The sequence below is a fragment of the Novosphingobium profundi genome (assembly GCF_020524485.1).
Taxonomy (GTDB): domain Bacteria; phylum Pseudomonadota; class Alphaproteobacteria; order Sphingomonadales; family Sphingomonadaceae; genus Novosphingobium; species Novosphingobium profundi_A.
In genome coordinates this window covers 916,431-970,866 of the sequence record NZ_JAIVLF010000001.1, presented here as the reverse complement: position 1 = coordinate 970,866, position 54,436 = coordinate 916,431, and the positions used below count along the sequence as shown (strand labels likewise).

General features: G+C 67.2%; 62 protein-coding genes and 1 tRNA gene (1 of these 63 running past the window's edge). 39 read left to right on the top strand and 24 right to left on the bottom strand.

Annotated elements, in window-relative coordinates; genetic code table 11:
* A protein-coding gene (locus tag LC060_RS04230; RefSeq protein ID WP_226632992.1) for an FMN-dependent NADH-azoreductase crosses the window boundary here: on the bottom strand, positions 1–491 show its 5' portion. It extends 112 nt beyond the left edge of the window; only the first 491 of its 603 coding nucleotides appear in the window; it begins with the start codon at positions 489–491; its stop codon lies off the left edge, out of view.
* Between the two features lie 186 nt (positions 492–677).
* Between LC060_RS04230 and LC060_RS04225 the strand changes: the two genes are divergently transcribed.
* The 3 genes from LC060_RS04225 to LC060_RS21105 are packed head-to-tail and all read left to right on the top strand — an operon-like array spanning position 678 to position 2,447.
* Positions 678–1,559 (top strand): LysR family transcriptional regulator, encoded by an 882-nt coding sequence (locus LC060_RS04225; protein WP_226632990.1) that lies wholly within the window; start codon positions 678–680, stop codon positions 1,557–1,559.
* A gap of 55 nt (positions 1,560–1,614) precedes the next feature.
* A complete protein-coding gene (gene trxC / locus LC060_RS04220; protein WP_226632988.1) occupies positions 1,615–2,070 on the top strand; it encodes a thioredoxin TrxC in 456 nt (151 codons plus the stop codon).
* Positions 2,071–2,084: 14 nt separating this feature from the next.
* Positions 2,085–2,447 (top strand): Rap1a/Tai family immunity protein, encoded by a 363-nt coding sequence (locus LC060_RS21105; RefSeq protein WP_413465085.1) that lies wholly within the window; start codon positions 2,085–2,087, stop codon positions 2,445–2,447.
* A 141-nt stretch (positions 2,448–2,588) separates the two neighbouring features.
* On the opposite strand, the gene LC060_RS04210 is transcribed toward LC060_RS21105, so the two are convergent.
* The 8 genes from LC060_RS04210 to LC060_RS04175 form a co-directional block, all read right to left on the bottom strand.
* Positions 2,589–3,353: a sigma-70 family RNA polymerase sigma factor gene (locus LC060_RS04210; RefSeq protein WP_226632986.1), complete on the bottom strand. Its 765-nt coding sequence runs from the start codon at positions 3,351–3,353 to the stop codon at positions 2,589–2,591.
* Positions 3,350–5,479, bottom strand: a complete 2,130-nt coding sequence (locus tag LC060_RS04205) for a flagellar biosynthesis protein FlhA (protein WP_226632984.1) — start codon at positions 5,477–5,479, stop codon at positions 3,350–3,352. The genes LC060_RS04210 and LC060_RS04205 overlap by 4 nt, the downstream gene beginning before the upstream one ends.
* Positions 5,476–6,360, bottom strand: coding sequence for a lytic transglycosylase domain-containing protein (locus tag LC060_RS04200; RefSeq protein ID WP_226632982.1), 885 nt, complete (start codon positions 6,358–6,360; stop codon positions 5,476–5,478). The genes LC060_RS04205 and LC060_RS04200 overlap by 4 nt, the downstream gene beginning before the upstream one ends.
* Before the next feature lie 118 nt (positions 6,361–6,478).
* On the bottom strand, positions 6,479–6,811 hold the full coding sequence (locus LC060_RS04195) for a flagellar protein FlgN (protein ID WP_226632980.1): 333 nt from the start codon (positions 6,809–6,811) through the stop codon (positions 6,479–6,481).
* Position 6,812: 1 nt separating this feature from the next.
* Positions 6,813–7,127: a flagellar biosynthesis anti-sigma factor FlgM gene (locus LC060_RS04190; RefSeq protein WP_226632979.1), complete on the bottom strand. Its 315-nt coding sequence runs from the start codon at positions 7,125–7,127 to the stop codon at positions 6,813–6,815.
* Between the two features lie 137 nt (positions 7,128–7,264).
* On the bottom strand, positions 7,265–7,768 hold the full coding sequence (locus LC060_RS04185; RefSeq protein WP_226632977.1) for a flagella basal body P-ring formation protein FlgA: 504 nt from the start codon (positions 7,766–7,768) through the stop codon (positions 7,265–7,267).
* An 85-nt stretch (positions 7,769–7,853) separates the two neighbouring features.
* Positions 7,854–8,288 (bottom strand): hypothetical protein, encoded by a 435-nt coding sequence (locus LC060_RS04180; protein ID WP_226632975.1) that lies wholly within the window; start codon positions 8,286–8,288, stop codon positions 7,854–7,856.
* The gene (locus tag LC060_RS04175) at positions 8,285–8,962 is read right to left on the bottom strand and encodes a MotA/TolQ/ExbB proton channel family protein (RefSeq protein ID WP_226632973.1); all 678 of its coding nucleotides are present in this window, start codon (positions 8,960–8,962) and stop codon (positions 8,285–8,287) included. The genes LC060_RS04180 and LC060_RS04175 overlap by 4 nt, the downstream gene beginning before the upstream one ends.
* A gap of 265 nt (positions 8,963–9,227) precedes the next feature.
* Here LC060_RS04175 and flgB point away from each other — a divergent pair, with 265 nt between their 5' ends.
* From flgB to LC060_RS04105, 14 genes are all read left to right on the top strand, one after another.
* Entirely contained in the window at positions 9,228–9,575 is a 348-nt protein-coding gene (gene flgB / locus LC060_RS04170; RefSeq protein WP_226632971.1) for a flagellar basal body rod protein FlgB, read from the top strand.
* 2 nt (positions 9,576–9,577) lie between these two features.
* Positions 9,578–9,985, top strand: a complete 408-nt coding sequence (gene flgC, locus LC060_RS04165; protein ID WP_039388341.1) for a flagellar basal body rod protein FlgC — start codon at positions 9,578–9,580, stop codon at positions 9,983–9,985.
* The gene (locus LC060_RS04160; protein WP_226632970.1) at positions 9,982–10,350 is read left to right on the top strand and encodes a flagellar hook assembly protein FlgD; all 369 of its coding nucleotides are present in this window, start codon (positions 9,982–9,984) and stop codon (positions 10,348–10,350) included. Before flgC ends, LC060_RS04160 begins: the two co-directional genes overlap by 4 nt.
* A gap of 25 nt (positions 10,351–10,375) precedes the next feature.
* A complete protein-coding gene (locus LC060_RS04155; protein ID WP_226632968.1) occupies positions 10,376–11,191 on the top strand; it encodes a flagellar hook-basal body complex protein in 816 nt (271 codons plus the stop codon).
* Between the two features lie 25 nt (positions 11,192–11,216).
* On the top strand, positions 11,217–11,984 hold the full coding sequence (locus tag LC060_RS04150; RefSeq protein WP_226632967.1) for a flagellar basal body rod protein FlgF: 768 nt from the start codon (positions 11,217–11,219) through the stop codon (positions 11,982–11,984).
* Positions 11,985–12,017: 33 nt separating this feature from the next.
* A complete protein-coding gene (gene flgG, locus LC060_RS04145) occupies positions 12,018–12,806 on the top strand; it encodes a flagellar basal-body rod protein FlgG (protein WP_226632965.1) in 789 nt (262 codons plus the stop codon).
* 2 nt (positions 12,807–12,808) lie between these two features.
* Positions 12,809–13,483: a flagellar basal body L-ring protein FlgH gene (locus LC060_RS04140; RefSeq protein WP_226632963.1), complete on the top strand. Its 675-nt coding sequence runs from the start codon at positions 12,809–12,811 to the stop codon at positions 13,481–13,483.
* A gap of 11 nt (positions 13,484–13,494) precedes the next feature.
* Complete coding sequence (locus tag LC060_RS04135) at positions 13,495–14,607, top strand: flagellar basal body P-ring protein FlgI (RefSeq protein WP_226632961.1); 1,113 nt, start codon at positions 13,495–13,497, stop codon at positions 14,605–14,607.
* Complete coding sequence (locus LC060_RS04130; RefSeq protein WP_226632960.1) at positions 14,604–14,969, top strand: rod-binding protein; 366 nt, start codon at positions 14,604–14,606, stop codon at positions 14,967–14,969. The genes LC060_RS04135 and LC060_RS04130 overlap by 4 nt, the downstream gene beginning before the upstream one ends.
* Positions 14,970–14,972: 3 nt before the next feature.
* Positions 14,973–16,313, top strand: a complete 1,341-nt coding sequence (gene flgK / locus LC060_RS04125; RefSeq protein ID WP_226632958.1) for a flagellar hook-associated protein FlgK — start codon at positions 14,973–14,975, stop codon at positions 16,311–16,313.
* 11 nt (positions 16,314–16,324) lie between these two features.
* Positions 16,325–17,245 (top strand): flagellar biosynthesis protein FlgL, encoded by a 921-nt coding sequence (locus tag LC060_RS04120; protein WP_226632956.1) that lies wholly within the window; start codon positions 16,325–16,327, stop codon positions 17,243–17,245.
* 68 nt (positions 17,246–17,313) lie between these two features.
* Positions 17,314–18,177, top strand: a complete 864-nt coding sequence (motA, locus tag LC060_RS04115) for a flagellar motor stator protein MotA (RefSeq protein WP_039388360.1) — start codon at positions 17,314–17,316, stop codon at positions 18,175–18,177.
* 2 nt (positions 18,178–18,179) lie between these two features.
* Positions 18,180–19,013, top strand: a complete 834-nt coding sequence (locus LC060_RS04110; protein ID WP_226632954.1) for a flagellar motor protein MotB — start codon at positions 18,180–18,182, stop codon at positions 19,011–19,013.
* 205 nt (positions 19,014–19,218) lie between these two features.
* The gene (locus LC060_RS04105; protein ID WP_226632952.1) at positions 19,219–19,842 is read left to right on the top strand and encodes a YceI family protein; all 624 of its coding nucleotides are present in this window, start codon (positions 19,219–19,221) and stop codon (positions 19,840–19,842) included.
* Between the two features lie 496 nt (positions 19,843–20,338).
* On the opposite strand, the gene LC060_RS04100 is transcribed toward LC060_RS04105, so the two are convergent.
* Positions 20,339–21,160 (bottom strand): flagellin, encoded by an 822-nt coding sequence (locus LC060_RS04100; protein ID WP_226632949.1) that lies wholly within the window; start codon positions 21,158–21,160, stop codon positions 20,339–20,341.
* Between the two features lie 271 nt (positions 21,161–21,431).
* Here LC060_RS04100 and LC060_RS04095 point away from each other — a divergent pair, with 271 nt between their 5' ends.
* From LC060_RS04095 to LC060_RS04065, 7 genes are read left to right on the top strand one after another with little or no spacing between them, the layout of a single operon-like run.
* Positions 21,432–22,736 (top strand): sigma-54 interaction domain-containing protein, encoded by a 1,305-nt coding sequence (locus LC060_RS04095; RefSeq protein ID WP_226632946.1) that lies wholly within the window; start codon positions 21,432–21,434, stop codon positions 22,734–22,736.
* Positions 22,733–23,125 carry a flagellar hook-basal body complex protein FliE gene (fliE, locus tag LC060_RS04090; protein WP_226632944.1) on the top strand — a complete coding sequence of 131 codons (393 nt, stop codon included), beginning with the start codon at positions 22,733–22,735 and terminating at the stop codon, positions 23,123–23,125. Before LC060_RS04095 ends, fliE begins: the two co-directional genes overlap by 4 nt.
* A 9-nt stretch (positions 23,126–23,134) precedes the next feature.
* Complete coding sequence (gene fliF / locus LC060_RS04085) at positions 23,135–24,865, top strand: flagellar basal-body MS-ring/collar protein FliF (RefSeq protein ID WP_226632942.1); 1,731 nt, start codon at positions 23,135–23,137, stop codon at positions 24,863–24,865.
* Positions 24,865–25,875, top strand: a complete 1,011-nt coding sequence (gene fliG, locus LC060_RS04080) for a flagellar motor switch protein FliG (protein ID WP_226632941.1) — start codon at positions 24,865–24,867, stop codon at positions 25,873–25,875. The genes fliF and fliG overlap by 1 nt, the downstream gene beginning before the upstream one ends.
* Positions 25,868–26,509, top strand: a complete 642-nt coding sequence (locus LC060_RS04075; protein WP_226632939.1) for a FliH/SctL family protein — start codon at positions 25,868–25,870, stop codon at positions 26,507–26,509. The genes fliG and LC060_RS04075 overlap by 8 nt, the downstream gene beginning before the upstream one ends.
* 8 nt (positions 26,510–26,517) lie before the next feature.
* The gene (locus LC060_RS04070; RefSeq protein ID WP_226632937.1) at positions 26,518–27,858 is read left to right on the top strand and encodes a FliI/YscN family ATPase; all 1,341 of its coding nucleotides are present in this window, start codon (positions 26,518–26,520) and stop codon (positions 27,856–27,858) included.
* A 3-nt stretch (positions 27,859–27,861) separates the two neighbouring features.
* Positions 27,862–28,287, top strand: a complete 426-nt coding sequence (locus LC060_RS04065) for a hypothetical protein (RefSeq protein WP_226632935.1) — start codon at positions 27,862–27,864, stop codon at positions 28,285–28,287.
* Between the two features lie 228 nt (positions 28,288–28,515).
* Here LC060_RS04065 and LC060_RS04060 read toward each other — a convergent pair whose 3' ends face one another.
* Entirely contained in the window at positions 28,516–29,016 is a 501-nt protein-coding gene (locus LC060_RS04060; protein ID WP_226632933.1) for a hypothetical protein, read from the bottom strand.
* Between the two features lie 781 nt (positions 29,017–29,797).
* Between LC060_RS04060 and LC060_RS04055 the strand changes: the two genes are divergently transcribed.
* From LC060_RS04055 to LC060_RS04000, 12 genes are all read left to right on the top strand, one after another.
* The gene (locus tag LC060_RS04055; RefSeq protein ID WP_226632931.1) at positions 29,798–30,313 is read left to right on the top strand and encodes a hypothetical protein; all 516 of its coding nucleotides are present in this window, start codon (positions 29,798–29,800) and stop codon (positions 30,311–30,313) included.
* A 44-nt stretch (positions 30,314–30,357) separates the two neighbouring features.
* Positions 30,358–30,942, top strand: coding sequence for a flagellar basal body-associated protein FliL (gene fliL, locus LC060_RS04050; RefSeq protein WP_226632929.1), 585 nt, complete (start codon positions 30,358–30,360; stop codon positions 30,940–30,942).
* Positions 30,943–30,949: 7 nt separating this feature from the next.
* Positions 30,950–31,840 (top strand): flagellar motor switch protein FliM, encoded by an 891-nt coding sequence (locus LC060_RS04045; protein WP_226632927.1) that lies wholly within the window; start codon positions 30,950–30,952, stop codon positions 31,838–31,840.
* Between the two features lie 120 nt (positions 31,841–31,960).
* Positions 31,961–32,314 (top strand): flagellar motor switch protein FliN, encoded by a 354-nt coding sequence (fliN, locus tag LC060_RS04040; RefSeq protein ID WP_226632925.1) that lies wholly within the window; start codon positions 31,961–31,963, stop codon positions 32,312–32,314.
* 4 nt (positions 32,315–32,318) lie between these two features.
* Positions 32,319–32,594 carry a flagellar biosynthetic protein FliO gene (locus LC060_RS04035; protein WP_226632923.1) on the top strand — a complete coding sequence of 92 codons (276 nt, stop codon included), beginning with the start codon at positions 32,319–32,321 and terminating at the stop codon, positions 32,592–32,594.
* The gene (gene fliP, locus LC060_RS04030; RefSeq protein ID WP_226632921.1) at positions 32,591–33,367 is read left to right on the top strand and encodes a flagellar type III secretion system pore protein FliP; all 777 of its coding nucleotides are present in this window, start codon (positions 32,591–32,593) and stop codon (positions 33,365–33,367) included. Before LC060_RS04035 ends, fliP begins: the two co-directional genes overlap by 4 nt.
* Positions 33,368–33,377: 10 nt before the next feature.
* Positions 33,378–33,668, top strand: coding sequence for a flagellar biosynthetic protein FliQ (locus LC060_RS04025; RefSeq protein ID WP_148629326.1), 291 nt, complete (start codon positions 33,378–33,380; stop codon positions 33,666–33,668).
* The gene (gene fliR / locus LC060_RS04020) at positions 33,665–34,447 is read left to right on the top strand and encodes a flagellar biosynthetic protein FliR (RefSeq protein WP_226632919.1); all 783 of its coding nucleotides are present in this window, start codon (positions 33,665–33,667) and stop codon (positions 34,445–34,447) included. The genes LC060_RS04025 and fliR overlap by 4 nt, the downstream gene beginning before the upstream one ends.
* Complete coding sequence (locus tag LC060_RS04015) at positions 34,444–35,580, top strand: flagellar biosynthesis protein FlhB (protein ID WP_226632917.1); 1,137 nt, start codon at positions 34,444–34,446, stop codon at positions 35,578–35,580. Before fliR ends, LC060_RS04015 begins: the two co-directional genes overlap by 4 nt.
* A gap of 58 nt (positions 35,581–35,638) precedes the next feature.
* Entirely contained in the window at positions 35,639–37,069 is a 1,431-nt protein-coding gene (fliD, locus tag LC060_RS04010) for a flagellar filament capping protein FliD (RefSeq protein ID WP_226632915.1), read from the top strand.
* A 1-nt stretch (position 37,070) separates the two neighbouring features.
* Complete coding sequence (locus LC060_RS04005; RefSeq protein WP_226632914.1) at positions 37,071–37,442, top strand: flagellar protein FliS; 372 nt, start codon at positions 37,071–37,073, stop codon at positions 37,440–37,442.
* A 210-nt stretch (positions 37,443–37,652) separates the two neighbouring features.
* On the top strand, positions 37,653–38,258 hold the full coding sequence (locus LC060_RS04000) for a response regulator transcription factor (RefSeq protein WP_226632912.1): 606 nt from the start codon (positions 37,653–37,655) through the stop codon (positions 38,256–38,258).
* A gap of 265 nt (positions 38,259–38,523) precedes the next feature.
* Here the strand turns inward: LC060_RS04000 and LC060_RS03995 are convergent, their stop codons facing one another.
* The gene (locus tag LC060_RS03995) at positions 38,524–39,111 is read right to left on the bottom strand and encodes a hypothetical protein (RefSeq protein ID WP_226632910.1); all 588 of its coding nucleotides are present in this window, start codon (positions 39,109–39,111) and stop codon (positions 38,524–38,526) included.
* 330 nt (positions 39,112–39,441) lie between these two features.
* Here LC060_RS03995 and LC060_RS03990 point away from each other — a divergent pair, with 330 nt between their 5' ends.
* Positions 39,442–40,122 (top strand): hypothetical protein, encoded by a 681-nt coding sequence (locus tag LC060_RS03990; RefSeq protein ID WP_226632908.1) that lies wholly within the window; start codon positions 39,442–39,444, stop codon positions 40,120–40,122.
* 21 nt (positions 40,123–40,143) lie between these two features.
* Here LC060_RS03990 and LC060_RS03985 read toward each other — a convergent pair whose 3' ends face one another.
* Both LC060_RS03985 and LC060_RS03980 read right to left on the bottom strand, forming a co-directional pair.
* Positions 40,144–40,602, bottom strand: a complete 459-nt coding sequence (locus tag LC060_RS03985; protein WP_226632906.1) for a hypothetical protein — start codon at positions 40,600–40,602, stop codon at positions 40,144–40,146.
* A gap of 75 nt (positions 40,603–40,677) precedes the next feature.
* Positions 40,678–41,850 (bottom strand): pyridoxal phosphate-dependent aminotransferase, encoded by a 1,173-nt coding sequence (locus LC060_RS03980; protein ID WP_226632904.1) that lies wholly within the window; start codon positions 41,848–41,850, stop codon positions 40,678–40,680.
* A gap of 177 nt (positions 41,851–42,027) precedes the next feature.
* Between LC060_RS03980 and LC060_RS03975 the strand changes: the two genes are divergently transcribed.
* A tRNA-Thr gene (locus tag LC060_RS03975) sits at positions 42,028–42,103 on the top strand.
* 30 nt (positions 42,104–42,133) lie between these two features.
* Here the strand turns inward: LC060_RS03975 and LC060_RS03970 are convergent.
* Both LC060_RS03970 and LC060_RS03965 read right to left on the bottom strand, forming a co-directional pair.
* Entirely contained in the window at positions 42,134–43,567 is a 1,434-nt protein-coding gene (locus LC060_RS03970; RefSeq protein ID WP_226632902.1) for an ATP-binding protein, read from the bottom strand.
* A gap of 1 nt (position 43,568) precedes the next feature.
* Positions 43,569–44,297, bottom strand: coding sequence for a response regulator (locus LC060_RS03965; RefSeq protein WP_226632901.1), 729 nt, complete (start codon positions 44,295–44,297; stop codon positions 43,569–43,571).
* A gap of 155 nt (positions 44,298–44,452) precedes the next feature.
* On the opposite strand from LC060_RS03965, the gene LC060_RS03960 reads away from it, so the two are divergent.
* Entirely contained in the window at positions 44,453–46,726 is a 2,274-nt protein-coding gene (locus LC060_RS03960) for a TonB-dependent siderophore receptor (RefSeq protein WP_226632899.1), read from the top strand.
* Between the two features lie 61 nt (positions 46,727–46,787).
* Here LC060_RS03960 and LC060_RS03955 read toward each other — a convergent pair whose 3' ends face one another.
* The 8 genes from LC060_RS03955 to mauD all read right to left on the bottom strand — a co-directional run bounded on the left by LC060_RS03955 (position 46,788) and on the right by mauD (position 54,433).
* Entirely contained in the window at positions 46,788–48,191 is a 1,404-nt protein-coding gene (locus LC060_RS03955) for an amidase (RefSeq protein WP_226632897.1), read from the bottom strand.
* Between the two features lie 82 nt (positions 48,192–48,273).
* Positions 48,274–49,773 carry a CoA-acylating methylmalonate-semialdehyde dehydrogenase gene (locus tag LC060_RS03950; protein ID WP_226632895.1) on the bottom strand — a complete coding sequence of 500 codons (1,500 nt, stop codon included), beginning with the start codon at positions 49,771–49,773 and terminating at the stop codon, positions 48,274–48,276.
* 24 nt (positions 49,774–49,797) lie between these two features.
* A complete protein-coding gene (locus tag LC060_RS03945; RefSeq protein ID WP_226632893.1) occupies positions 49,798–51,228 on the bottom strand; it encodes a sodium:solute symporter family protein in 1,431 nt (476 codons plus the stop codon).
* A complete protein-coding gene (locus LC060_RS03940; protein ID WP_226632892.1) occupies positions 51,228–51,518 on the bottom strand; it encodes a hypothetical protein in 291 nt (96 codons plus the stop codon). Before LC060_RS03940 ends, LC060_RS03945 begins: the two co-directional genes overlap by 1 nt.
* Positions 51,519–51,561: 43 nt before the next feature.
* Positions 51,562–52,671, bottom strand: coding sequence for a P1 family peptidase (locus tag LC060_RS03935; RefSeq protein WP_226632890.1), 1,110 nt, complete (start codon positions 52,669–52,671; stop codon positions 51,562–51,564).
* Positions 52,668–53,228 (bottom strand): c-type cytochrome, encoded by a 561-nt coding sequence (locus tag LC060_RS03930; RefSeq protein WP_226632888.1) that lies wholly within the window; start codon positions 53,226–53,228, stop codon positions 52,668–52,670. The genes LC060_RS03935 and LC060_RS03930 overlap by 4 nt, the downstream gene beginning before the upstream one ends.
* A gap of 34 nt (positions 53,229–53,262) precedes the next feature.
* A complete protein-coding gene (locus tag LC060_RS03925) occupies positions 53,263–53,793 on the bottom strand; it encodes a methylamine dehydrogenase light chain (RefSeq protein ID WP_039388406.1) in 531 nt (176 codons plus the stop codon).
* 28 nt (positions 53,794–53,821) lie between these two features.
* Positions 53,822–54,433 carry a methylamine dehydrogenase accessory protein MauD gene (gene mauD, locus LC060_RS03920; protein ID WP_226632886.1) on the bottom strand — a complete coding sequence of 204 codons (612 nt, stop codon included), beginning with the start codon at positions 54,431–54,433 and terminating at the stop codon, positions 53,822–53,824.
* Positions 54,434–54,436: the final 3 nt, after the last annotated feature.

Below are 54,436 nucleotides of genomic sequence, written 5' to 3'. Positions count from 1 at the left end.
AAGCCCAGCAGGCCCTTGAGGTGCGGCATGCCGAAGATGACGCCCGCGTCATCGTCGTACTTGCCCGCACGCGACTGGGCGACGATCGCCTTGGTGTTCTTGACCAGACCCTCGGGGCCCTGCTCGGTGTACTGGAAGGTGGTGCCGGCGCGCAGCACGTAATCGAACCAGGCCTTGAGCGTGGAGGGCAGACCGAAGTTGTAGATCGGAAGGCCGATCACCAGCACGTCGGCGTCCATCACTTCGGCGATCAGCGTGTCCTGCAGTTCGCGCGCTTCGAGCGAGGCGTCGGTCATCTTGTCACCGACAGGCGCCGCGCGGCCGATGCCGACCAGGCTGCCCGAGTTGATGTGCGGAACGGGATCGGTGTCGAGGTTGCGTTCAACGACGACGGCGTCCTCGCCCAGCTCGGCAAGGTAGGTGTCGATCAGCTGGTTGCTGACGGAAGCGGCGCCGGTGGCGGCCGAACGGACGACGAGGTACTTGGTCATGGTGCTTCTCCGAATTTGACAAGTGGCGGCAAACAGTTGGGAGGCGGTTGCGGGGGGTCCGTTTGCCGCCGGGGCTTCGCTGGAAGCTTGTCCATGGAGATAGTCCTGCTGGTTTTGCATGACCATTGGCGATATGAGCATAGTCTCCATGCAAAAACGGATAGAAAGCGCCGCCGGGGTGGGACGATGAACTGGGACGACATCCGCACTTTCCTCGCCATTGCGCGGGCCCGCAGCCTTTCGGGCGCCGCGCGCGAACTGGGCCTGAGCCAGAGCACGATGAGCCGCCGTCTCGTTGCGCTGGAGGAGCGCAGCGGCGCCCGGCTGCTGCTCAAGACCCCGCACGGCTACGAGCTCACCCCGCTGGGAGAAAGCGTGCTCGCCAACGCGCAGCGCATGGACGAGGATGCGATGGCACTCGAACGCGTGGTGCAGGGCCGCGACGTGGCGCTGTCCGGGCTGGTGCGGCTCACCACGGTCGAGACGCTCGCCAACAGGCTCATCCCCATTGCCGCGGCCAAGCTGCGCGAGGACTATCCGGGCATCACCATCGACCTGCTCTCCGACACCCGCTCGCTCAGCCTGATCGAGCGCGAGGCCGACATCGCGATCCGCATGGTGCGCTTCGAACACAACGAACTGATCTCGCGGCGCATGGGCACGATGGTCTGCGCGCTCTACGCCAGCCCCGACTACCTTGCCGCACACCCCGAACCGCTCACCGATCCCGGCCACCGCCTGATCACCGTCATGCCCGACATGGCCCACCAGGCCGAGGCGCGCTGGCTGCTGGAAAAGGCCCCCGAGGCGCAGGTCGTCTACCGCAGCAACAGCCGCGACGCGCAGGCAGGGGCGGTGCACGAAGGGCTCGGCATTGCCTGCCTGCCGCAGTACCTCGCCGAAACGATGCCCGGCGTCGTGCGCCTGAAGGACGCAGGCCTTGGCCCCGCGCGCGAGATCTGGCTGGGCGTCCACCGCGACCTTCGCGACATGCCACGCATCCGCGCCGTCATCGACGCGCTTGACGCCGCCTTCAAGGCAGAGCGGCTGCGCTTCCTCGTCGCCTGAACGCCCTTCCCAACCGCTCTGCGCCGCCCCATATCAACGTCAAGGAGATCGCCCCATGACCAGCCTCGAAAGCAAGATCGTCGTCTGCCCCTCCTGCGGCGCCTCGAACCGCGTCCCCACCGCAAAGCTGGGCGCAGGTGGCACCTGTGGGCACTGTCACGCCGCCCTGTTCACCGGCAAACCCCTGGTGCTGACCTCGGCCAACTTCGATGCTCATGCAGGCAAGGGCGACCTTCCTCTGCTCGTCGATTTCTGGGCCAGCTGGTGCGGCCCCTGCCGCCAGATGGCCCCCGCCTTCGAGGCCGCCGCCGCCCGGCTCGAACCCATGATGCGCTTGGGCAAGCTCGACACCGAGGCCGAGCAGGCGATTGCCGGGCGCTACGCGATCCGCTCGATCCCGACCATGGTGCTCATCCACAAGGGCCGCGAAATCGCGCGCCAGTCAGGCGCGATGCCACCCCAGGCCATCGTGCAGTGGGCGCAAGGCGCGCTGATGGGAATGGCTGGCTGAGCGGGAGAATTGGCATGCGTAGGCTTTTAGCAACTGCCGTATCTATGGCTCTGCTTTGCTCACTAACCCAACCGGTTTCAGCTCAGATGAGGATTGCGACCGGAAACAATCTATTCGGATTATGCACCTCCTCGGACAACGCAGCCAGATCTTACTGCAATGGCTATATCCGCGGCGCTTCCGAATTCATCGTCATGCAAGCAACGATCCGACATCGAGACCCAGAATACTTCTGCGTACGAGACACGGTCACAAATGATCAGATGCGCGACATAGTGATCAAGTACGTGCGAGAGAATCCAGAGCAGCGAGATACGTTCGCTTTTTACCTTGTGCAACTCGCCATCTACGACGAGTTCCCTGAATGCGGAAAGTGATCGGGGATGGGGCACGATCAGATCGCGTGATCCATATTCGCCGTCGCCCTAGTGATAAAAGGGCGATGGTTGAGCCTTCACCCCGCAGTCCTATCAGATAAAATTTTATATTAGTATGAATCACTTACGCTAAGGCCTGGACTAGAGAATGTCCGCCACTCCGGCCAGGCTCTCCCTCAGCTTGGTGAGGGCCTGCGCCTTCAACTGGTGGACGCGCGGGACGCTGACCTGCAGGACCTCGGCGATCTCGGAGAGGTTCAGTTCCTCCACGAAATAGAGCGAGATGACGAGCCGCAGGCGTTCGGGCAGATCGCCCAGCGCCGCGATCACTGCCTCGCGCATCTCCGCATCGGCCAGGATATCGAGGCTGTCGCGCTCCTCGGTGGCAAAGGCCAGGTTCTGGTCGGAATAGACCTCGTCGATGGATTCAAACCGCATGGGCTGGCTGGAATCCTGCATCGCGGCGAGGTCCATCTCGGCCATGCCCAGCGCCTCGGCCAGTTCGGCAAGCGAAGGCGCGCGGCCCAGCGCGGCACGCAGTTCGTGCTCCTTGGCCTCGATCTGGCGGCGGCGCTCACTGGCTCCGCGCGACATCGGCACGGTCTTGCGCACAAGGTCGACCATGGCGCCGCGCACGCGCAGCTTGGCGTAGGCGGCAAAGCCGTCCTCGGTCGGGCCCGAATGTTTCTGCGCGCATTCCGTCAGCGCGACGAGACCCGCCTGCATCAAGTCCTCCAGCTCGATCCCCGGACGCCCCGTGCCATTGACGTGCCAGGCGAGGCGGCGAACCATCGGGAGAAAGCGGCGAACGCGGTCGGCCACTTCCTCCCGATGCCCTCCCAGGCGCGGACTGCGCGCACCGACCGAGTAGGTCGGCGGCGTGAAGACGGTCTGATCCTGTTTCATGCCGCGAGACTTTCAGGCGACGATGCCCCCGCGCCGTCCGGTCCCGGCAAGCCCGGCGCTGGCGCACGCGGCGCGCCCACCACGTCGATGACCTCGATGGGCTGGGTGGGCGGAAGCTCGGCAATCGAGAGGACAAGGCAGCTGGGCGCGCGCAGGCGCAGCAGCTGGGCCAGCGCGCGGCGCGCGCGCGGCTGCACCACGAGCGCGAGCGGGATCGCCTGCGCCCCGCGGCTGTCGGAAAGCTCAGCGACGCGCTGGCCGATGGTGGCGGCAAGGTCGGGCTCGATCACCGGCTGCCCGGTGACTGGGTCCATCATTCCCGAGACAATCGCGCTTTCGAGCCCCGCGTCGAGCGTGACCACGGGCAGGCGTATGTTGGGCGGACACACCCGGCCCACAATCAGCGCCCCCAGATCCGCACGCACCAGTTCGACCAGCCGGTCGTGCTCCACCGTCTGCTGCACCGCGCGGCTCAGCGAGGCAAGGATCGGCAGCGGGTGGGCGATGGGAATACCGTCTTCCAAGAGGTTGCGCAGAAGGCGCGTCAACGCGGCGAGCGAAAGCGGCTGCGGCGTGATCGTCTCGATCAGGCTGCCCGCGTGGTCTTTCAGCGCATCGATCAGCATCCGAACCTCGTCGGGGCCAAGCAGGTCCTGCGGGCGCTCGGCCAGCAACTGGTTGAGGTGGGTCGCGATCACCGTCCCCGCATCCACCGTCAGGAAGCCTTCGGCGATGGCGTGGTCGCGCGCGGCGGGGTCGATCCAGAGCGCGGGGCAGCCAAAGCTGGGGTCCTGCGTCTCCTCGCCCTTCAAGGTGTGGCCCTTGCGCGCCTCACCCGCATCGATGGCGAGCACCCTGTCGGCGCGCACGCTCGATCCGCCAAGGGTCACGCCGCCCAGCACGATGCGGTAGTCGTGTGGCGCCATGTCGAGCGCGTCGCGCACGCGAAACTGCGGCACGATGAAGCCAAAGGCCTGGCTCAGCTGCTTGCGCACGCCGGTCACGCGGCTGACCAGCGGCGAGCCGTGGCGCGCATCGACCAGCTGCACGAGGCCGTAGCCCAGCTCGATAGTGACGAGGGTATGGTCGGAAACGTCCTCCAGCTCGATGCGCGCCGGGTCGACCGGCTCGGGCACGACTTCGGCGGGCAGCGCCGCGCGCGCAGCGCGCTTTCGCAAGGCGTGCCAGAGCCACAGGGCAAGCCCCGCAGCGGGCAGGAAGATCGTCTGCGGCATGGCCGGGATGAGGCCGATGGCGCCCAGCACCACACCCACCGGAAGCCAGGTTTCGGGGCTAGCGAACTGACCGCCGATCTGTCCGGCCAGGTCACGCGTGTCGGCGACGCGTGTAACGATGACGGCGGCCGCGATGGAGAGCAGCAGCGAGGGCACCTGCGCCACCAGCGCGTCGCCGATGGCGAGCGTGATGTAGGTCTGCGCCGCGTCGCCCGCCGACATCTCGTGGCTGATCATGCCCAGGCAGAAGCCCGCGATGATGTTGACACCCAGGATCAGCAGCGCGGCGATCGCATCGCCCTTCACGAACTTGGAAGAGCCGTCCATCGAGCCATAGAAATCGGCCTCGGTCGCCACTTCGCGGCGGCGCGCCTTGGCCTCGTCGGCCGTCAGGAGCCCGGCGGCGAGGTCGGCGTCGATGGCCATCTGCTTGCCGGGCAGCGCATCCAGCGTGAAACGCGCGGAGACTTCGGAAACGCGCCCTGCCCCCTTGGTCACCACCACCAGATTGATGATGACAAGGATCAGGAAGACGAAGATGCCGACGGCGAAGTTGCCGCCTATGAGGAAGGCACCGAAGGCCTCGATCACTTTGCCCGCGGCCTCCCCCCCCTCGTGCCCATGGACCAGCACGACACGTGTCGAGGCGACGTTGAGCGCAAGACGCAGCAGCGTCGCGAAAAGCAGGACCGAGGGGAAGGAGGAAAAGTCGAGCGGTTTGTCCGCGTTCATCGCCGCCATCAGCACGGCCACCGAGAGCGCGATGTTGAGCGTGAAGGACAAGTCGAGGACGATCGCCGGAACCGGCACGATCATCAGGACGATGAGCGTGAGGATACCAACAGGAAGCGCGAGGGCGCCCGGGTCCTGAATGCGCTTGAACAGGTTCACAGGCCGAACCTCGCGAGTTTGCCATAGGCGTTCTTCACGTTACCCGGCAGGGCCGCCTCGGAGGCCCCGAAGGCCCCCTTGAGCGTTTCGGCCATGGAGCGAGCGGGGACGTGCGGCGCCGCGACGGCCGGACTGGCCCCGCTGTGGAACTCCCGTGCGAGCGGCCCGAGATTGGCAGGGGCCGAGCGCGCGGCAAGAAAGGCACTGGCCGACGGCATGTCCTTGCCGGATGCGGCAAAGACCGCCGGATCGTAGGCCATCCGCAATTCGCCCCCACTTTCGCCCATGGCGCTCGCCATGCGGGTGCGCAGGAGGTTCATCACGCCGCCGACCGAACGGGCGACGCCTGTACCTTCGTAGAAGATCGCGCGGTTCGCCGCGGCGGCCTTGGGAAGCAGGGCGGCGGCGCTCTGTCCGGGATTGCGGGCCAGCGCGCCAAGGAATTCGCCTGCCCCGGCGGCCCCCAGGAAGTGGGCCAGATAGAGCTCGGTCGCATCGGGCGCGCGGCCCAGAACGGCGGTCAGCTCCGCGCCGTTGTCACGCGCGAGTTCAGCGGCCATGCGCGCGGAGGCGTCCGCATCGTAGCGCAGCCCCAGGACCTGGCTGCGCAAGCCGGGATCGCGGATGCGCCCGCCCTCGATGGCCTCGCTGACCCACGAGAGGCCATGGCGCGCGCCATGCCGGTCCAGCGTGCCGAGCCAGGTGCCATTGGTGAACTGGAAAAGCCCGGCCGCACTCGACGTGCCAGCCCGGGCTGAGGGGTCGAGGCCGGATTCAAGCCGGGCCTGCGCCATGAGATATTGGAAATCGACGCCGGTCGCATCGGCGGCGCGGGCAATGGCCTCGCGCGCCTGTGCGTGCGTGGGCGACTGTGCGCGCACGGGTGCACCCGCAAAATTCGCTCCGACTGTACCTGGATCGCTCAAGGATGGACTCCCGAATGTCTACTCCGGGACGAAATCAGCAAGGGCCGTGCCAGATGCACCGCCAGCACACCGTTCAGGCGCGGGCGCCCGCCACGGCGTAAGTGCCCGACGCGCGGTAAAGCTGCGGGCTGCCGGTCAGCGCATCGAGACGGCGCGTGACATTGGCGGCAAGGATATTGCGCACCTGCCGGTTCACCTCGTTGAGGCGCCGGGCGGTGTCGAGCAGGCCGCGGCATTCCTCGTCGAGGTCGGCGCGCTGCAGATGGTCGAGTTCGCTGCACAGGCGGTCCTTCGCCCCCGTGGCCCCGACGATGCCGTCGAGGTCGAGCGCGGCAAGCGCCTGCCGCTCGGTCTCGAGCACGGCAAGCATCTGCCGCAAGGTGCCGGAAAGCTCGCCCCCGGTCATGTTACTTGGGTGTCCGCAGCATGACGCCCGCGGCGATCATGGCGTCGGCGATCTGGGCAGGGACGAGGGGGTAGGTGCCCGCCTCTACGGCCTTGCGGATCTGCGAGACGCGGTCGGTGTCGACCGGCGCATCGCCGGGATCAAGCGCCGCCGAAGTCTCGACGGCGGGCAGGCTCGGGGCCGGGTTCGCCTCGGGCCGGGCCGAGGCCGGGGCCGACGAGGCGACCCCTGCAAGTTCTTCACCGCCCGACGGGCGGGCCGGACGCGACGGGATCGATCCGATCGACTGCGCAGGTCCCACTTCGATAGGTGGCATTATACCGCTCCTTCAAAAAGTCTGCTGCTCAGAACGGCGGTTTCGATCCGGCTTTAAGGGCTCCCTCAGAGCGAGGATCGAAACCTTGCGTTATCGTTTGCTTTCAAAGCCAAATCCCGGCGCAATCACGGCGCAAGTCACGGCAGGGGCACACTGACGAGACCCGGTCGCACGATCTGCGCGCGCATTTCCTCGCCCCGGCCCCGTTGCCCGGTGGCCAGGCGCACCCGGATCCACGCGCCGACAGGGCCTGATTCGAGGGCCTCTCCCGGCTGTGAGACGGTAAAGCCCTGCCCCGTCACGGCGATGCTGAGAGCATCCCCGCGATTGACCGCGTCGGGCTCCCGCACGGGCGGTTGGAAGGCGGGCGGCGGCGCACTGCGCACGGGGACGAAGAGACGCCAGCCCCCGACATCGGCGCACTGGACAACGACACTGTCCTTGGAAGGACCGCGCCAGGACAGCGCAAGACTGCTCTGGCAGCGCTGGAGGCGCAGGCGCCGGTCGAGCGGCGTGATTGCCCCGCCGACCGCGCCCACGGGCGCGCCGGTGAAGGCCGCGACCTGCCGGTCGATCGCGTCGAGATCGGCGTAGGTAGCGCCTCCGGCGGCCAGCGCCATCAGGATCGTACTCAAGCTCATGCGCGGGACGTGTTTCCTTGCGAACGGACATTTCGTCCCGGTCCGTCAGCAATCTTCATGCCAGATGCCGCAACCAACGCCGCCTTCAGCGGAGCACCCCGGCGGCATCGAAAGCGAGCTCTGCCCGGATCACCCCCTGTCCCGGCTCCAGCACGATTCGGGCGGCCAGCCCTGCCTCGCGCGCTTCGCCCGCCAGCGCCAGCGCGGCTTCGAGCGCCGCGGTGCGGCTCTGCACCCGCGCGGCCTCGTAAGGTGCGGTAATCGTCAGCTGCTGGCGCGGGTCGGGCGCCTGCTGGGTCAGCCAATCGCCCAGTGGCGGCGCATCGGGAAGCGCGATGTAGACCGAAAGCGGCTCGGCCCGTTGCGAACGACCGGCAATCTCTTGCCGCAGGACCGCCGGTGCCTTGCCGCCCTCTTCGGGCGAAGGCGCCGTGCTGACCGCTGCGGCGGTGACCATGAACAGGATCAGCGAGAGATCGGCGAGCGAGGTCTGCCAACTGACCGTGGCGCGCCCGCTCACTTGCGCCGTCCCTGTCCGGTCACGGGTGCATGTGCTTCCTCGCCATGGCGCGGCAGCGCGACGCCAACCTGGCTCTCCAGCCAGTCGAGCACCTCCTGGCGGGCCTGCTCCTCATCCGAGGCACGGCGCGCGACCGCGCGCGCGAGCGGGGCAAAGACCATGTTGCCCAGAAGTAGGCCATAGAGTGTCGTCAGCACGGCCATGGCGATCGCGCTGGTAAAGCTGCCGTCCTGCCCGCTGCCCGCCGGAAGCTGGCTGAGCGAGATCAGCGTGCCGGCCAGCCCCAGCACGGGGGAAAGGTCCGCAGCCTGGTTGAGCGTGCGCACCGCGCGCATCGACCGCGCCGCGCGGCGGCGCTTGTGGGCAATGTGCGCGGCGTGGAGCGAGGCCACCGAACGCGAGCCGATCAGGGCGCCGGTCGCCTCGTCGAATTCGGCATCGCCCGACAAGTGCGGCTCGGTGCGGATCACGCCGTCCTGGCGCAGGTCCTGAACGTGAACGGCCAGTTCGGCTTTGAAGCTCGCCGCATCGAAGCGCTTGCGCACAAGGCGGCGCAGCGCGGCGCAGGCCGCCCCGCTGTCGGTGAACCCGCAGCGCAGCAAAGTCGCAAGCAGCGTGCCCCCGCCCACGATCAGCGCGGACGTCGCATCGACGAGATTTTCAGGATTGATCACGGGCCGGGCTGTCCTTTGGCGACGGGTCTCTTCAGCCAAGAACGGCGCGCGCTGGTGATTTTCAGGCCTGCCCCTGCATTTGCCGCCCTTCCGGCAAAGCCTTGCCGCGCACGGGCCCCACGCGGCGCGCAACGCCCGAGAAGGCCCGAAATCGCGTCCTTCGCGCATTTGGCACGTGCCTTGCGAATACCGGACCGAACCGCCGCGACACCCTGCGGCCACGACCACCCCGGCCCCACCCTGGCTGGCACACGAAGGAGCGATCATGCCGCAGGACCTCTTCGGCATTCACGGCAAGGCCCTGGAACTGCGCTCGCAGCGCATGGGCCTCATTGCCTCGAACATCGCGAACGCCGCGACGCCGGGCTACAAGGCCAAGGACATCGACTTTGCCGCAGCGCTGGGCGCCGCGCAGAACGGCACCGCGCTCGAAACCGCGGCCGAGCACGCCACGCGCTACCGCGTGCCGGTGATGCCCGCGCTCGACGGCAACACGGTGGAGCTGCCCAACGAACAGCTCGCCTTCTCCGAAAACGCGGTCGGCTATTCGACCACCCTCGAATTCATCCGCGGCCGGGTCGACACCCTCAAGCGCGCGCTGCGGGGAGACTGACCATGGCCAATTCGCCCATGACCCTCTTCACCCTCGCCCAGCGCGGCATGTCCGCGCAGATGGTGCGGATGAACGCGGCGGCCTCGAACCTTGCCAACGCAGGCACGGTCTCGGCCAGCGAGGGGGAGGCCTACAAGCCGATCCGCCCCGTCTTCGCCGCCGACCTCGATGCCGCAAGCGGCCTCGCCTCGGTCGATGTGCGCGGCGTGGTGCGCGAGAACGCCGCCGCGCTGCGCCAGCACACCCCCGAGCACCCGCTGGCCGATGCCAACGGCGATGTCTGGGCCGCCCCCGTCGATGAGAACGCGGAGATGGTCGAGATGCTCGAAGCCTCGCGCCAGTACCAGAACCTGCTCGAGGCCCTCTCCACCGCCAAGCAACTCATGCTCGAAACGATGAGGCTCAAATGACCATCACCTCGATCAACACCGGCCTGCCGACCACGCCGACCACAACGACCAGCGATACGCCGCGCAATTCGCTCGGTGATCTGGGCCAGGCCGATTTCCTCAAGCTGATGATGACCCAGCTCCAGCAGCAGGATCCCTTCGAGCCCATGGATCAGACCGCCATGCTCGCCCAGATGGCGCAGTTCTCCTCTCTCGCGGGGACGACCGCGATGGGCGACACGCTGTCCCGCATCTCCACCCAGATGGACACGCTGAACCAGACCGGCCTTGCCACCCAGCGCGCCGTCGCGGCCCTCGCCACCCAGGTCGAGGCCCTGAACGCGGCCAACGCCAACACCGCTTCTCCCACCACCCCCGCCGCCTGAGCGCGCGCAACGAAAGTCCCGCCCGATGTCCTATTACACCTCGCTGACCGGCCTCAAGAACGCGCAGACCGACCTCAACGTCATCTCGCACAACATCGCCAACGCCGAGACCACCGGCTTCAAGAAGAGCGATACCGCCTTTGCCGATATCGTCTCCTCCTCGATCCTGACCGACCCCTCGCTCACCACCGGCATCGGCGCGCGGGTCAGCGCGATCATGCAGGAGTTCTCGCTCGGCCCCATCGAGCAGACCGGCTCGGCGCTCGACGTCGCGGTCAATGGCGAGGGCTTCTACACCGTCGTCTCGCCGCTCTCGGGCGAGACCGCGTACACCCGCGCCGGCTCGTTCTCGGTGGATGGCAGCGGCTACATCCGCAACGCGCAGAACATGCGCCTCCAGGTCTTCCCGGTCGATGCCTCGGGCGCGATCACCTCACTGACCACGCTTCAGGACGCGCAGATCCCCGCGCAAAACGGCGCAGGCGAGGACTTCGCCGGGGTTACCATCATGTCCGACGGCTCGGTCGTCGCGACCTATGCCGATGGCTCGAACGAGACCGTGGGGGTGCTGGCGCTCGCCAACTTCATCTCGCCCCAGGGCCTGCGCCAGGAAGGCAACGCCAGCTGGACCGCGACCGGCATCTCGGGCGCCGCGAGCTACGGCCAGCCGGGTTCGGGCCTTTACGGTTCGCTCATGGCCGGATCGCTCGAACGCTCCAACGTCGAAATCGCCGAGGAACTGGTCTCGCTGATCACCGCACAGCGCAACTTCCAGGCCAACGCCAAGGCGGTCGATACCGCCACCCAGCTCTCGCAGACCATCATCAACCTGCGCACCTGATCGGCGCACGGACCGGACCTGACCCATGGATCGCCTGATCTACACCGCGCTTTCGGGCATGGCCAATTCGATGACACGCGAGCGCGTGATCGCCTCGAACATGGCCAACGCCCAGACCATCGGCTTCAAGGCCGAGGTCCTCAACGCCACGCCCATGACGCTCGAAGGCCCGCAGCTCCAGGTGCGCGCCATGTCGAGCGCCGACGTCAAGGGCGCGATGATGAAGGACGGCGCGGTGGTGAACACCGGCAACCCGCTCGACGTGGCGCTTTCAGGCGACACCATGCTGGCCGTCCAGGCCAACGACGGGGGCGAAGCTTATACCCGCCGCGGGGACCTTTCGGTCACGGTGACGGGCGTCCTCCAGAACGGCGACGGGCTGCCCGTGATCGGGCAGAACGGCCCGATCACCCTCCCCCCCGGCGCGCGCATCACAGTGGCCCCGGACGGTGCGCTGCTGATGGCCGATCCGGCCGTGCCCGAGGCGCCGCCGACCCGGCTCGACGTGATGAAGCTGGTTTCCACCACCGGCTCGACGATCACCAAGACGCTGGCCGGACAGTTTCGCGTTCCGGGGGACGGCATCCCCGGCAGCCCGACCGAGTTCGGGGTGCTGCCGGTCGACGCCAACGCGCGCCTGATCCCGCAGTCGCTGGAACAGTCGAACGTCAATGCCTCCGAAGTGCTGGTCGAGATGATCTCGGCCCAGCGCCTCTTCGACCTTCGCACCAAGCTCATCGAAACCGCCCGCCAACTCGACGAAGGCGGCACGCGGCTGATGCGCCTCGACTGATAGCCCCCTCACCGTCTCCACAGGAAACGTCCCATGCCCTCATCTGCCCTCCAAGTCGCCCGCACCGGTCTCGAAGCCCAGGACACGCGCATGCGCGTGATCGCGAACAACCTCGCCAACGTCTCGACCACCGCGTTCAAGCGCGACCGCGCCAACTTCGCGACGCTGGCCTATCAAGACGCGCGCGTGGCCGGTGCCGCCTCCTCGAACGAGACGACTTACGCCATCGGCCTGAACCTGGGCACCGGCGTGGGCATCCAGTCGACCACGCGCATGGAGACGCAAGGCTCGCTCCAGATGACCGGCAACAGCCTCGACCTCGCGCTCGATGGCGATGGCTATTTCCAGATCACGCTGCCCGGCGGCCAGCTGGCCTATACCCGTGCGGGCAATTTCAGCCGATCGTCCGAGGGTCTGCTCGTCACCTCGCAAGGCTATGCCGTGCAGCCTCCGGTGACGATCCCTGAGAACGCGACGACAATCTCGGTCTCGGAGGACGGCACCGTGTCCGCGCAGCTGGCCGGACAGGCCGATCCCTCGCAGATCGGCCAGATCACCATCGCCAGCTTCACCAACCCGCAGGGGCTCCAGGCGATGTCGGACAACTTCATGCTGGAAACCGCCGCCAGCGGCCCGGCGCAGATCGGCGTCGCGGGCACCGAAGGGCGCGGCGCGATGCGCCAGGGCATGCTGGAAGCCTCCAACGTCAACATCGTCGAGGAGCTGGTCGACATGATCGAGACCCAGCGCGCCTACGAGATCAATTCCAAGATGATCTCGGCGGTCGATGAAATGCTGCGCAACGCCAACCAGACGCTGTGATCATGACCCGGCAGCTCTCTCTCGCTCTCGCGCTTCTCGCCCTGTCTCTTCCGCTTCAGGCCGAAGCCAAGAAGAAGCCCAAGCCCTCCGGTTTCGAGGCCACGCTGCCCATCGTCGAAGCCGCGAGCGCCGGGGCGCTGCCCACGGGCGGCATCTTTTCGGCCTCGGTTGGCTATGCGCCCCTTTACCAGGGCAACCGCGCCACGCGCGTGGGCGATCCGCTGACCATCATCCTTCTTGAAACCACCACCGCCTCCAAGGCCGTTTCCTCCAGCAACGGCAAGAGTGGGGGCGCCTCGATCATTCCGCCCACGGCCGGTCTCCTCTCCTTCCTCAACCCCAACGCCCTTAACGCGAGCTCCTCCTCGTCGTTCAATGGTCAGGGAAGTGCAGCGCAGACCAGCAGTCTCGTCTCCACGATTTCCGTCACCATCGCCGAAGTGCGCGCCAACGGCACCGCACTGGTCAAGGGGGAGAAGAAGATGCTGCTCAGCCAGGGAGACGAATGGGTTCGCTTCTCGGGCATCGTGCGCCTGGCCGACATCGACCAGGACAACGCCATCGCCTCGACCCGCGTGGCCGATGCCCATGTCGAATATTCGGGCAAGGGCGCCCTCCAGCGGGCCAGCAAGCAGGGCTGGCTGGGGCGCTTCTTCAACCTGATTTCGCCGTTCTGATGGGGGGCTGGATGCAGCGTAATCTTCCCTGGATGCTGGCCGCGCTCTTCGCCGCGCTCACGGTCTACCTGGCACCCGTGCACGCCCACGCCGAACGCGTGCGCGACCTCGGGCAGTTCCAGGGCGTGCGCTCCAACCAGCTTACCGGCTACGGCATCGTCGTGGGCCTTCCGGGCACGGGCGATGACAACCTGGAATACCTCACGCAGGCCATGAAAGGCGTCTCGGGCCGCATGGGCCTGACCCTGCCCGCAGGCGTCGCGCCCGGCCTCAAGAACGCGGCCGCCGTCATGGTCACCGCCGACCTTCCCGCCTTCGCCAAGCCCGGCCAGCGCATCGACGTCACGGTCTCCACCATCGGCAAGGCCAAGTCGCTGCGCGGCGGCGCGCTCATCATCACCCCGCTCTACGGCGCGGATGGCCAGATCTACGCGATGGCGCAGGGCAACCTCGCCGTCGGAGGGCTTGGCATCTCGGCCAACGACGGCTCCAAGCTGACGGTCAACATCCCGACCGTAGGCCGCATCGCCGAGGGCGCTTCGGTCGAGCGCGCGGTCGCAACCGGCTTCGACAGCCAGCAGACGCTGCGCTGGAACCTCTTTGCCGCCGATTTCCTCACCGCCTCGCGCGTGCGTGATGCGATCAACCAGCGCATGCCCGGCACCGCCTCGGTCGAGGACGGGGTCACGCTCGCGCTGACCCTCCCCATCGAATCGAACACCCGCGCCAGCGTCATGGCCGCGATCGAGATGATCGAGATCCAGCCTGCTGAAACGCCCGCGCGCGTGATCGTCAATTCGCGCACCGGCACCGTTGTCATCAATTCGGCCGTGCGCCTCGCGCCCGCCGCGATCAGCCACGGCAAGCTCACCGTCCGCGTCGACGAAGACCCGATGGTGGTCCAGCCCGCGCCCTTCAGCCGCGGTCAGACCGCGATCGAGCCCAATTCCGACATTTCCACCGAGGAAGAAAGCCGCGCCGTCGCGCTGTTCCAGCCGGGCGCCTCGCTCTCGCAAGTGGTCGACGCGCTCAACCTCCTGGGCGTCACCCCGTCGGACCTCGTCGCGATCCTCGAAGCGCTCAAGCAGGCCGGTGCCCTCAAAGCCGAGATGGTAGTGATATGATCGGCCCGTCCGCCCCCTCGACCAGCCTTATCCTCTCGCCCGAAAAGGGCATGGACCGCACACCCGGGGCCACCGCGCGCGAGGAACTGGCGCAGGCCGCCAAGCAGTTCGAGGCGATCTTCGTGCGCCAAATGCTCGCCGAAGCGCGCAAGACCCATTTCGACAAGGACGGGATCTTCTCCAGCGGCGCGCTCGACACGTTCCGCCAGATGCAGGACGAGCGCTTTGCCGAGATCGCCGCGCAGACCGGCGCGCTGGGGCTTGCCAGCGTGATCGAGGCCCAGCTTGCGCGCCACCTGCCGCCCGAGGTTCCTCCCGAGCCTGCTCCTGAAACCCCTCCCCCCCCCTCCGGAGACCGCTAAGCCATGCCGTCCGACCTCATCTCGATGGCCCGCAGCGGCACCCGCGCGGCCCGCACCGCGTTGGAGATCACCTCCAACAACATCGCCAACGCCTCCTCGGAAGGCTACGTGCGCCGCTCGGTCTCGCTCGCCGAAGTGGCGGTGGGGACGGTCTCCTCCACGCCCACCTCGATCAACCTCGCCGGGGTCGCGGTGGCGGGTATCGTGCGCAACGCCGACCAGTTCCGCCAGGGCGAAGTGCGCCGCACCGGAGCCGACGCGGCGCGTGCGGCGGCCGAAGTCCAGGGCCTCGAGAACATCGAATCCGCGGTCGAGCAGACCGGGGTCTACACCTCGATCGTCGATTTCGAGGCGGGCCTGCAGGCGCTCCTGTCCGATCCCACCGACGGACCTTTGCGCGCGGGCGTCCTCGAACAGGGGCGCACGCTGTCCGAGACGCTCAACGTCGCGGCCTCCAGTCTCGATGCGGTGGGCGATGGGCTGCGCTTCGAAGCGGGCGAAGGTGTCGAGAACGTCAACCGGATCGCGACCGAACTGGCGCGCGTGAACCTGCGCCTCTCGCGCGCCTCGGACGCCTCAAGCGACCAGACCGCGCAGCTCGACCAGCGCGACATGCTGCTCCAGGAACTCTCGCAATACGTCGACACGCGCACCAGCTTCGCGCCCGACACCGGCGTGGTCACGGTCACGCTGGGCGGGCCTTCGGGCACCGATCTCGTCGATGGCGGCGCCACCCGCAGCCTTGCCATGACGACCGCCGCCGACGGCACGGTCTCCTTCACTCTCGATGGCACGCCGACGGCGATTTCCTCAGGCCAGCTCGCGGGCAAGAGCCTGTCACTTACGCAGGCGGCCTCCACCCGCGCCGAACTCGACGCGATTGCCGCCGAAATCGTCACCACCGTCAACGCCGCGCAAGCCGGGGGTGTCGACCTCGATGGCAATCCCGGCCAGCCGCTCTTCTCAGGCACGGGCGCGGCGGACATGCGCATGATCGCGACCAACGGCGCGGCCGTCGCCACCGCGCCCGCCGGAGCGGGCGCGAACAGCCGCGATGTCTCCAACCTCGAAGCCATGCGCAGCGCACTGTCCGCCGCCGATCCGGCGGGCGACATGGACACGCTACTCTTCGGCATCTCCAGCGCGGTTGCCGGGCGGCGGGTGACGCGCGATGCGCTCGATTCCATCGCCAGCACCGCGCGCGTCGCGCTCCAGGCGCAGGCGGGCGTCGATCTCGACCAGGAGGCGGTCAACCTCGTGCGCTTCCAGCAGGCCTTCGAAGCCAATGCGCGCGTCATGCAGGTCGCCACCGACATCTTTGATTCCATCCTGGCCATCCGCTGAAGGGTCTAGCCATGCCGATCGTCTCCACCAGTACCAGCGCCTTCTACGAACGGGCCCGCGCCGACATGAAGGACCTGCGCTCGCAGGCCGAAACGCTGCAGGCGCAGCTGGGCAGCGGCGAAAAGCTGACCCGTTCCTCCGACGATCCGGTCGCCGCCTCGCGCCTGCGCGCGCTGGGACGCCTGGAGAAGCTCTCCGAGATCGATGCCGCCAACGCCAGCCGCGCCAACGCCGATCTGACGCTGGCGGATGCGGCGATGTCGGACATGGCCGATGCCATCATCCGCGCGCAGGAACTGGCCGCGCAGGCCGCCAACGGCACCATCACCGACAGCCAGCGCACCGCCATCGGGCAGGAACTGGAGCAGATCTTCGGCAACCTCGTGGGCCTCTCGAACGCGCGCGATTCCAACGGCCATGCCCTCTTTGGAGGCGAAAGCGCGGGCGATGCCTATGGCCTCGATGCCGGGGGCAAAGCGGTTTATGTCGGCACGCCCAACACCAGCAACCTGCCGCTCGGCGAAGGGCAGAGCGTGACCCGCTCGATGCCCGGCCCCCAGTTCCTCTCCTTCACCGACACCTCGGGCAATCCCAGCGACACGATGGCGACCATCAAGGCGCTTGCCGTCGCGCTGCAGAGCGGCACGCCCGATCCGACCGGCGCCGCGCGCGAGGCGCTGGGCAACCTCCAGACCGGGCTCGACACGCTCACCACGGGCCAGACCGTGATCGGCACGCGCCTCGCCTGGATCGAGCTCACCGACAACCGCCGCATCGACCTCCAGGAACTGCGCCAGACCGAGGAATCGAACATCGGCGCAACCGACATCGCCACCACCATCGCCACCTTGCAGGAAACGCTCACCGTCCTGGAAGCCAGCCAGGCCAGCTTCACCAAGCTCGCTGGGCTGACCCTGTTCGACAAGCTCTGATCCCGCCCGCCGGCCCGGCCGCTTCCTCTTAAGCGCGCCGGGCTTCGCCTTGACGAGGAAGATTAACCATGTTTGCAATCATCGGGATCGTGATCCTGCTGGTGATGGTCTTTGGCGGTTTCGCCATGACGGGCGGTGCGCTCGGCCCCGTGATGCACGCCATCCCCCATGAAATGCTCATCATTGGCGGCGCGGCGGTGGGCGCCATCGTCACCGGCAACTCGATGCACGAACTCAAGGTCCTGGGCGGCGGCTTCGCGCGCGTGCTCAAGGGGCCCAAGCACAACAAGCAGGACCACATCGACGTCATCGTCCTGACCGTGCGGCTAATGAAGATCCTGCGCTCGGAAGGGCCGGTGGCGCTGGAAAGCCACGTCAACGAACCCAAGTCCTCCTCGCTCTTCGCCGAGTTCCCGCGCATCCTCGCCAACCACGCGCTGACCGACCTCATCTGCGATACGCTGACGCTGATCGTGGTGTCCTCGGGCACGCTGGAAGTCCACGCGGTCGAGGACGTGATGGACAACGCGATGAAGACCCACTTCCACGAGTTCCACGAACCTCAGCACGCGATCCAGAACCTGGCCGACTCGCTGCCCGCGCTTGGTATTGTTGCGGCCGTGCTGGGCGTGGTGAAGACGATGGGCTCGATCGACAAGCCGCCTTCGGTTCTGGGCGAGATGATCGGCTCCGCGCTCGTCGGGACCTTCATGGGCGTGCTGCTGGCTTACGGCATCGTTGCGCCAATGGCCGGGCGCCTCAAGCAGATCAACGATCAGGACGAGATGATCTTCCACTGCGTGAAGCAGGTCATCATCGCCAGCCTGCACGGCTGGCCCCAGCCGCTCGTCGTGGAAAGCGCGCGTTCGGGCCTTGGCCATGCCTTCCGCCCGGGCCTTTCCGAACTGCTTGACGCGATGCGGGGGCGCTGATCGTGGCGAAGAAGAAGGAGGAGCCGCTTGCCCCGATCATCGTCAAGAAGGTCACGGTGGTCGAAGGCGGCCACCATGGCGGCGCCTGGAAGGTGGCCTATGCCGACTTCGTGACCGCGATGATGGCCTTCTTCCTGCTTCTTTGGATTCTGGGCGCGACAACCGAGAAGCAGCGCAAGGGCATTGCCGACTACTTCACGCCGACCCTGGTGCAGACGCGCAAGCAGTCGGCCGGTTCGGCAGGCGGCCTCCTGGGGGGCTCCTCGCTCACCGACGCCGACAATTATCCGCACGCCATGGGCCAGACCGGCACCAAGGCGCTAACCATCCCGCGCGGGCCAGAGGGCGGCCCCAAGGAGGGCGGCTCGAAAGTCAAGCGCACGACGCGCGCCAAGGAATCACTCGAGGCCAAGCTGCGCTCGTCCGAACGGCTGCGCCGCCTCGCCAAGCAGGTGCGCCTCGTCGACACCACGCAAGGGGTGCGGATCGACCTTGTCGACGACGCCGATTTTGCCATGTTCCGCCTGGGCACGACGGTCCTCACACCCGATGCCAGCGAACTGCTGGGCGCAATCGCACAAGCCGTGGGCCCCAATGCAGCACAGCTCACCATTCGCGGGCATACCGATGCCCTGCCCTTCCTGCCAGGGACCCGGGGCAACAACTGGTCGCTATCGGCGGGTCGTGCCGAAGCCACGCGCCAGGCCCTCTTGCGCGACGGGTTGCCCGAGGACCGATTCCGCCGGATCGAGGGCGTCGCCGACAAGGAGCTGCTGATTCCATCTGACCCGAACGATCCGCGCAACCGGCGTATTTCGATCACTTTGCTGGACTGAAGTACGCGTCCATTCGGCAACCAAAATGCAGGCAAAATGGCGCTGCATAGCATTGCAATGGATACTATTGTACACATCCCCTTGCGTAGGGCCTCTTCGCACTCTTAAGTCCCGGTCTCCCCGCCCGAAAATCGGCGCGGGGCTGGCGTGCTGCCGCTAGGCACTCGCCCGGTGACTGCGACCTACCCCTCAGGAGGATCTACCGATGCGCCGCCTTTTTCTTGCCCTTCCCGCCAGCGCCGCCCTGCTCGCCGCCGCCTGCTCCTCTGCGCCTGACGCAAGCGCGCCCGAACCGCTTGCCGGAAACTGGGAGCTGGAAAAGGAAGCCTCGCGTCTTGCCTTCGTCACGATCAAGGCAGGCCAGGTCGTCGAGGCGCATAGCTTCGGCGATCTCTCCGGCTCGGTCGCCGAGGACGGCACCGCCAGCTTTGCCGTCGACCTCGCGTCGGTGAACACCAACGTCGATGTGCGCGACCAGCGCATGCGGGACATCCTCTTCCAGGTCGCCGACTTCCCGCAAGCCAAGGTGAGCGCGCAGATCGATCCCGCCACATTGTCTGGCCTGGGCCTTGGTGAGCAAACCATCGTTCCGGTCACCGCCACACTCGACCTGCACGGCGAAAAGGCACCGATCGAAACCCGCCTCGCCGTGACCCGGGTCGCGCCCGACAAGGTGGAAGTGGAAACGACCAGTCCGATCATCCTGGACGCAGCAAACTACGCACTGGGCGAGGGCCTTTCCCAGTTGCAGGAACTGGCAGGGCTCCCGGCGATCACTGCGCAGGTCCCTGTCACCTTCTCACTTGTCTACGGCAAGTCCGACGACTGAACTGAGACACTGTCGTCTCTATCTTCTGGCAGGCCCGCCAATGGGCCTGCTGGACAATGTATACTACTGAAAAGAAACACTAAAAATCACAAACCCGCATCCAATGAAAATATTTCATGCACAAAAGAAAACTTTGCGCGCGATCATCCCTACCCTGTGATTAACCCTCGCCAGCCACGATTCATCGTGTCTTCCAGCCCCCTACCGTGCAAGGATTTCCATGTTCAAGCTGCCCCAAGTCATCCGCTGCCGTCTGGGACGCCATACCCCGGTCCGGTCCGAGGCAGCCTGGGACGGACTGCACTTCGTGAGCACGTGCGATAAATGCGGGACATCCATTCGCCGGGTGAGCCGCGGCAAATGGAAGGCCGATTGGCTGCCAGACTGAGACGACCCGCCCCCGCCGAACGCAAAAGGGCCCGGCGGTCTGGGGAAACACCGCCGGGCCCAACTTGAGGCCTGCCTGGTCAGGGCAGGCCATGCACATTCGTCAAGATTAACGCAGCAGCGAGAGCACGTTCTGCTGGCTCTGGTTGGCCTGCGCAATCATCGCGGTCGAGGCCTGGCTGAGGATCTGCGCCTTGGCCATCTGCGTGGTCTCGCTCGAGTAGTCGGCGTCCTCGATACGCGAACGGGCGTCCGAGAGGTTTGTCACGTTGTTGGTGAGGTTGTTGATCGCCGAGTCGAGGCGGTTCTGGCCGGCACCCAGCGAGGCGCGGGTCGAGTTGACGTCGGCCAGTGCGGCATCGACGTTGTCGAGCGTGGTCGAAGCTGCGGCTGCGGTCGAAACGTCGAGCGCCGTACCCAGGTTCGCCCCATCGATCGCGGTCGAGGTCAGCGTGATGGTCTCACCCGAGTTCGCACCGGTCTGGATGTCGAAGGTGACGTCGGTGCCCGAAGTGGTCGAGAACAGCGTATTGCCATTGAACTGGGTCTGGGTGAGAACGTCGTCGATCTGCTCGGTCAGCGCGGTGACTTCCGACTGCATCGCGGTGCGGTCCGAATCCTGGTAGGTACCCGAGGCCGACTGGATCGCCAGTTCGCGCACGCGCTGGAGCATGTTCGAGACTTCCGACAGACCGCCTTCGGCCGTCTGGGCAAGGCTGATGCCGTCGTTGGCGTTGCGGATGCCCTGGCTCATGCCCTTGATCTGCGAGGTCATGGAGGTCGCGATGGCAAGACCGGCCGCGTCGTCCTTGGCCGAGTTGATGCGCTTGCCGGTCGACAGGCGCTCCATCGCAGTGCCCAGCATCTTGTTCGCCGAGTTCGACGCGTTCGACGCCTTGATCGCACTGATATTGGTATTGATGACTGACATTGTAGTTAGCTCCCGTTGGCTTGTCCCGAAGCCGGACGAGCCACCCGGCCCATCCGGACTGGCTGTCAGGACCTAGACCGGCAGGACGGCGCGAAGTTTAAGCGAAAAAATTCGCCGCATTTGCGCGCTTCGTGCTGCACTGCAGCCATCCTTCGCGATGGTTTCGCGAGGCTACGGGAATCCACAAGGCCTTAAATTCTCAAAACGTTGGCCGTTCTCGCGCGATACCCGCCTCTTGGAAATTGGTTGCTTCCACGGGGATATTAGAATCATGCCAGGTCTGACCTTCAGCCCGGAATTCGGCCGCCTTCACGGCCCGCTCGTCCAGCGCGCCAGCGCGGTCGCCGGAGGCCTGATCGACCACACCGACATCGATCTGCGCGATCACGCCGATACCGCGCCTGTGCGCTCCAGTACGCGCACGGTCACGCTCAAACGCAGCTCTGCGGCCAGCCTGTCCCACGACGCGCAGCGCGTGGACATCGACTACGGCGATCCGCTGGGCGAGACCGCGCTGGCCATGCTGCTCGCCGCCATGGCCGCGCCCGGCGACCCGATTGCCGCCGATCCCCTCAGCCTCTCGGTCCTGGCGCTGGCCGAACGCATCGCGGCCAGCAACATTCCCGTCCTCATCAACGGCCCCACCGGCACCGGCAAGGAAGTGCTGAGCCGCTTCATCCACGCCCGCAGCGCGCGCCGCAAGGGGCCCTTCGTGGCCGTCAACTGCGCCGCGATGCCCGAGACCATGCTCGAGGCCATGCTGTTCGGCCACCGCAAGGGCGCCTTTGCCGGCGCGACCGAGGCCAGCGAGGGCTTCATGCGCGCGGCCAACGGGGGCACGCTGCTGCTCGACGAGATCGCCGAACTGCCGCTTTCGCTTCAGGCCAAGCTGCTGCGCGCGCTCCAGGAACAGGAAGTCGTGCCGATCGGCTCGACCCAGGCGATCCCGCTCGACGTGCGCGTCATCGCCTGCGCCAACCGCGACCTTCCCACCGAAGTCGCCGAAGGCCGTTTCCGCGCCGACCTGTTCTACCGCCTCAATGTCTTCCCGCTCGAACTGCCCGCGCTCAAGGCGCGGCCCGAGGACATCGCCCCGCTCGCCTACGCGATGGCCCTGCGCCACGCCGAAACGCCGGGCACCGTCCCCTGCTTCAGCGAGGCCGCACTGGTCATGCTCAAGCTCCACGCTTGGCCGGGCAACGTGCGCGAACTGGAGAACGTGGTGCGCCGCGCGTTGCTGCTTGCCTTCGACAGCGATGTCATTGCCCCCCAGCACATCGTCTTCGACAGCCCTGCACGCCTGCTTTCGCCCTTCGAGGACGAACGGCGCATGGCCGAGGCTGCGGGCGATGCCGTGACGCCCGACAGCAAGGGGCGCCTGTCCAACATCGTCCAGCAGTCCGAGGCCCGGGCCATCGTCGAGACGCTCGAAACCTGCGGCGGTAACCGCCAGCAGGCCGCGCGCGAACTCGGCATTTCGGAACGCACCTTGCGCTACCGCCTCGCCTCGCTGCGCGAAGCCGGCATCGAGATCGGCCGCACCTGTGGCGCCCGCGCCGCCGGAGGCCGTCGATGAGCACGGTCTCCCCTGTCAGTGCTCGCGACGGCGGCATCCAACAGATCATGGACATGCGCGCGCAGATCATCGAGCGCAACCAGACCCTGCGCGCGATCCATTCGCCCGAAGGTCCTTCGGTGGCGGGCACGGCCCTCCTTCCTGCGCCCACCGGCAACGGCGCGCCCGCGCCCGGCTTTGCCGACACGCTGCGCTCCGCGCTTGAGGGCGTCAATTCGGTGCAGTCGCGCGCCGAAACGCTCTCCAGCGCGTACCAGACCGGCGAAGTTACAGACGTCGCGCAGGTCATGCTTGCGCGTCAGGAAGCGGGTATCGCCTTCGAGGCGACCATGCAGGTGCGCAACAAGCTCCTGAGCGCGTACCAGGACATCATGCGGATGGGGGTCTGACGCTAAGCCATGGCCGACCTCGTCCCCGCCCCCGCAGGCGGCGCGCAACTGCCCGCCGCGCCCTCGCTCTTCGCGCCCTTCACCGACCCTTCCGGCGGGCCTGTGCTCACGCGCCTCTCGGCTTTCACCGCGCAGCCTGCGGTGCGCAAGGTCCTGCCGGTCTTCGTCGGACTTGCCGCAATCGGTGCTGCGCTCCTGACCTGGAGCGCGATGGCCCCTGATCCCCAGCGCGTGCTCTACGCGCAGCTCGGCGACAGCGAACGTGCCAGCGTCGCCGCCGCGCTCGACCAGGCCGCGATCGACTACCGCATCGACAATTCCACCGGCGCGCTGACCGTGGCGGAGGGCGACTTCTACCGCGCGCGCATGCTGGTTGCCTCGGACGGCGCGCTCGCCGTGCCCGAAAGCGGTGCGCAGATGCTCGACAGCCTGCCGATGGGCGCCAGCCGCACGCTCGAAGGCGAGCGCCTTCGCGCCGCGCGCGAGGCCGATTTGCAGATGACCATCCGCGAGATCGATGGTGTCGAAAGCGTGCGCGTGCATCTCGCCGCAGGTGAGAAATCCGTTTTCGTGCGCGAGAATGTGCCCCCGTCCGCCTCGGTCATGGTGCGCCTCGCCCGGGGCCGCAGCCTGACCGACGGGCAGGTGAGCGCCGTGGTCAACCTTGTCGCCGGATCGGTGCCGGGTCTCTCGCCCGACGCCGTGCGCGTGATCGACCAGCACGGACGTCTCCTCTCGCAGCTGGGCCAGGGCGTCGATTCCGACCGGCTCGACCTACAGGCCCGAATGGAAGCCAAATTGCGCGAACAGGTCGCCCAGTTGCTCTCCCCCATGCTGGGCGAAGGCAACTTCACCTCCGAGATCCAGGTCGACCTCAACATGGACGAGGTGACCTCCGCGCGCGAAAGCTACGACAAGGACGGCGTCGTGCGCAGCGAGACGCAGCAGCAGTCGCAATCCAGCACCGGAGGGGCCGCCGTGGGTGTACCCGGCGTACTCGCCAACACGCCCCCACCGCAGACCCAGGCCCAGCCAGGCGCGCCGCAGGGCACACAGGGACAGGCCCAGGGCGCGCAGACGCCGCCCCCGACAAACGGCGAAAGCTCGTCGAGCCGTACCTACGAACTGGGCCGCGAGGTCTCGGTCTCGAACACGGGTCCCGGCCGCGTCCAGCGCCTCTCGGTCGCCGTCGCGATCAGCGCGGACGCCATGAAGGGCGCCAACCAGCAGCAGATCGCCGACCTGGAGGCCCTCGTCAGCGCGGCTGTCGGCGCGAACCCGCAGCGCGGCGATGTCGTCAAGGTCATCACCCGCGCCTTCGAGGTCGCGCCCGAGACCGCCCTCCCCTTCTACGAAACGAGCTGGTTCGCCATGCTCGTGCGCAACGGGGCGGCCGTCATCGCCGTCCTTCTCGTCCTGATCCTGGGCGTGCGCCCCATGGTCAAGGCCGTGCGCGGCGACAAGGTGAAGGGCGCCAAGGGCAAGAAAGGCAAGAAGGCCAAGGGCGCCGCCGAGGACGAGGACGAACCCGCCGCGCTTGAGGCCCCGGCCATACCCGCCGAACGCCCGGTCATCCCCGGCACCGAAGAGGAAGAGGAATACGTGCCGCGCGCCGAGCTCCTCAACCGCCAGATCACGCTCGCCCGCGGGCTCGTCGCCGAGAACCCGGGCGGCGCGGTGCAGGCGCTGCGCCAGATGCTCAACCACATGCCCAGCGAAGATGAGGCCAAGGCGGCCTGATGAGCGAGGCAGCCCCCTTCGAGGCGGCCGACAACGCCGCCGTGATGATGATGTTGCTGGACGAGGAACAGACCAGCCGCATCCTCGCCGAACTGGAGCCCGACGAGTTGCGGCTCCTGGGCGAAAAGATGTGTGCGCTGGGCGACATCGGCCCGGACGTGATCGCCGAGGCCCTGACCGGGTTCCTGGAAAAGACCGAAGCGCTTGGCCTGCCCTCGCACGACCGGGTGGGTCAGGTCCGCATGATGATGCACCGCGCGCTGGGCGAGGTGAAGACCGACAATCTGATGCAGCGCATCGTGCCGCCCGATGCGCCCAAGGGCTCGATGGTGGAGCTGGCGCGCTGGCTCAACCCGTCCGCGCTGATCCCGCTCATCAAGGACGAGCATCCCCAGGCCATCGCCGTGCTGCTGGTCCAGCTCGATCCGCTGGTAGCCGCCGAGGTCCTCCACGGCCTGCCGCCTGAACAGCACTCGGAAATCATCCACCGCGTGGCGACGATCGGTCCCGTCTCGCCCCAGGCCATCGCCATGCTGGAGGAACTGCTCAGCCAACGCATCACCCAGTGCCATGGCAGCCGCCCGCTGCAGATGGGCGGCATGAAGGAGGCTGCGGAAATCATCAACGGAGTGGGCAAGGTCGTCGAGAAGCGCGTGATGAGCGAGATTGCCAAGAGGGACAAGGCGCTGGCCAAAAAACTGGAAGAGGAGATGTTCAAGTTCGAGCACCTCTTCGTGCTCGATCCCCAGCAGATGGGCGTGCTCCTGCGCGATGTCGGCAACGACACCCTCATCGATTCGCTCAAGGGCATTTCGGAGGAGGAGCGCGAGTTCTTCTTCCGCGCCATGTCCAGCCGCGCCGCGGACGGCGTCAAGGACGAGATCGCCGCGCGTGGGCGCACCAAGTTGGCCGACGTGGTCGCGGCGCAAAAGGAAGTCGTCGCCATTGCCCGCAAGCTGGTGGCCGACGGCTCGTTGATCCTGGGTTCGGGAGACGGTGAATATGTCTGATCTGGGCTTTGCCTTCCCCCGCCCCGGCTTCAAGCTGATCGAGCCTTACGCCGACCGGCGCGGCTTCACGCCCGACCTGCGCTACGGCGGGAATCTGCGCAGCACCGAAGCGGACGACGCCCCGACCTCCCCGCGCGACGGCACCGCGCCCGACGAGGTTACCCCGGACCCGCTCGCAGAGGCCTTTACCCAGGGCTTTACCGCCGGTTTCGAACAGGCCCAGCAGGCCGCCGCGCAAAAGCACGGCGCCGATGAGGCCGCACGCGAGGCCCTGTGCCTCTCGCTCACCCGGCTCGATGCCGAACTGGAAGAGCAGTTGCGCCTGCGCCTGCGCGAAACGGTCGCGGCGCTGTGCGAAAGCGCACTGGCCCCGCTCGCGCTCGATACAGAAGCGCTTGAGCGGCGTGTCGCCAACGCGGTTGCCATGCTTGCGCGCGCCGACGACGAGCGCGTGATCCGTCTCAACCCCGAGGACATGGCGCTGGTCTCCCCCCGCCTTGCCGAGCAGTGGACGCTCCAGGCCGACCCCAAGCTCGAACGCGGGGCGCTGCGCATCGAGACCGCCAGCGGCGGGATCGAGGACGGCCCGGCCGCCTGGCGCCAGGCCATCGCCGAAGCGCTGCACGACTGCTGAGCGGCCTCATGCTGGACATGTGCGAAGCCATCCTGCGCGATCTGGCCACAGATCCGGTCGACCTGGCGCCACGCCGCTTTGGCTATGTCACCGCCTGCGACGGAGGGCTGCTCGAAGTGAGCGGCCTTGCAATCCCGGTGGGCGCGATGTGCCGGGTTGCGGACGGGCGCAAGGCGCCGCTGCTCGCCGAAGTCATCGGCTTTCGCAACGGGCGCACCATGATGATGATGCTGGGCGACACGATCCTGCTGCGCCCCGGTGCACGGGTCATTCCCGAGGGGCGCCCGGGCATGCTGCCCGTGGGCGAGGCGTTCCTGGGCCGTGCGGTCGATGGCGAAGGGCTGCCTATCGACGGCGGCCTCCCCATCCACACGCGCGGCGAGTGGCCCGCGGGTGGCGTACGCACTTCCGCGCTCGATCGCAGCCCGGTACGCGTTCCCTTCGACACCGGCGTGCGCGCGCTCAACGCGCTCACCACCTTTGGCGTGGGCCAGCGTATCGGCGTCATGGCGGGCTCGGGCGTGGGCAAGTCGGTGCTGATCGACATGATCGCGCGCGGCGCCTCGCTCGCCCGCAATGGCGCGGACGTTGTCGTGGTCGGCCTCATCGGCGAGCGCGCCCGCGAGGTCTCGGACTTCGTCGAGCGGCACATGAACGCGGCCATGAAGGAGAAGACCGTGGTCGTCGCGGTCCCGGCCGACCATGCGCCCAACCTGCGCCTGCGCGGAGCCATGCTGGCCACCTCGATGGCCGAGCATTTCCGCGCGCGCGGGCGCAAGGTGCTGCTCATCATGGACAGCCTGACGCGCGTCGCCCACGCGGCGCGCGAAATCGGCCTGCTGCTGGGAGAACCCGGCGCGGCGCGCGGCTACCCCCCTTCCGCGCTCGCCACGATCACCAAGCTGGTCGAGCGTGCGGGCAACTCGGCGGCCTCGGGCGGCTCGGTCACCGGGCTCTACACCGTGCTTGCCGATGGCGACAACCAGGACGATCCGGTCGTCGATACCGCACGATCGATCCTTGATGGGCATATCGTGCTCAGCCGCGAACTGGCCCAGCGCGGGCAATATCCAGCCATCGACATTGCCGCCTCGCTCAGCCGCGTGATGAACGACATCGTGCCCGAGGAGCACCAGAAGCTCGCCCGCACCTTCCGCGCGCTGACGGCCAGCTACGAGGCCAACCGCGATCTCGTGCTGATGGGCGCCTATCGCCCCGGCGCCGACGCCCAGCTTGATCGCGCGATTGCCATGACCGGCAAGTTGACGGCCTTCCTCGCGCAAGGGGCCGGCGAGGTCGTGCCGCTCAAGGACAGCGCCAGCCAGCTCGAAGCCCTGCTCGCAAGCTGATCGATGACCGACGCCCACAAGCGCCTCGCCCGCCTGCGCCGCCTGGAAAAGGTGCGCGACATCGCCCGCCAGACCGCTGCGGCCGAAGCCGCGCAGGCCGAGGGGACCCTGGCCCAACTCCAGGCCCTGACCGAGCGTACCCGCCGCCTTGCCGAAGATTACGCCACACGCCGTACCGCCACCGATGGCGCGGCGCTGCACCAGATCGGGCGTTTCGTCTCCGGGCTACAGACCCTTTCGCGCACGACCCAGGGCGATGCCGAGCGCGCGCACGCCATTGCCGATGCCAAGCAGAAGCACCTTGCGGAAGCCGAACGCCGCCGCGCCGCCATCGAGGAGCGCGCGGCCCTCCAGGAACGGATGATCGCGAAGCAGGCGGCAACGCCCGTTCTCTCCGCACGCCGCGCAGCTGGCACGGAGCTTGAATAGTCCTTCGCATGGCAAGTCCAAGGACCCGTATTCGATGATCCCTCCGCACGCACCTTCCCAAAGCCTCGGCCTTCTCCGGACGATCCTGAACGGCCCCGCCACGTCGGGCGAGGGTCCTGGCGGCGTGTCCGGAGAGAGCGGCACCGGCGCGAACTTCTCGGCGACATTGCAAGGACTTGCCTCGCTTGAGGGGGATACGGCCCCCGCCCCTGCCACCCTTCCCGCCCCTCACATGCCGATGCCAAACCCTGTCCCGGCGCAGGCACCGAGCGCCGAGGCCATGCTCCAGATCACGCCCCTGCCGGGCGGCAATCCCTTGCCGTCCATCGGTGATCCGCTGCCGCCAGCCGCGCCGCAGGATCTTGGCGCAGCCCCGGACAGCGCCTCCCAGGACGTGACGGGAGAAGTCTCTCCCGGCGAACAGGAGCTGCCCGCACCGCTCACACCGCCATGGCTCGCCTTGCTCGTCGACGTGCCCGTTCCACCTGTCGCCGTATCGGCTGCCTCGCCCTCTCCGGCGAGCTCCGTCCCGCACATCGCCGCATCGCCTGCAGCGCCCTCTCCGGCGAGCTCCGTCCCGCACGTCACCGCCTCGCCTGTCCCGCCCGCTCTGGCGGGCTCGGTCCCGCACGTCACCGCCTCGCCTGCCCCGCCCGCTCTGGCGGGCTCGGTCCTGCACGTTGCCGCCTCGCCTGCTCCGCCCTCTCTGGCGGGCTCTGGCCCGCACATCGGTTCCGCGCCTTCCGCACCCTCTCCGGCGGGCTCTGTTCTGCCGCCCCCCGCAGCGTTGGCCCGGAGCGCCCCGTCCGCGCCGACAGCCCCACAAACGTCTCGGGAAGGGGCCTCCGAAAGCGCCCTTGCCGGGACGGTTACCCGGCTGCGCATGCCCGCCGTGCCAACGCAGCCCCCCGTGACGCTCTCCTTCGATGCGGCTGGGCGACCGGTTCAGATGCCGTCCGCGAAGGAGGCCTCTCCGGTCCGCCCTGTCGCTCCCTCCCTGCAAGGTGCAGCGCCCCCGGCGTCGCGCCCACCAGGCATGGAAGACCTGGCCCGAAAGGTAGCGGTCACCAGACGGTTGGCCCTTTCCCCGGCGACCCTCCTGCACAGGCCCACCCTGCATAGGCCCGCCCCCGCGCAGCCCGATCTTCCCGTTCCGACCTCGGCACACACCCAATCGGAAGTGCAGCCTGCACCGGTGCCCGCGCAACCGGCCCCGGCTCCCGCCAAGGGAATTGGGGTCACTCCCACAATGGTGCGGGCGGATCTTCCGGTGCAGGAGGGCGAGTTCATGCCCCAGCCCCACACGGAGTTCGCCTCCAGAGGCCTCCCCACGAACGAGGGCCGCCCCCTCTCCGCTCGCGCACCCGAGAAGGCAGCGGACACCGCCATGCCGTCAGGCGCTTCTCCTGCGCCCGCACCGGTCAGCCCCCCATCGCAGCCAAGCGCGCCGTTCTCGTCGGTCATGGTGCAGGGAGCAGATGCGCCTGCCCTTCAGGGTTCGGAGCTACAGGTGCCCCTGCGCGCCGAAACCCCGCACGATTTCGACACACTGCTCGGGCGCCTTCACGAGGCGCGCGAGGCGCAAGGGCCACAGGTTGTACGCACCTCGCTGGTCCATGCCCAGTTCGGGCACGTCGCCTTGCAACTTCGCCCGGATGAAACCGGCATGAGCGTCTCGCTGCGCAGCGCCGATCCCGATTTTGCGGCCTCCGTACAGGGCGCCGCCGCACAGGTGCTGGCCGCCTCCAGCACGCAGGGCAGCGACACCCCGCGCGAGAATCCCTTCCAGCAGTCCTCCGGGCAGCAGGGGCAGAACACCGCCTCCTCGCCGAACGGACAGGACCACAAGGGCGCGCAAGGCTTCGCGCAGGGCGCGGGGCAGGCACGAGAGGATGGCCAGCCGTCGGGCTCCTCCGGGACATCGCGTTCCGGTGGCCGCGAAGGCTCCGACACGCCTGCCAGGGGTACCCCGGCCCGTTCGTCCGACCGCCCGGCCCGCGACACGCGCGGCGGCGTCTACGCCTGATGACAGGTACGCCTGGTGACAGGCCCCAGCGAGGAAATTTCTGAATGAGCGACAAGGCAGACAAGGACGACAAGCCCAAGGGCAAAGGCAAGATGGGCCTCATCCTCGTGGCCGTGGCCATGCTCGTCGTGGGCGGGGGCGGCGCGGCAGGTGCCATGATGTTCCTGGGCGGCGGCCATTCGGAAGGCCACGAGCCCAAGGGCCCGCAACTTGTCCGCAAGGGCGAAGTCGACCCCTACGCTCCGCCTGCGGGCGAAGGCGAGGAGGAAGGCGGCGGTGGCCATGAAGAGCACGGCGACGGCGGCGATGAATACCGCACCGCCTATTACACGTTCAAGGACGAGTTCACCTCGAACCTCAAGGATTCCGACGCGCTGGTCCAGTTGGCGCTGGCGTGCTCGACCCGGCGCGACGGCCGCGTTCTGCAATGGCTGGCCAAGCACGAACTGGCGATCCGCTCGAACATGCTCTCCGTCATCGCCGACACGCACGAGGACGACATGTTCACCATCAAGGGCAAGGACAAGCTGCAGAAACGCCTGACCAAGACCATCAACGACGTGCTCACGAAGAAGGAAGGCTACGGCGGCGTCGATGCCGTCTACTTCCGCACGCTGATCATCCAGTGAGGCGGGGATGAACGCGACCTCGGATACGGCCCCTGTAAAGGCGAAGCATGCGACCGAATTGCTCGGCAAGGCACCGTCGATCGACGAGCTGGTGCCCGCGCTTTCGTTCCTGGGCGAGCGGCTGGTGCGGATCCTGCCCGGCGAGCTGGCCCGCATTTCCGGCGGCGATCCCCCTGTGGTGCGCGCCGGAATGCCGATGGACACGACGCTGGGCGGCATCCAGTCCGAACTCGAGACCCTCGCCGCCCATGCCCTGCTCGGCGCGGGGCCCAAGAACCTGCCGCTGCTCGCCACCTTCGAGGCGGCGCCGGTGTTTCGCCTTGTCGATCGCGCGTTCGGCGGCAATGGCGTCGTCCCCGATCCCCTGCCCGACCGTTTCCCGGTCTCGGCCGAGCTGCTGCTCGCGCGGATCGAGGGGGCGATTGCGGCGACGCTCAGTCAGCTGTTCTCGCACGAGACGGCCACGCTGGTGCGCCCCTTGCGCCGCGACACCAGCCTGCGCCAGCTCGATCCCTTCGACATGCGCGCCGACCTACTCCAGCTCTCACTCGACATTGAGGAAGCGGGCGCGGAACCCTGGACGCTGAGCCTGGCCTTTCCGGTCACCACGCTGGGTCCGCTGCTACTGCCCCAGCGAAAGCCCGCGCGCGCCCGCGCCGCGCCGCGCAAGGCCGGTCCCACCGAGGAACCCTTCGCCTCGCTCCTGCTCGAACTCACCGCCGTCCTCGTCGACATGCCCATGCCCATGCGCCGTCTCTCGGCGCTGCGTCCGGGCGACGTCATCCCGGTTCCGGTCAGCCGGGCCGTGCCGCTCATGGCGGGAGGACAGATCATTGCCACCGGCACTGTCGGGGAACTGGACGACATGGTCGCCGTCCAGGTCGGACAGGCCTTCTGAACGCCCGCCCCGCCCACGCCGTCTGCACAGCGGCACGGACGGGACGGGCACTGCCACCACGCCGGTGCGGTCACACCTGCGTCTTCAACTGGGGAACCCTTTAGCCATGACGAAAACGCCATGACAGCGCCGCCACGAAAGCACCCGCGCGGCTTTGAATTCCTGCGCGATGTCGACGTGCGCGTCTCGGTCGAGCTCGGCCGGTCGCAGATGAAGCTCAAGGACGTCCTTGCGCTCGGCCCGGAAAGCCTGGTCGTGCTCGACCGGATGACCGACGAGCTGCTCGACATCCTCGTCAACGGCAAGCCCATCGCGCGCGGCGAGGTCATCTCGCACAACGGGCGCTTTGGCCTGCGCATCGTCGAGATGGTCGGCGACGAGGACGAAAGCGAGGACGGTGACACGGCGGCCGATTCCGCCCTGCCGCTCCCCGGCGCGGCGGGCGGCAAGGCCACCCAGGCCAGCGGGGAGTAGAGCCATGCTCTGGTATGTTCTCAAGCTCGCGATCCTGCTGCCGCTGATCGCGCTCCTCGCCTGGGGCGCGCTGACGCTCGCCCGCAAGGTCCAGCAGCGCGCCGGTATCAACAGCGGCGCGCGATCCATCCGCATTGTCGAGACGACCATGCTCTCGCCCACGCTCAAGCTGGCGGTGATCGAGTTTCATGGCCGCGAGATCCTCGTCTCGGCCTCGCGCCATGGCCTGACGCGGCTGGCCGAGGCGCCCGCGCGCGCCACCTTCGAGGTGATCGAATGAGACGCCCGCTTGCGCTCGCGCTTACAGGCGCGGTCCTGGCCCTCGCGCTCATCCCCACGCTCGCCCACGCGCAGGAGGCCATCCCCGGCGCGCTCGACCGCGCCTTCGAACAGATCGGCGGCACCGGCGACGGGCCGGGCGGGCCGGGCATGAGCATGTCGCTCCAGCTGCTCCTCATCATGGGGCTGCTGACGATCCTGCCCAGCCTCGTCCTGATGATGACGAGTTTCACGCGCATCCTCGTGGTTTTGGCTATCCTGCGCCAGGCCATCGGTCTCCAGCAATCCCCGCCCAACCAGGTGCTGATCGGGCTTGCCATGTTCCTCTCGCTCTTCGTCATGGCCCCGACACTCGACCGCGTGAACGAGACCGCAATCGCCCCTTATGCCGCCGACCAGATCAACGCGCAGGAGGCCATCGCCAACGCGGGGACGGAGTTTCACGCCTTCATGGTGCGCCAGACGCGCGAGCGCGACCTCACCATGTTTGCCGAGATGGCCAACGCGCCGCAATTTGCCTCCAGCCGCGAGGTGCCCTTCTCGATCCTCCTGCCCGCTTTTGTCACCAGCGAGCTCAAGACCGCCTTTCAGATCGGCTTCATGCTGTTCCTGCCCTTCCTGGTCATCGACCTTGTGATCTCCTCGGTGCTGATGTCGCTAGGCATGATGATGATGAGCCCGATGGTGGTCTCTATGCCTTTCAAGCTCCTGCTCTTCGTCCTTGTCGACGGGTGGGCGCTGATGATGGGCTCGCTCGCAGCCAGCTTTGCCTGAGGGCGCGGCGATGGAAGACATCACCAACCTTCTCGCGCTTGCGGACAAGATGCTGTGGGTCACCGCCCTTGTCGCCGCGCCGGTGCTGCTCTCGGCCCTCGCCGTAGGGCTTGCGGTGGGGCTGGTACAGGCGGCGACTTCGGTCAACGAGCAGACGCTCACCTTCGTCCCCAAGCTCGCCGTCGTCGCGCTGGTCCTTGTCCTGATGGGCTCCTCGATGATGACGCTGGTGGGCGACTTCGCGCAGGAAATCTTCGCCCAGATCGCGCGCATGGGCCAGGCCGAGCAGGTCATCCCGTGATCCAGCTCGACTTCGGCTTCGGCGCCCTGGAAGACGAGTTCTGGCGCATGCTCTTCGTGATGACCCGCATCGGTGCCGCGCTTGTCGCCGCGCCCTTGTTCGGCATCCCCAGCGTGCCTCCGCAGCTGCGGGTGATCGGTGCGGGCGCGCTCGCCGTGCTGGTCTGCGCCTGGACAAATGTGGCCGTGCCCGCCGCGCTTTTCTCGCTTCCCGGCCTACTGGCCGTGCTGGGCGAAGTCGTGATCGGCCTGGCGCTCGGCTTCGTGCTCCAGCTCGCCTTTGCCGCCCCGGTCATTGCGGCCGAGGTCATCGGCGGCTCGATGGGCATGAACATGGCGGTTGCGGTCGATCCCAATTCGGGCACGCAGTCGCCCGCGCTGGGCCAGTACTTCGCGGTCGTCCTGACGATGATCTTCCTGGGGCTGGGCGCGCACCTTCAATGGTTCGCCCTCATCGTGGAAAGCTACCGCACCTTCCCCCCGGGTGAGACCTGGCTGGGCACCGGACGTTTCGCCCTCATCGCCGGGTTTGGCGTGCAGATGTTCGCAACCGCCGCGACCATTGCGCTGCCGGTCTGCCTTGTCCTGCTCACCGTGCAGTTGGTAACGGGCGTCCTCAGCCGTTCCGCCCCCGCGCTCAATCTCTTCTCGCTGGGCCTGCCCGCAGGGATCCTCGGCGGTCTGGCCGCGCTGCTTGTCTCTGCGCCGGTTCTCACCGATCTCGTCACCCGCCTCTCGCGCGAAGCGATCCTCAACGCCGCCCAGGTGATCGCGCCATGAGCGAGAGCGACGGCGAAAAGAGCTTTGCCCCCACGCAAAAGCGCAAGCGCGATGCCGCCAAGAAGGGCGACGTCATCCGCTCGCGCGAGCTGGGGACCGCGGGCGCGGTCGCCATTGGCGCGATCTGGCTGCTGCTCGCAGGGCCGTGGCTGCTGGAGCGTCTCGTGCGCGTGCTGCGCGCCGGGTTTCTCTTCACGCCCGGTGCCATCGACGATTTCACCCCCGGGGCCCTCCTCATCCAGGCCCTGATTGCCGCCCTCCCCCCGGTGTTCCTCCTCGGGGTGAGCGTGATGCTCGTCAGCCTGCTCTCGCAGCTGGGTTTTGGCGAAGGCCGCTGGCTGGCCTCGAACCTGGCCTTCAAGGGCTCGCGCATCGATCCCATGAAGGGCCTGAAGCGCATGTTCGGGCCCAATGGCCTGATCGAGATGGTCAAGGGCCTCGCCAAGGTGACGCTGCTGGGCACCATCGCCTGGGTGTGGGCCAGCGACCGGCTGGAAACGCTTGCCCGATTGGGCCGGGGCAACCTGCTTCAGGAGCTTTCCTATGCCTGGGAGGAACTGGTCCTCCTGCTCTTCTGGCTCGCCGCAGGGCTCACGCTGATCGCCCTGCTCGACCTGCCCGTCCAGCTGTTTCGCCGTCTCATGCGCCTCAAGATGACACTGCAGGAAGTGCGCGACGAACAGAAGGACAGCGAAGGCGCGCCCGAAAAGAAGGCCGCGATAAAGGACCGCCAGCGCAAGATCGCGATGGGCGCCCTCATCCCCGCGATGCAGGAAGCCAGCTTCGTTCTCACCAACCCCACGCACTTTTCCGTGGCCCTGTCTTGGAACCCCGATAAGGCGCCCGCGCCTATCCTCGTCGCCAAGGGGCGCGGCGAGAAGGCCATGGCGATCCGCGAACTGGCCGCCGAATACGCCGTGCCCACGCTGGAATACCCCGCGCTCGCACGCTCGGTCTATTACAGCACCCGGGAGAAGCGCATGATCCGCGAGGAACACTACGTCGCCGTAGCCGCGATCCTGGCCTTCGTCATGGCCCTGAAGCGCGGCGAGACACGCACCCGCCCCGCTGTTGCAGTGCCCGTCACCTTGCGCTTCGACAGCGAGGGCCGCCTGGAATCGGCAGGCCCGTGATGCCCGCCCTGCACGTCGCCACCCTTAACCTGCCCTTCGTGGAGCCGTTCTTTCTGCCATGAGCACGATCAACAACTCCCCCACCGCCACCAGCTCGCTGGTCACCGCCCTCGGCGGGGGCAGCGGCATCGATATGCTCGACCTCGCCAACAAGCTGGCGCAGGCGCAGTTCGCTAACAAGGTCAACCGGCTCGACACCCGCAGCGAGACGCTGGAAGCCCAGATCTCCTCCGCGTCCGACATCCGCTCGATGATGCTCGCGCTCGACACCTCGCTGGGCACGCTGATCCGCACCGGCGACCTCTCGCGCACGCCCAGCGTCGCCAACAGCTCGGTCGCCTCGGCTTCGCTGACCGGCACGTCGCTGCCCAAGGGCAGCTACGATCTGGAAGTCACGCGCCTTGCCAGTGGCCAGAACATCGCCAGCAACGCCTATGCCTCGGCCTCCGACACGGTTGGCGCCGGCACCCTGACCCTGCGCTTCGGCACGGTCTCGGGCAGTACCTTCACCGAGGACACCGGCCACGCCGCAGTCGACATCACGATTGCCAGCGGCGCGACGCTCGCCGACGTCGCCAGCGCCATCAACGGCGCCAATGCGGGCGTGCAGGCCTACGTCGCCCAGACCGTCGACGGCGCCCAGCTGGTCCTCAAGGGCCAGAACGGCGCGGCCAACGGCTTCATCCTGGAGGCGGCCGAGGACGTACTTGAACCCGGCCTCGCCAACCTTGCCTGGAACCCGTCCTCCACGAATGGCGAGCTGCTCGCCAGCGCCGTGGACGCAGCCTTCTCGGTCGACGGGCTCGACTACACTTCCACCTCGAACACGGTAAGCGACGTCATCCCCGGCGTGCGTCTCCAGCTTTCGGGCACCAATATCGGCGCGCCCACTCGCGTCTCGTTCGCCGATCCGGGCCCCAGCATCTCCAGTTCGATGCAGGACCTGACCGATGCGCTGAACGAAGTCATGTCCGCGCTCAACGCGGCGACCGCCATCGGCGGCGAACTCGCCAACGACGGCGGCGCCCGCGCGCTCAAGCGCGCCTTCTCGGGACTTGCCAGCAGCACCATCATGCCCAACGCCACGGGCACCGCGCGCACGCTCGGCGACCTGGGCCTCAAGACCGAGCGCAACGGCACCTTCACGCTCGACACCGAGCGGCTCGCCGCCACCATGGAAGCCGATCCGGAAGGCGTCGCGGCCATGTTCACGACCGGCGTCCACGGTGTCTACGCCAGCATCAACCGCATCTACCGCGACGCGTCCTCCACCACGAGCCTCAACTCGCTGGGGGCCTCGATCCGCAAGTACACCACGCAGCTCACCGACATTTCCGAGAGCCGCACCGAGATCGCCGAGCAGCAGGAAAAGCTGCGCGCGCGCCTCGCCGGCCAGTTCACCACTTCGGAAAGCCGCATCGGCATGCTGAACTCCACGATGGCCATGCTGGAGAACCAGATCGCCCAGTGGAACCGTTCGGACAGCTGACATGCTCGGACGCGTCACCCCGCACGAAGCCTATCGCCGCGTCGACTTCGACGCCCGTGTCAACGGCGCCGACCGCACCGAGCTGGTGCACCTGTGCTATGAACATCTCGTCAGCGCGCTGGGCACCGCGCTCCACGCGGACGCGATCGGCGATGGCGAATTGAAGAGCCGCTCGATGACCCGCGCCCTGACCGCCGTCACCGCCTTGCAGATGGGCGTCTCGGGCGACAGCGGGATAGCCTCGGCGCTGAACCAGCTCTACGCGGCCGCACGGCGCACGATCCTGGATAGCGCAACGACGTTCGCGCGCGACCGGATCGATGCCCTGCGCAGCGATTTCCTGGAAATCAGCCAGGCCATGCAGACCGGCTGATCCCGCCGCGTTTACCACCTAGCGTCGCAGATTTTCGGTGCATTCTCCATCTACCACCATTTCGGCGGCCCAGATGGTCTATCCTTGCTTTGATTTCTCGGTAATTTCCCTCGGACCGCCGCCCAAAACCTCGACATTGGACGGGAAACCTCAGGAAAACGCCCCGATTTGCGATATCTCCCTAAGCAGAAATAAGAAGGGAGAATTATCTTGGAACAGGGTATCTCGAACCTCATCCTGATCGACAAGGACATGCGCCGCCGCGCCTCCATCAGCCACGCGTTGTCTTCGGCCAACATTCACGTCGAACCCTTTGAGAATCTCTCCGAACTGACGTCCAGCTGGCCGCGCTCGGGCATCATCCTGATCCATGACGATGCCGGCGCCATCGACGAACTGATCGAGAACATGTCCCTGCATGGCGAATGGTTTCCGATCATCGCCTTCAGTGAAAACCCGGCCGCCCAGCGCATTGTCGGCGCCATCCTCGACGGCGCGATCGACTACATTGCCTGGCCCATCACCGCGCCCGAACTCAACGAAACGCTCGACCGCGCGATGCGCCGGGCCGAAAGCGTGGGAAACGCCAAGCTGCGTGAAATCATGGCCCGCGCCCGCGTGGACCGCCTCACCAGGCGCGAACGCGAAGTCCTCGGCGGTGTCGCCAGCGGCCTGTCCAACCGCCTCATCGGGGAAAAGCTCTCGATCAGCCCCCGCACGGTGGAAATCCACCGCGCCAACATGCTCAACAAGCTGGGCGCAAACCACACCTCCGATGCCATCCGCATCGCCATCGAAGCGGCCATGGTCCACTAACCGGGGCGCAGGCAGGGAGGGCCGGAAAGCCGGAAACAGGAAATCATTCCAGGAGGGGCAGCCAGATCGTCGACCTCCCCTTTCTCAATCGGGGGGCGCACGCGAAAGGCGAGGCCGACAGCTTGGGAACCCAAGGACGCTGCCCATCTGAATCAACGTCCGACTGGTCGGCATGTCCTCAGGAACTTTTGTCCGGCTCCAGTGGACGCACCCGAACGCCCTGCCTGTCCCGACTGCCTACAACCGGCGGGGGATCATCGACTCATCACGGCAAGGTCCCTTCACGAAAGGACCGGGACCACCCCTTTGCCTCGATCACACGTCCGTTGTGAAAGTGGAATGTGACGGGATAGACCTGCCGATCCGCAGAGGCGATGAACTCGATGGACGCCTCGTGCTCGCCACAGGCATCGACGGGCCCATCCATATAGTCCCAGCCGAGATAGCGATATCGATCGGCCTTCATCAGCGCGACGACGGCGCGTGCGCCCTCCGCCCCGTGCCCCATTGGCCGCCCGACATCGCCTGACCCCAGGTCAAAGGCAGCGTCGGGATCCATCAACCGATCCAACCGGTCCCTGCTGTTCGCATCGGAGCGCGCCGCCGTAACCACCAATTCGACAGCGCGCCGGGCAAGAACCTCGTGAAGTTCGCGCGCGCCCATGTCCGAACGCAGGTCACAGGCGGCAGCCGAAGCGGTGGCAGCAGACACCACGAGAAAGAACGTCGAGATCACCATAAGGAGCACTCTAGAGGCTGCCCGCCTGTCCGCAAGCTGGCACACGCCTACGTAGACCTGCGCATGTTCTTGAAAACCGATGCGCAACACCTTCCGTGAGATATCGTCAAGCACCGGTCCGGGCTCGTCCCGAACCGGCTCCTGGTCCCGCTAGTCGTGTACTATGGGCAGGCCCGGACCGACGCTTGCGTTCGGCCGGACCTGCCTCCGGGCCCTCCCCGACATTGCCATGTCCGGATGGCCTCGCCTGAGCCGTCTGACAGATCGCTCGGCGCGCGTGGCCATATCCACGGATGCGCGGTAGGATGGGGCTGACCCTGGCCAAGGACCGATACGCTTTTCCCTGTGACTTTCTCATCTTCCTTTCCATCGACATACGCCGGCATACGATGGTTTGGCGACATCCACGGCGCGCATGCGGTGCATGCCCCGGCCGAGGAGGCTTTGGCGCGGGGGTACGCCCTAGGTTTTATCGGCGACCTCACCGACGCCGATCCGGCGGACCAGGATCCCGATAATGACAGCGCCGCCGTCCTGCGGCTCCTTGCCCGGCTCGACACACAGGACCGGGCCCTGCTCGTCCCCGGGAACCATTGCTTCAAGCTGCTGCGCTACCTCGTGGCGTGGCGGGCCGGTGATGGCGCCGAGCGGCGCATGAAACTCACCCATGGCCTTGATCGCACACTGGCCGAAATCCGGCGCGCGCCGGATCGCGATGCCCTTGTCGCGAGCACGATCCGCATCCTTTCCGCCGCGCCCCTGTGGCGCAACATCGGCCCCTGGCTGTTCGTCCACGCAGGCGCCAGTCCTGCCATGTTCGACCGTCCGGCTCCCACGGCTGGAGAGGCCCTTTCCCTCAAGGGCGACGGGCGCGTACACCGCGCCCTGTTCGGCCAGACCGACGGGACCCGCGACAGCTCGGGCTATCCGGTGCGCCTTTACGACTGGCTCGAAAGCATTCCGCACGGGCGTAAGGTCGTCATCGGACATGACCGCTGCGAGGCCATATTCACGCAGACCAATGCCCGGGGTGGGAAGCTGGTCCGGATCGACACAGGTGCGGGCAAAGGCGGAACGCTGTCCTGGCTCGACATTCCCGCAAGCGAATTGCAAGGCTGCGCCTGATCCGAATAGCGCCCGACGATGTCAATGAAGGCGGGAAGACACCGCCTCGCGCGGCTCTTCGGTCGCATCGCCCAGATGCACCAGCCAGGCCGAGGCCCACGCGCCCAGCAGCGCGAGCGCGGGCGTGGCGCCCTGCACGCAGACCTCTTCATCCGCGCCGTCCACGGCAAGCATCGCGAGGCACACACCGCCTCGCCCTCGCGAGCAGAGGAACCCCACGTCCTCACCCAGGAGGCGCAGCACGCAGTCCATGCCCCCGACCTCTTTCGCCGTCACACGCGCCCCAAGCAGCGCGAGAGCCTCGCAGACGCGCGCATCCTCTTCGCTTGGAGCGCACTGCGCACACTCCTGCGCCAACGCACGCAAACGGACGGTGAGGCTGGCCGTGTCGATATCGAGGGTAAGTTCGGAGGGAAACATGAGGGTGTCGACCTTGAAGGGGGGAAGCGGCTCAAAGCCGCAGATCCCGCCCCCGGTCAATGTGGAAAATCCCGGATGTCGCCGCCCTATCCCGGATTGCGACAGCCCACACTCAAAACCTCAACGCGACGCGCCTCAGCCCTGTCTTCGCGCCGCGAACCAGGGCTTGAGGCGCGCGATGGCCTCCGCAATCTCGGGCGGCGACACCGCAAAACTGAAGCGCATGAAGGTCTTGCCATGGACCGGATCGAAATCGATACCCGGCGCGGTCGCCACGCCGGTCTCGCGCAACATGTCCCGGCAGAAGGACAGGCTGTCCTGCGTATAGGCGCTGATATCGGCCCAGATGTAAAAAGCGCCATCGGGCGGTGCGATCTTCTCAAGTCCGAGATCGGGCAGCGCATCGAGCAACATCTGCCGGTTCTGCGTGTAATTGTGCACATGCCCCTGCAATTCCTCATCGCAGTCGAAAGCGACGAGCCCGGCATGCTGGGCAAGCACCGGCGGCGTCAGGAACAGGTTGCCCATCCGCGCGCGCGCCACCTCGATCAGATCGCGCGGAACCAGCAACCAGCCCAGCCGCCACCCCGTCATCGAGTAGTATTTCGAGAAGCTGTTGATGACCAGCGCATCGGGCGCGGACTCGAGCAGCGAATGGGCCTCGGGCCCATAGGTCAGCCCATGGTAGATCTCATCCGAAATCATACGGATGCCGCGCCGCGTGCAGACCTCGGCAATGGCGCCCAGTTCCTCGGCCGCGATGATCGTGCCGGTCGGATTGGCCGGACTGGCGATGATCACGCCATCGGGCGCCGGTTCCATCGCCTCGAGCGCGGCCGCGCTCAACTGATAGCGCGCCTCCGGCCCGCACTCGATCTCGACCGCCTCCAGATACATCGCCTTGAGCGTATTGCGGTAGGCCACGTAGCCCGGCCGGGCGAGCGCGACCCGCGCGCCAGGCCGGAACAGACTGGACAGCGCCAGCACCAGCGCCGGGGATGCGCCGCAGGTGAGGATGATCTGCTCGGCCTCGACGTCCTGCCCGTAACGCTCGTGGTAGTGCCGCGCGATCCGCGCCTTGAGCGTGCCATTCTCCCAGTATCCGCCCGGATCGCTGTCGAGCTTTTCATGCGCCAGCGCCAGGGCGGCGGCGGGCGCTCCGGTCGAGGGCTGGCCGTACTCCATGTGGATGATGCTGCGGCCCTCTTCGGCCAGTTCATAGGCAAGCTTGCCGATCGAAATGGCGTGGAAGGGTTCGACTTCGGCAACACCGGAGGCAGGGCGAGCGGGAGACGCGGACGTGTTCATCCCACCGCTGCTAGGCCCCGCCCCTCTCCACTGCAAGTCTCCTGGGAAACGCGGGAAAAGCTCCTGCAGTCATCTTCCCTGCACATGGGATACGAATCCCTCTTGCGCTCCTCGCCTCCCCCCGGTAAAGGCGCCCCCTGCCTTGGCATCGGTTCTCCCGAGAATCGCCACAAGGACGCCGCTTTAGCTCAGTTGGTAGAGCATCGCATTCGTAATGCGGGGGCCACAGGTTCGAGTCCTGTAAGCGGCACCACTTCTCCTCAAAATCGTTGCAGTGGGCTCGCTATCGGGCCCTGGTGTCCTGAGGATCGCCTCGCGGCAGGCGCAGGGTGGCTTCGAGGCCGCCTTCCGGTCGGTTGTGCAAGGTCAGCTCGCCCCCGTGGGCAAGGGCGATGTCGCGGGCGATGCTGAGGCCGAGGCCGACACCGCCAAGCGCGGTGTTGCGCGACTTTTCCTCGCGGTAGAAGGGCTCGAACACGAGGCCGAGATTGGCCTCGGGAATGCCCGGGCCATCATCCCGGACACGAATGACGATGGCCTCCCCGCAGTCCTGCGCGACGATGTCGGCCCGCCCGCCGTAGCGAACCGCGTTGTCGGTCAGGTTCACGAGACACCGGCGCAGTCCTTGCGGGAAACCGGCAATGGGCGCGCCGCATCGGCCCGCAAGCGTCGCCTGCGCGCCCTGTGTGCGCAGGTCTTCCAGAATGCCCGCCAGCACAGCGTCAAGATCAACCGCCTCCTGCAGGTCCTCGCCCGCGTTGCCCTGCATGAAGGCCAGCGTTGCATCCACCATGCCTTCCATCTCGTCGAGATCCTTGCGCCAGCCGCCCTTTGCTTCGGTCGCGGGCAGCAATTCGGCGCGCAGGCGCAGACGCGTGATGGGCGAGCGCAGATCGTGCGAGACTGCCGCGAGAAAACGCGTGCGCTCATCAAGGTAGCCGACCAGTTGCCGCTGCATGCCGTTGAAGGCCTCCACCGCACGGCGAACCTCGATCGGCCCCTTGCGCGGCAAGGCGGGACTGCGGATGTCGCGCCCCAGCCGCTGCGCGGCCTCGGCCAGCCGTTCCAGCGGCTTGACCGCCAGCCGCACGCCCAGCCAGGTGAGCGCCGCAACCATCAGGATGCGCAGCAGGTAGATGCGTAAGACATAGTCCGCGATCGTGCCCCCCGGATCGAAGACGACGCCGTCCTCGTCCTCGCGCCCCCTGGCAACGAGCCAGGGATCGTCCGGCCTGCGGCGCACGGCGAGCGTGAAGGCAGCGCGCGGCTCCCGGTCGCGCAGCATGGACCAGCGTCCGGCCGGTTCGCCTTGCTCATCGAGAAGCTGGGCCGCCAGCACACGCACCTCGACGGCCCCGTCCAACTGATGCCGGATCGAGCCTGCGAGAATGGAGGAACTACGCGCGAGGTCCTCCGGCTCCTCGCGCGCCTTTCCCCGGTCGGGAAGCACGGCGAGGCGCTTCAGGCGAAACTCCGGCGACTGCAGCTTGGCCAGCAGATCGTCGCGCCGGTCCGGCGGGGCGCTGTCCAGCACACGCAGACTGTCCGCAACCCGGGTCGCGAAGACGTGGGCCGGGATCTCGAGCAGTTGGCGACGGCGGCTTTCGAACCAGATCGTCCCGGTCAGAAGCTGCGAGAGGACGAGGCCACCAACCAGAAGCCATGCGATCCGGGCCGAGAGCGTCGCCGGAATCAGGCGGTGGAGGAGTGCGCGCATCTCAGCTGGACGCCGAGACGTCCACGGACAGCACGTAGCCGCCGTTGCGCACGGTGCGGATCATGCGGGGATTGCGCGCATCCTCTCCCAGCATCTGGCGCAGGCGCGAAATGCACATGTCGATGGCCCGGTCCGAGGGATCGCGCTCGCGCCCGTAGACCTCGCGTGCGAGCACGTCGCGGCTGAGCGTCTGGAACGGCGCGCGCAGCAGGGCTCGCAAGGCGAGGTAGTCGGAGTTTGCAACCGGCTGCGTGTTCTCCGGTCCCAAATCCTCACCCGGCGGCGACAGCAGATGGCGACGGGTGTCGAGCGTCCAGCCTTCGAACTGCAGGTAGTCGGGCTCGCGCACCGTAGGCCCGTCCTGCGCCCGGCGTTGCCGTCGCAGAACGACGCGGATGCGGGCGAGAAGCTCGCGCGGATCGAAGGGCTTGGGAAGATAGTCGTCCGCCCCCATCTCGAGCCCGACAATGCGGTCGACCAGACTGCCACGTGCCGTCAGCATGATGATGGGTATGTCACAGCGTTCGGTCAGCGCGCGGCACAAGGACAGGCCATCGGTGCCGGGGAGCATGAGGTCGAGGATGATGATGTCGGGCGTGCTTTGCGCGATGGATCTCCACATCGCATCGCCATCGGCCGCCCCACGCGACTCGATGTCCGCTTCAGCAAGATAGCGGCATAGGAGGTCGCGGATATCGGCATCGTCGTCCACCACGAGCACGCGGCTCATGCTGCGCTCCCAGCTTGGGTACAGGCCGTTACATTGGGTGACAAAACTCCTGAAAAGCTGACAAAATATCCCGGATACATCGGTTTACCCACCTCAAGGCCCATTCTATCCCGCCCTCAATTGCGAATGAGTTGCATTATAAGGGGTAACGGGACATGAAACCAATGTTTTCTGGCAATAAAGCAACATGCGCGTCGCTGACCGCGCTCGCCGTCGCGCTGGGTGGCGCACAGGTTGCCCATGCCGACGCCGCGCCGGGCGCGAGCGCGCCGCCGACAATCGTCGTGACCGGGCAGCGCACCGAGGACACCCAGTCCTACACCGCCGAGGAAACCAGCGTCTCCATCGGCCTGCCCATCTCGCCGCGCGAGACCCCGCAGACGGTGACGGTCATCACCCGCCAGCTTCTCGACGACCAGCAGATCGAGACCATCGACGATGTACTGGCCACCGCGCCAGGCATCACCTCGTACCAGAATGACAACGCGGGCCGCACGACCTACCGCGCGCGCGGCTTCGACGTCAGCAACTACCGCATCGACGGCATGCAGGTGGACGGCCAGTCGAACTTCAGCGGCGGCGGTGCCTCGACCAACATGGACCTCTACGACAGCGTCCAGATCGTGCGCGGCGCGAATGGCCTGCTGGGCGGTACCGGCGATCCGTCCGCAACGATCTACCTCCAGCGCAAGCAGCCGGGCACCGAGCTTGGCGCCAGCGGCAGCCTGGTCCTGGGCAACTGGGACAAGCGGCGTGTCATGGGCGATCTCAATGCGCCGATTACCGCCGATGGCAACGTGCGCGGCCGCCTCGTCTTCAGCGACGAGAGCACCGACACCTTCCGTGAACGCGAACATGCCGACCGCCGCGCGATCCTCGCCAACTTCGCGGCCAACCTCACGCCCACGACCGTCCTGAACGCCGGGGTGCAGTACGAGCGCACGGTCAACAAGGGTTCGTCCTGGGGCACCAACGTCTCGATCTGGTTCGCCGACGGCACGCCAGCCAATCTGCCGCGCAGCACCAACCCGGTCGCCGACTGGAGCGTCTCGCGCCGCAAGGCGACCACCGCCTTCGTCAATCTCGACCACCGCTTCGCCAACGACTGGCACGTCAAGATGGGCTACGCGCGCACCGATAGCAGCGCCTACAACAACCTCGGGATCGCCAAGATCAACCGGGGCGGCAGCGGTTACGCGGGCTTCTGGAACCAGGATGGCACCGGCGCCTACCTCAACGCGATGCACTCGGAATATTCCGAGGACCGTGACAACGTCGCCGTGACGCTGAACGGACCGCTGCACCTGTTCGGACGCGAGCACCAGCTCATGTTCGGCTTCAACGGCTTCTGGAGTGAAAGCACCAGCTGGACCTTCGACGGGGACCTGGGCAACTGCACCATCGGCGGCGTTCCCACCTTCCGAGGCTGCCAGTACCGCTCCGAAGGTCTGCCGATCGACGACTGGCGCAGCTGGGATGGCTCCTACGCCAACTTCGAGACCTTCCGCACCGATGCGCGCGGCATCGACCGCACCCGCAACATCGGCGGCTATGCCGCGGGCCGTTTCGAGCTGGCCGACGGGCTGACCGCCATCGTGGGCGCGCGCATCAGCGACTACAAGACCAGCGGCGGCGACTACGACATTGCCAACGTCTACACCGCCGACGCAGACCCGACGCACGAGAAGGGTGTCTTCACCCCTTACGCCGGGCTGGTCTACGACGTCACCGACACGCTCTCGGTCTATGCCAGCTACACCGATGTCTTCACCCCGCAGGGGAACCTGCGCGACGAGGACGACCGGTTACTGCCGCCCGTCACCGGCTCCAGCTACGAAGCGGGCATCAAGGGCGCCTTCTACGACGGCAAGCTCAACACCTCGCTCGCCTTCTACCGCAATGAGCAGAGCAACGTTGCCGAGAACACCGGCGAGCTCAACGAGGTGACCGGGCTCGACATCTACCGCACGGTCGACGGTGTCGTCTCCAAGGGCATCGACTTCGACGCCTCGGGCGAACTGCTGCCCGGCTGGAACGTGTTCTTCGGTTACAGCTATCTGGACGTGAAGGGCCTCAGCTACCAGCGCGACCCACACAGCCAGTTGCGCCTCTCGACCAGCTACACACTGCCCGGCGCGCTCGACCGGCTTACCATCGGCGGGGGCATCACCGCGCAGAGCAAGACCGAATGGTCGACCAACCCGGGCCGTCCGCTCGGCGATGGCACCTACGATGACAGCAACCTCGATGTCTCGGGCTACACGCTGGTCAACCTCATGGCGCGCTTCCAGGCGACACAGAACATCCAGATCTCGGCCAACGTCACCAACCTGACCGACAAGACCTACTACCGCCAGTTCGGTTTCTACGATGGCCTCATCTATGGCGAACCGCGCAGCTACAGCGTGACCCTCCGGGCCAAACTCTGACCCGGATCGGGAACCTGACGTATCCCGGGGCAAGCCCCCCAGCCCCGGGATACCTTCCGCTTCAGTCCGCCATGGCCTCGCGCCGACAGGGCCAGGGCCGCTGCGCGGGGCGCGCCTTCTCGTACCACGCCGAGGCGCGCAGGACCGCCATGTCCTCGAAGCGGCGCCCGACGATCTGCAAGCCGATGGGCAGGCCTTCGCGGGTGTAACCACAATTGATCGAGCTCGCGGGCTGTTCGGTCATGTTGTAGGGAACGGTGAAACCGATGTGCTCGAAGGGACGCATCGGATCGTTCACCGGCGAGGCCAGCTCTGCCGGGAACGCGGGCATCGGCGCCACCGGGCTCAGCAGCAGGTCGTAGTCGTTGTAGGCCCGCCCGCGCTCGCGCATCTGGATGATCTGGTCGAAGCCGGTGTAGACCTCCATGCCGTCGTAGTGCGCGGCAGGCTCCACCCACTTGCGGATGTACTCCAGGATGAGGCCGTACTTTTCGGGCGGCAGATCGCGCATCTCGGCATGGAAGCGCGCACGCCAGAAGCGGTCGAGGCCATCGAGCATGTCCGGCGTCATGAACGGCTCGACCGGTTCGACCACCGCCCCGCCATGTTCGAACAATCGTGCGGCCTCGGTGACGGCCTCGGCGACTTCGGGCTCGGTCGGCGAACCGCAGCCTGCCTCCAGCATCAGACCGATGCGAAGTCCCGCCACGTCGCCCTCAAGCTGGCGCCAGGGCAGCTCCTGGTAAGGCAGATCCATGAAGTCGCGCCGGTCGGGCAGCGAAAGGTGCGTCATCATCAGCGCGGCATCGGCAACCGTGCGCGTCATCGGTCCCGCGACGCGCCCGATGTAGGGCGGATCGATGGGGATACGCCCGTTGCTGGGCTTGTGCGCGAAGATGCCGCACCAGCCCGCCGGTAGCCGGACCGAACCGCCGATGTCGGTTCCCACGTGGAAAGGCCCATAACCTGCGGCAGCGGCGGCGCCTGCCCCCGCGCTCGACCCGCCGGGATTGCGCGAGAGGTCCCAGGGGTTGCGCGCCAACTTGTGAAAGCTGGAGAGGCCCGAGGACAGCATCCCGTAATCGGGCACGGTGGTCTTGGCGAGAAGGACCGCGCCCGCCTCGCGCATGCGCTGCGCGGGCGGCGCATCGTGGGTCTGCGGGGTCATGTCGCCCGCGGCCGTCCCTACCGGCTTGGGCGTTCCCTTGGTGGCGATCAGTTCCTTGAGCGTCACGGGAATCCCGTCGATCACCGAAAGCGGCGTGCCCTTGTGCCAGCGCGCTTCCGAGGCCTTTGCCTGCGCGCGCACGGCCTCGGGCTCCAACGCGTAGGTCGCGCAGAGATGCGGCTCCAGCCGCTCGGCGCGGGCCAGCACGTCCTCGGCGACTTCCACCGGGGAGAGCTTGCCCGCAGCAAAGCTCTCGGCCAGCTCCACGCCCGTCAGATCGGCCAGTTCCTCTTTCATCGCATCGCTCCGCTGCGGGGCGGCGCTCCTGGCGTCCGCCCCCTGGTTTGGTCCCTCTCCCGTGTGCTGCCCCGGTCCGGTATCAGGCCGTGGTCGGGATCAGGAAGGCGTTACCCTTGTCCGCGTCCGGCCCCGGCCAGCGCTGCGTCACCGTCTTGACGCGGGTGAAGAAGCGGAAGCCTTCCTCGCCGTACTGGTTGTGGTCGCCAAAGGCCGAACGCTTCCAGCCCCCGAAGCTGTGGTAGGAGACCGGCACCGGGATCGGCACGTTGATACCGACCATGCCGACCTCGACCTGCATCGCGTAGTCGCGCGCCGCGCCGCCATCGCGGGTGAAGAGCGCCACCCCGTTGCCATAGGCGTGGCGGCTGGCGAGGTGGATCGCCTCTTCCAGCGTGGTCGCGCGCACCATCTGCAGCACGGGTCCGAAGATCTCGTCGCGGTAGGACTGCATTTCGGGTGTTACGTGGTCGAACAGCGTCGGGCCCATGAAGTAGCCCTCCTCGTAACCCTGGAGCGAGAAACCGCGCCCGTCGACGACGAGCTCGGCCCCCTCGTCCACGCCCATCGCGATGTAATGCTCGATCTTCGCCTTGTGCTGGGCGGTGACGACGGGGCCATAGTGCGCCTCGCGGTCGCTCGAGATACCCACGCGCAGATCCGCGATGGCCGCGACCAGCTTTTCACGCAGCAGGTCCGCGGTCGCCTCACCCACGGGCACCACGACGGGCATCGCCATGCAGCGTTCCCCTGCAGACCCATAGGCCGCGCCCATGATGTCCGAGACGGTGCGGTCCATGTCCGCATCGGGCAGGACGATGCCGTGGTTCTTGGCGCCGCCCATCGCCTGGACGCGCTTGCCCTGCGCGGTGCCGCGCGCATAGACCGACTGCGCCACGTCCGAGGAACCGACAAAGCTGATCGCCTTGATCGCGGGGTGATCGGTGATCGCTTCCACCATCACGCGGTCGCCATGGACGACGTTGAGAATGCCATCGGGCAGGCCCGCTTCCTTTGCCAGTTCGGCAAGGCGCAGCGGCACAGATGGCGCGCGTTCGGAGGGCTTCAGGATCATCGCGTTGCCCGCTGCAATGGCTGGCGCGCTCATCCACAAGGGGATCATCGCGGGGAAGTTGAAGGGGGTGATGCCCGCCACGATGCCCAGCGGCTGGCGCATCGAGTAGACGTCGATCCCCGGCCCCACGCCGCTGCTGTATTCGCCCTTCATCAGGTGCGGCGTCGCGCAGGCGAACTCGACCACGTCGAGCCCGCGCTGGATATCGCCCTTGCTGTCGTCAAAGACCTTGCCGTGCTCGCTGGAGAGGAGCGCGGCCAGTTCGTCCATATGCGCCTCGATCAGCGCCTTGAAGGCGAACATCACGCGCGCGCGGCGCTGCGGGTTGAGCGCGGCCCAGGCGGGCTGCGCGGCGCGCGCGGCGGCAACCGCGGCTTCCAGCTCGGCATCGCTGCCGAGCGGCACCTGCGCCTGCACCGTACCGGTGTTGGGATCGAAGACATCGGCCATGGCGGTGCCGTCCCCGGCGCTGTGCGCGCCGGCGATGAAGTGGGGAATTGTGCGCATGGGGGTATCCGTTCTCGCTGAAGATCAGGGGGTGGATGAGGACGCGCGGCCGGTGTGGGCCTCGCGCAGGAGCGGAATGACCGCGCGCGCGCCACTGCGCGGCGCGGCCAGAGTGACGAGGGCGAGGACCGCGACATTGATGGCAAGACCGATCACGCCGACGTTGAGCCCACCGAAGGTCCAGCCCGCCGCCTTGACCGCCAGCATCGCGCCATCGGCGACAAGAATGCCCGCGATCAGCGCACGCGCCGGTACACGCGGGAAGAGCATGGCCGCGACCAGTCCAGGCAGGGTCTGGACGATGCCGAAGTAGAAGACATTGTTGAGCGTCGCGATCAGCTGCACCGAGGTCTCCGCGCCCACAAGCGAGAAGATCAGGAAGGCCGCGATCACCACCTTGGACCAGCGCTGCTGCGCCGTGCCATCAAGGCTGGGCACGAGGTTGCGGGTGATGAGCGGGCCGATGGCCAGGCACACGCTGCTCAGGATCACGAGCCCGGAAAGCGCAACTGCAGCCATGACCAGCCCCACCACCCAGTCGGGCAGCAGCGCAATCGCGGTCGAGAGGAACACGAAGTCGGGTTCGGGCGGCACGATCCCCTGCCCCTTGGCGTAGTAGGCCACCATCATCAGGAGCGGGAACATCAGCATGTAGATCGGCGCGACGATCTGCGCGCGCTGGATCGCGCGGGGCGAATTGGCCGAGAAGATGAACGCCCAGTTCTGCGGGATCATGCAGAAGCCCACGGCCTGCAGCACGATGGTGGAGATCGCAAAGACGAGGTCGGGCCGGGTCGGCTCCGGCATGGTCTCGGCAAGACTGACGGGCATCGTCGGCTCGGCATTCCAGGCGGCGAGCGCCACGAAGCCGACCAGCAGGATTGAGGCCATCATCAGGATGTCCTTGAGCACCGCCACGAAGGCCGAGGCGCGAAGCCCTGCGATCACGACATAGGCAAAGGTCAGGAGCCCCGCGAGGCTGGTGAGGAAGATCGAGCGGGCCTCGGGCGCCAGCCCTGTAAACACCAGCTTCAGGCCCAGGAACTGCATCGTGCCGATGGGAACGAGCAGGATGATGGAGCTGAGCGTGATGAGGATTTCCAGCCCTCGGCTCTCGAAATGGTCGCGGAAGAAGTCGGGGATGGTTGCCGACCCATAGAGCGCGCCCGCGCGCCAGATCCAGGGTCCCACGAAGTAGATGCAGGGCGCGGCGATCAGGATGTAGCCGAAGAACCACAGGACAAAGCCCTCGCCGCCTGCATAGACCCCGCCCGGAAAGCCGAGCATGCTGGCGATGGAATAGGTCTCGCCCACGGAGAGGAAGAAAAACAGGATCGGTCCGAACTGCCCGGAAGCGACGAAGAACTCACGCGCATCGGGGTTGGAATGCCCGCGGCGCGACCACAGCGCGATACCCAGCGACAGCGCCATAACGGCAATGAAGACAGCCAGCATCACAGGCTATCTCCCTCGCGAGGCGCACCATGGCCGGGCACATCGTCCCGGTCACTCGCCGCGCCGCCGAAGCGGTAGCAGACAAGCAGGCACAGGCTCGTCAACGGCGCGCAAGCGAAGAGACACCAGCTGCTCCAGGAGATACCCAGGAACCGTCCGGCCGAAGCCGGCACCAGCAGCGCCGAGGCCAGGACCAGCGCAAGCGGCAGGGCAATGCCGAGGAACGGAGGCCACCAGGGCATCGCACCATCGGGCATCTCGGCCGCCCGGCGCGGTGGGATACCACTCATGCGCCGGACCCTTGCAATTGGGAGAGTGAAACGCAGCGCCAGATCACAGCGTCAGGTCTTTCCAGGCCTTGCTGTCGGCGCCCGGCGGCGTGCTCGCTTCAAAGACGCCGCGCGCGATGGCGCGGGCCAGTGTATCGGCGGCAACGGCGCCTGCACGCAGGACCGCGACGGGACGGGGGCCCTTCACCTCGACCCGTCCGGTCGAGATTGCGAAGACGACATCGCCATCAAAGGGCGTGTGGATCGGGCGAATGGCGCGTGCCATGCCGTCCTGCGCCATCATGGCAAAGCGCTTCATCTCGTCGGGCGTCAGATCAAGGTCGGTCGCCACGCAGGCGATGGTGGTGTTTTCCTTGGCGGCAGGCGCCTTGGTGTAGCCCCACTCCTCGGGCGAGGCGTACATGGCGCTGGGAGGAAGTCCGCCGAACTCGTCGCCAATCTCGAAGGGGCTCGCCCAGAAGTTGCGGGTGCCCGGCGCCACGGTCGAGCCCATCGAGTTGACCGCAACGATGGCGCCCACGGTGGAGCCGTCGCTGACGAGCGTCGAGGCCGAGCCGAGCCCGCCCTTGAGGCCGCCCGCCTGCGCGCCATAGCCCGCACCCGCTGTGCCCAGCGCAAAGTCCGCACCCACCGCTTCGAGCGCGGCGATGCCCAGCGCGCGGTACGGCGGCTCGGTGCCCCAGCCCTTGTCCCCGCCATTGGCGAGGTCATAGAGAATGGCCGAAGGCACGATGGGCGAGACCGGCACGCCCGGACGCGCCATGCCGCCATAGCCGATGCCCTTCGATCCCAGCACGGCAGCCACGCCATCCGCCGCAGCGAGGCCATAGGAGGACCCGCCCGAAAGCACGATGGCGTTCGCGGCATGGACGAGGTTGTGGCCTTCGAGCGCATGGCTCTCACGCGTGCCGGGGCCTCCGCCGCGCACGTCGATGGCGGCGGTGGAGAGCTTGTCGGCGAGGATCACGGTGGTGCCGGTGCGCACCTTCACGTCCTGCGCGTTGCCTACCGTCAGCCCGGCCACGTCGGTAATCAGATTGCGCGCGCCGGTGCGTCCGGTGCTGCGCAGCGCGGTGTCCTGCGCAAGAAGCGGCGCGGCGAAGGCAAGGCCTCCCAATCCAGCGGCGCCCATGAGTACGTTGCGACGGTTCATTTCATCTCCTCGACCCGGCCGGGAATGCGGCCGCGCGGTCGGTTGTAGTCCAGCATCGCCTGCGGTGCCTGGCAACGCGCCACCATCTCGCCCACCACCTCGCGGCGCTTGGCGTGCAGGTCGGTCACCGAAAGCGGGTTTGCACGATAGGTCGCAACTTCCTGCGACGTATAGGGTTTTGCAAGCCTCGAAGTGGCTGTCTCTCCCAGGTCGAACATGACGTAGTTGAGAACATCCGCCAGATCCTCGTCGGACAGGCGCGCGAACATCACGTTGGGCAGGCGCCCTGCGAATGACCGGCTTTCCGGCGTGCACAGGAAGAACCCGGCACGGCCTGCCAGATCGGGCACGTTGCGGGCGACCGAGCGCCCCTCCAGCCCGTGACATCCCCCACAGCGCTCCACGAAATTCGAGCGCGCGCTGCGCGGGAAGGCCGGGGGCGCGGCATGAGAGGTGTCCTCCTGCGGACTTCGTGCCATGGCCGCGTAGGCCCCGCTCGCCAGCAGCGCCGCGCCGATCAGCGCGCGCACCGCCATTCGTACGGCCGTAACCGTCACGAGCAGGCCCTTTCTTCCCCCGCAAGCCCCTCCGTCATACCGGCCCGACGAGCGCGGCCGTGGAGCAGTGGTAGCTCATCGACTTGGTGCCAAAGCACCAGATGATCTCGTTGTCGGCCATCGGGCGGTAGGCGGGCATCTCGCGCTCCGTCCCATCGCAATGGCAGTCGGTCTGGCACATGCTCGCCCCGCAGCAATCGCGGTAGGCGATGAGGTACGAGCGCCCGTCCTCGGGATTGCGGCAGGTACCGACCCAGGACGTGGGCGAGGCTTCGGTCCCCGGCGGACAGGTGTGGATGCCGCCCCCGCAGCAGGTGCACAGCGCGCCGTCGATGGCGCAGTAGCGCCAGTAGTTGCACTGCGTGTCGTCCTTGGTCTGCGCGGTGCGCGCAAAGTTGCTGAGCGGCACATCGGCGTCCTGCGCGCGGGCCACGGGCAGCACCGGGAAGAAGGGTGCGAAACTTGCCGCGCCGCCGATCTTGGCCAGAAGCGAGCGGCGCGAGGTGCCCTTGGCCAGCCCGCGTGAGAGCTTCTCGCTGGCGCTGTCGATGAGTTTCCAGTTCATGGGTGCATTTCTCCTTGCAGGGCACGCCTTACTCGGCGGCCTCCAGCGCCGGGGCGCGGCTTGCGCGCAGGTAGCTCTGCACGTTGGCGTGACCGGTCTCGTGCGAGACCAGCAGGCTCTCCAGGTGCTCGCGGCTGTTGACGAGGCCGCGCGCGACGACCTTGCCCGCGTCATCAAGCAGGATCGCATGGGGCAGCTTGGCGACCGCGAAGGCCATGCCCACTTCCGGCCCGTTGACGAACGTCTGTCCCGCAAGGCCATGGCGCTCGATCATGCGGCGCTGCTCGTCCGGGTCCTCATCCCCCACGAAGACGAGATCGACACGCTCGTCGCGCGCCACGTCAAGAGCGATGGGGATGAGCTTCTTGCAGATCGGGCAGGAGGGCGCGACGAAGAGCAGCAGGCGCAGCGAACCTGCAGGAAGTGCCCCCCCGATCTCGATGGTGCCGCCGCCCAGCAGATGGCCGGGCATGACGGGGGCCTGCTCGCCCGCCTGGGCCCCTTGCGCGGTGGCGAGCGCACCGACAGGCGCAAGGCGTTCGTGAAGGACGCCGATCTGGCGGGCCAGCGCCAGGATCACGAAGGCCATGGCGATGACCAGCATCCAGAGCAGGACAAGGGCAGTGGTGACAAGAAGCATCGG

What these genes read in the sequence shown, in the direction of transcription:
- LC060_RS04225 (WP_226632990.1), top strand. Translation starts at nt 678, where the DNA reads ATGAACTGGGACGACATCCGCACTTTCCTCGCCATTGCGCGGGCCCGC.
- trxC (WP_226632988.1), top strand. Translation starts at nt 1,615, where the DNA reads ATGACCAGCCTCGAAAGCAAGATCGTCGTCTGCCCCTCCTGCGGCGCC.
- LC060_RS21105 (WP_413465085.1), top strand. Translation starts at nt 2,085, where the DNA reads ATGCGTAGGCTTTTAGCAACTGCCGTATCTATGGCTCTGCTTTGCTCA.
- LC060_RS04210 (WP_226632986.1), bottom strand. Translation starts at nt 3,353, where the DNA reads ATGAAACAGGATCAGACCGTCTTCACGCCGCCGACCTACTCGGTCGGT.
- LC060_RS04195 (WP_226632980.1), bottom strand. Translation starts at nt 6,811, where the DNA reads ATGACCGGGGGCGAGCTTTCCGGCACCTTGCGGCAGATGCTTGCCGTG.
- LC060_RS04190 (WP_226632979.1), bottom strand. Translation starts at nt 7,127, where the DNA reads ATGCCACCTATCGAAGTGGGACCTGCGCAGTCGATCGGATCGATCCCG.
- LC060_RS04185 (WP_226632977.1), bottom strand. Translation starts at nt 7,768, where the DNA reads ATGAGCTTGAGTACGATCCTGATGGCGCTGGCCGCCGGAGGCGCTACC.
- flgB (WP_226632971.1), top strand. Translation starts at nt 9,228, where the DNA reads ATGCCGCAGGACCTCTTCGGCATTCACGGCAAGGCCCTGGAACTGCGC.
- flgC (WP_039388341.1), top strand. Translation starts at nt 9,578, where the DNA reads ATGGCCAATTCGCCCATGACCCTCTTCACCCTCGCCCAGCGCGGCATG.
- LC060_RS04160 (WP_226632970.1), top strand. Translation starts at nt 9,982, where the DNA reads ATGACCATCACCTCGATCAACACCGGCCTGCCGACCACGCCGACCACA.
- LC060_RS04155 (WP_226632968.1), top strand. Translation starts at nt 10,376, where the DNA reads ATGTCCTATTACACCTCGCTGACCGGCCTCAAGAACGCGCAGACCGAC.
- LC060_RS04150 (WP_226632967.1), top strand. Translation starts at nt 11,217, where the DNA reads ATGGATCGCCTGATCTACACCGCGCTTTCGGGCATGGCCAATTCGATG.
- flgG (WP_226632965.1), top strand. Translation starts at nt 12,018, where the DNA reads ATGCCCTCATCTGCCCTCCAAGTCGCCCGCACCGGTCTCGAAGCCCAG.
- LC060_RS04140 (WP_226632963.1), top strand. Translation starts at nt 12,809, where the DNA reads ATGACCCGGCAGCTCTCTCTCGCTCTCGCGCTTCTCGCCCTGTCTCTT.
- LC060_RS04135 (WP_226632961.1), top strand. Translation starts at nt 13,495, where the DNA reads ATGCAGCGTAATCTTCCCTGGATGCTGGCCGCGCTCTTCGCCGCGCTC.
- LC060_RS04130 (WP_226632960.1), top strand. Translation starts at nt 14,604, where the DNA reads ATGATCGGCCCGTCCGCCCCCTCGACCAGCCTTATCCTCTCGCCCGAA.
- flgK (WP_226632958.1), top strand. Translation starts at nt 14,973, where the DNA reads ATGCCGTCCGACCTCATCTCGATGGCCCGCAGCGGCACCCGCGCGGCC.
- LC060_RS04120 (WP_226632956.1), top strand. Translation starts at nt 16,325, where the DNA reads ATGCCGATCGTCTCCACCAGTACCAGCGCCTTCTACGAACGGGCCCGC.
- motA (WP_039388360.1), top strand. Translation starts at nt 17,314, where the DNA reads ATGTTTGCAATCATCGGGATCGTGATCCTGCTGGTGATGGTCTTTGGC.
- LC060_RS04105 (WP_226632952.1), top strand. Translation starts at nt 19,219, where the DNA reads ATGCGCCGCCTTTTTCTTGCCCTTCCCGCCAGCGCCGCCCTGCTCGCC.
- LC060_RS04100 (WP_226632949.1), bottom strand. Translation starts at nt 21,160, where the DNA reads ATGTCAGTCATCAATACCAATATCAGTGCGATCAAGGCGTCGAACGCG.
- LC060_RS04095 (WP_226632946.1), top strand. Translation starts at nt 21,432, where the DNA reads ATGCCAGGTCTGACCTTCAGCCCGGAATTCGGCCGCCTTCACGGCCCG.
- fliE (WP_226632944.1), top strand. Translation starts at nt 22,733, where the DNA reads ATGAGCACGGTCTCCCCTGTCAGTGCTCGCGACGGCGGCATCCAACAG.
- fliF (WP_226632942.1), top strand. Translation starts at nt 23,135, where the DNA reads ATGGCCGACCTCGTCCCCGCCCCCGCAGGCGGCGCGCAACTGCCCGCC.
- fliG (WP_226632941.1), top strand. Translation starts at nt 24,865, where the DNA reads ATGAGCGAGGCAGCCCCCTTCGAGGCGGCCGACAACGCCGCCGTGATG.
- LC060_RS04075 (WP_226632939.1), top strand. Translation starts at nt 25,868, where the DNA reads ATGTCTGATCTGGGCTTTGCCTTCCCCCGCCCCGGCTTCAAGCTGATC.
- LC060_RS04070 (WP_226632937.1), top strand. Translation starts at nt 26,518, where the DNA reads ATGCTGGACATGTGCGAAGCCATCCTGCGCGATCTGGCCACAGATCCG.
- LC060_RS04065 (WP_226632935.1), top strand. Translation starts at nt 27,862, where the DNA reads ATGACCGACGCCCACAAGCGCCTCGCCCGCCTGCGCCGCCTGGAAAAG.
- LC060_RS04060 (WP_226632933.1), bottom strand. Translation starts at nt 29,016, where the DNA reads ATGTGCGGGCCAGAGCCCGCCAGAGAGGGCGGAGCAGGCGAGGCGGCA.
- fliL (WP_226632929.1), top strand. Translation starts at nt 30,358, where the DNA reads ATGAGCGACAAGGCAGACAAGGACGACAAGCCCAAGGGCAAAGGCAAG.
- LC060_RS04045 (WP_226632927.1), top strand. Translation starts at nt 30,950, where the DNA reads ATGAACGCGACCTCGGATACGGCCCCTGTAAAGGCGAAGCATGCGACC.
- fliN (WP_226632925.1), top strand. Translation starts at nt 31,961, where the DNA reads ATGACAGCGCCGCCACGAAAGCACCCGCGCGGCTTTGAATTCCTGCGC.
- LC060_RS04035 (WP_226632923.1), top strand. Translation starts at nt 32,319, where the DNA reads ATGCTCTGGTATGTTCTCAAGCTCGCGATCCTGCTGCCGCTGATCGCG.
- fliP (WP_226632921.1), top strand. Translation starts at nt 32,591, where the DNA reads ATGAGACGCCCGCTTGCGCTCGCGCTTACAGGCGCGGTCCTGGCCCTC.
- LC060_RS04025 (WP_148629326.1), top strand. Translation starts at nt 33,378, where the DNA reads ATGGAAGACATCACCAACCTTCTCGCGCTTGCGGACAAGATGCTGTGG.
- LC060_RS04015 (WP_226632917.1), top strand. Translation starts at nt 34,444, where the DNA reads ATGAGCGAGAGCGACGGCGAAAAGAGCTTTGCCCCCACGCAAAAGCGC.
- fliD (WP_226632915.1), top strand. Translation starts at nt 35,639, where the DNA reads ATGAGCACGATCAACAACTCCCCCACCGCCACCAGCTCGCTGGTCACC.
- LC060_RS04005 (WP_226632914.1), top strand. Translation starts at nt 37,071, where the DNA reads ATGCTCGGACGCGTCACCCCGCACGAAGCCTATCGCCGCGTCGACTTC.
- LC060_RS03980 (WP_226632904.1), bottom strand. Translation starts at nt 41,850, where the DNA reads ATGAACACGTCCGCGTCTCCCGCTCGCCCTGCCTCCGGTGTTGCCGAA.
- LC060_RS03970 (WP_226632902.1), bottom strand. Translation starts at nt 43,567, where the DNA reads ATGCGCGCACTCCTCCACCGCCTGATTCCGGCGACGCTCTCGGCCCGG.
- LC060_RS03965 (WP_226632901.1), bottom strand. Translation starts at nt 44,297, where the DNA reads ATGAGCCGCGTGCTCGTGGTGGACGACGATGCCGATATCCGCGACCTC.
- LC060_RS03960 (WP_226632899.1), top strand. Translation starts at nt 44,453, where the DNA reads ATGAAACCAATGTTTTCTGGCAATAAAGCAACATGCGCGTCGCTGACC.
- LC060_RS03955 (WP_226632897.1), bottom strand. Translation starts at nt 48,191, where the DNA reads ATGAAAGAGGAACTGGCCGATCTGACGGGCGTGGAGCTGGCCGAGAGC.
- LC060_RS03950 (WP_226632895.1), bottom strand. Translation starts at nt 49,773, where the DNA reads ATGCGCACAATTCCCCACTTCATCGCCGGCGCGCACAGCGCCGGGGAC.
- LC060_RS03945 (WP_226632893.1), bottom strand. Translation starts at nt 51,228, where the DNA reads ATGCTGGCTGTCTTCATTGCCGTTATGGCGCTGTCGCTGGGTATCGCG.
- LC060_RS03940 (WP_226632892.1), bottom strand. Translation starts at nt 51,518, where the DNA reads ATGAGTGGTATCCCACCGCGCCGGGCGGCCGAGATGCCCGATGGTGCG.
- LC060_RS03935 (WP_226632890.1), bottom strand. Translation starts at nt 52,671, where the DNA reads ATGAACCGTCGCAACGTACTCATGGGCGCCGCTGGATTGGGAGGCCTT.
- LC060_RS03925 (WP_039388406.1), bottom strand. Translation starts at nt 53,793, where the DNA reads ATGAACTGGAAACTCATCGACAGCGCCAGCGAGAAGCTCTCACGCGGG.
- mauD (WP_226632886.1), bottom strand. Translation starts at nt 54,433, where the DNA reads ATGCTTCTTGTCACCACTGCCCTTGTCCTGCTCTGGATGCTGGTCATC.